Genomic DNA, 57671 nt, shown 5'->3' with positions numbered 1-57671 from the left:
ACAGGCTCGTCACCGTCAAAGCCCGAAAGGTCGAAAACAGCCTTGTGCTGAGACAGAAATACTTCAATATCGCTGAGGTCGCCTATTATCTCACTGCTGCCAAAATCAGCTATGGACATAGCCGCCAGCATTGCAAGCTCATAACGCTTGCCGTACTTCTTTCCCTTTTTGAGCATACTGTCATAGAGCTCCTTGAACTTAGCGCACTTTTCCTCGGGAACGCCGTCAGACATTGCAAGGACCTGCGATACAGACTGCATACTGTTCTTGGCATCGCTGTGCTTGAGGAGCTTATAGCTTGCTTCCATATCCTCTATGAGACTGTCGTCGGACTTCTCCGAAAATGACAGCATAACAGCAAAGGCGATATTTTCCTTTGTGGTAAGGATACGGTGCTCTCTCTTCATTCTGTCGAATATCTGCCTTCCGCGTCTTATATATTCCTCAGCCCTTTCGGCAGGGACTATCTTTGCAAACAGCATTGACAGAAGAGCAAGATGCTCCGAATTCGTGAAGTATTTCCGCATTATGTCGTAACATTCAAGATACTGCTGCATTTCGCCTCTCGGGTCGTCACTTACGGACATAAGCGAGGCTATCAGCGGACGTACTGTACTGCGGAAGCTGGAAAGCATCTTAGGGCTTGCCTTGATAAGTGACATACTGGATTTGAATTTTGCGAGATCGAATTCCGCATCAGCTGCGCAGAATACACTTGCGCATACAGGATAAAGTATATCGCGCTCAAGCGGGCACAGATCGGTAAAAAGTCCGAGATTGAGCAGATACTTGTCGCAGAGTTTCGTGAGAAGCTCCTTCATGGCGCACCTCCTTAGCATTTCATCTCAAAATTAATATATCAGAATATCATAAAAGTGTCAAACCACTTTTTGTGCTCATTTTGTATAACAGATACGAACCATGTCATTTTCTGCCAATGCACAGATCACAAAATTGGCATTCCTGACAGTGTTTACAACAGATATTTCGTCCATTATAAAACTAATTTGCATCTATATAAAAATATTATATCACATTTCTCAAACAATTTCAACCAAAAAAATATAAAAAAAACATTTTTTTCGTACAAAAGCTATGATGAGCGTAAAAGAAAGAGCTGTGCGTCATCTGCAACAGCTCTTTCTGATTTTTCTTCTCAATCCCATGAGATATCGGATATCGTTACCGTATGTGCTCCTATTGCCGCAGCATCGTCGATATTTCCCAGCTGGAACTTTATATCAGCCTTCATATCAGCGGGGAACGTTACGTCAAAGCTGTAGTGTTTCTTTTCGGGAGTAAGTATCAGTTTTTCGTCAAGATATCGGGTATACGCGCTGTCCTCGGCAGTAAGCACCATACTGCGCTGAGCAGTAGAGCTTATATCAAAGCTTATGGTATGCTTTTCCCCTGCCTTTACCTCTCGTCCGCCGAGAAGTCCCATAACAGCGTACTCCAGAGAGCCTGCGTTCTTGATATCGACTACAGTACAGCCCTCCTTATTGAAAATAGTCGCCTCCGAGCCCTCCATGTAATTATCCAGCGGCAGAGAGCTCATTTCTGTCGGAACAAAGTCAGAACCCGTTTTTTCGTAAACTCTTACGTAATCTATATCGAAGTGCTTTTCGCCGTCCGCAAAGGTATTTGGCTCTGCATAGACGCCGTCGATACCGTCAAAATGTCCGCCCACGGCGAAATTGAGGATAATATAGAAATTCTGGTCAAAAGGCGCAGGATAGCTGAAGCCGTCGGAGCGCCAGTCAGTCTGAGTGCTGTAAAGGTTTCCGTCCACGTACCAGCGTATCTCGCCGCGTTCCCACTCAATGCTGTATGTGTGCCAGTTCTGAGTGCCGTCGCCGTCAGGGAATATGTAATCGTTGGTAAGATAGGTATTATTCGGCCATACACCGCCGAAATGGATAGTTCCGCATATTTTCCCCGGAGTGCTTCCCCAGCCCTCCATGATATCTATTTCGCCCGACGAAGCCCAGCCGCCGTAGACGCTTTCCTCGGGCAGCATCCATATCGCAGGCCACAGGGATTTTCCAGAGTCGCATCTTGCCCTTACCTCTATTTTTCCGCCGCAGGTGGAGAACTTATGAGCCGTATTGATACGCGCAGAGGTATAATCGTAAGCTCCCTGCACCTCATCAACATAGCTTTCCTTTCTTGCGGCAATGGTAAGGATACCGTCTTTGACTGTAGTATTTTTATCGGTATAAAACTCCTGCTCGTTGTTGCCCCAGCCGTTGGTAACGTAGTTGCCGTTGTCGTCCAGCTTCCAGTTGCCAAGCTCGTATGACCACTTGCTCATATCAAGGGTACTGCCGCTGAATTCATCGCTCCAGATGAGCTTATAGCCGTCCTCGGGGATTACTTCAACGCCGTTTCCGAGAAGAAAGCCGCCGAGATTTTTCAGCTCAGCCGCAGAAGCTCCGCTTTTCCTCGCACTTACCATATCAAATATATCAACAACGCTGTCATTATTATAGTCCATGATGACCGCACCGTCGGCACAGACCGATACGGGTAAAACTGCTGCAAAGACCAGCGCAGCCGCCAATGCTTTGATAGACTTCATATATACCGCCTCCTGTTTTCGCAGATAGTTGCATTTACGCCATAATTCTATCATTTATAGCAGGCTGTGTCAAGCATTGACGCTGTTTTTATGTGCAAATGAAACATTTTTTTAATATAGCAGAGCGTTTTTTAATTGCAATTCGGCGACTTTTCAGTTTTTTACTTGAATTTAAAAAAACACCATGATATAATGTAGATTGATATGCGGCAATATATGCTTGTATAAAGCTCGCTTAAAGTGAACGTTATTACATATTAAGATATAATTACGGAGGGTATGTATATGAAAAGAATAATTTCATCTATCGCAGTATGTTCATTAGCTGTTTGTGCTTTCGCTTCATGCGGAAACAGCAGTTCATCAAGTAAGGACATATCAGGCAAATGGTCTATCGACGACCTTGACAACAATTCAGGCATCAAAAACGGCGGTATTATTTTCAAGGACGGAAAGGGCTCTGTTTACGCAGACAGCTCATCTATCCTTCACTTTGAAGACGACGGCTTCAATGTAAGCGGTACAACTCTTTCCAAGGAATACTTCAAGGAAGACGGAAAGAAATTAACAATAGACGTATCAGGTCAGGAAATGATCGTTATGACCAAGCTCGATGACAAGGACGGCTACGACGGAAAGTATTCACTTGACGGCGGTCTCCTTTACGACGGCATCAAGCAGGGAATAACCAAGGGCAGCGATGAAGTGCCCGATTCTATCAATATCACTCTTGAATTCGACGGCGACCACAGTGAATTCGTTTTCAACGACCTCTTCGATTACAAGACAAAGGGCGACAAGATAACAATAACAGGCTATTCCGCTATCATGGATCTCTCAAGCGACGGCGGTACTGCAAAGTATAAGATAGACGGCGACAAGCTTACAATCAAGGGTTCAAAGAAGTCAGAGACCTTCACAAAAGTAAAATAAAATACACACAGAAAGCTGCCTTAATGGCAGCTTTTCTTGATTATGCCCAAAGGAGTACGCTATGGCAAATATTATCGAAATATCCGACCTTTCCGCTCCCGAGCTCATGCCCTACACGGACACCTCCGAAAAAGAGCTTGAAGCTTCGGGAATTTTCGTGGCTGAAAGCCCTAACGTTATAAAAACTGCTTTAAATTCAGGTTATACCCCGATTTCTGTTCTTTGCGAACGTAAATATATTAATATACAACCAAACAATATTATTGAACTATGTGAAGATATTCCTGTGTATACTGCTGCATCGCAGGTGCTTACAGCTCTTACAGGATATAAGCTCACTCAGGGCGTATTATGCGCTATGCGCCGCAAACCTCTCCCCGATGCCGCAGGCATACTCAAAAATGCCGAGAGGATAGCCGTGCTTGAGGATATAATGAACCAGACTAACATCGGTGCAATATTCCGCTCGGCTGCGGCACTCGGCTTCGATGCTGTGCTGCTTACTCCCTCATGCAGTGACCCTCTTTTCCGCCGCTCCATACGTGTGAGCATGGGAACTGTTTTCCAGCTCCCGTGGGCATATCTCGACAGCAAGCCGCCATACTATATCAAGGTATTGGAGGAGTACGGCTTTGCTTCTGCCGCAATGGCACTGAGAAACGACACGGTAAGTATAGATGACCCGAAGCTCACCTCTGAAAAGAAGCTTGCGGTCATTCTCGGAACAGAAGGAAGCGGTCTGAAAGCAGAAACTATCTCTGCCTGTGACTATACGATAAAGATACCTATGCAGAACGGTGTAGACTCGTTAAACGTTGCAGCAGCCAGTGCTCTCGCCTTCTGGGAACTGCGCAAAAAGTGATAATCTTCACATTCCGGAAAAAAAATTGAAATAATCTGTACAAAAACTATTGAATTTTTCTATAACTTGTGGTATAATATGGTTGTAAGTTTATCGGAGAACGGTAAACGCCTCCCCGTTTTCCGCGAAAAAAGGAGGAATTCAAATGGTCTTTAAAAGGCTGCTGGCTGCGGCTGCCTCCTTCCTTTTGGTCGGAAGCACTGTCAGGTTCCCGAGCACCACTGTTGTGGCAGCAGGAACCGGAGAAGAAGAGTATCTGTGCCGAGATTACCACGACTTCTCAGGCGACCAGCACTACATGGACAAGTACAACACTGCAACTTCCCAACATTTCCAGATCATCTGGGGCAATGACGATCAGACAGGTCTAATCAATGACACGTTCATCAAGCTCAACCTCGATCAACTTGAAAAATACCGCGAAATCTATACAACAGAGCTTGGCATGAATGACTCCTCTGAATCCGTTTTCACCCCCGACGGGAAAAAGTACAAGACCAACATTTATCTTACAAGAACGGGACTTCCCGATTTCGAGGAGGGCTGGGCATACATGAGTGCCGAACCATTCACAGGATTTGCCTACATTTTCTGTGATCCTGCTGCAATGACGCAGTTGGACGGTACTGATTCAGCATCTCTCCCTCACGAATACGGACACGTTCTTACCTATCACTCAAAAGGCTGGACCGACCAGACTATCACAGGTCCTTGGTGGGAAGCAGTCGCAAACTGGTTCAAGGAACAATATTTTGATTCCCTTGAAACTCCTACAACACATTTTTTCCTTCCCTATCTCAGAAATATGAATCTAACAATCCCCCACGGAAGAATGTACTATGAGGCGTGGATATTCCTCCAGTATCTTTCCGAAAATCCCGACAATTTTGACGCTCTGGGCAAGGACTTCATCATGAGGCTTCAGACCGAAGCAAAACCCAATGAATACCCGTTCGATACTATCGAAAGAATTTCAGGCTGTGATATGAAAGATCTTATCGGTAGTTTCGCAAAACACATGGCTACCCTCGATTTCAAGCATAAGGAGCTGTATAACGAAGCCCTCAGCAAATCCCTCGAAGATCCCTTCGTATGGCAGCTCATATACACTCAGCCCGAACCTGCTCCCGATAAGGAGAATTGCTACATAGTTCCCGAAGAAAAGGCTCCTATGCAGACAGGTCTGAATGTTATCCCCCTCAATATCGAAGGAAGACGTGTGTCTGTCACACTCCGCGGCATCTCAGACGCTGAAGAAGCCGACTGGCGTGCTTGTCTCGTTACGGAAAAAAAGGACGGAACGACCTACTATTCTTCCCTTTTCTCAGAAGGTACCAAGACTATAGCCCTCGACGGCACAGAGACTGCTCTTTACCTTACTGTAGCAGCTACACCTGATGAAATAATACCTAATAATCTGTACGACAAGGCCGAAAACGGCGACGAATACTCATACAATAAAAGTGACTACAAGCGCAGATATCCCTACGAATTTGACATCAAGGGAGCTTCTCCCATGTACCGCGATATCAAGAAAAGCATTGAAGGTCACAACCACCCCAACGGCGGCGGCTTTGTTGCCGATACTGTAGAGATAGATGATACCGTTTACGTCGGACAGGACGCAATGGTACTCGGAAACTCTGTCATCAGAGACAAGGTCGTAATTACAGACCACGCCGTAGTTAACAACGCCGAGATCAGTGATAACGCAAGAATAAGCGATTATGCCTGCGTTTACGGATTTTGGTGGGCAACACCAACTATCAGCGGAAACGCTAAGATCGGCGAGAATGCCGTTGTAACAGCAGGTGCTTCTGTTTCGGGGAATGCCCGTGTAATGGGCAATGCCTACCTCCTCGATGAATACTCCGTTACCGATAACGCTACCGTAAAGGGTACTGCTTATTGCTACGGAAAGGGAGTTGCCTCAGGTGAAGCTATTCTCGACGGCGATTTTTACAACGAATGCTCTGTTTCCCACGGCGCAGCCTTCGGCTGGCAGGAATCAGAGGAATACAACAAAAAGCTCCCTTACACTGACGGCCTCTACGCAGGCTATGAGTTTGACCGCAACAGCAACGTATTTGCCTACGATACATACGGTGCTACAAACGGCATAATCAGAAATGCACCTCTCTGGCAGGAGAAACGTGCAAGTGCAGACGGAGTTATAACCTTTAACGGTACAAATCAGTACATCATCTGCGATAAAACTCTTGTAGACTACAAGAACATGGAGATATGCACTTCCATACTCTGGCGCGGCGGAAAAGCGGATCAGCGAGTATTTGACTTTGGTAACGGTACTTCAATGTACTTCACACCGGCAAATAAAAACGGCAGACCCGAATTCGGCATCGGCGACTCAAAAATAACATCAAGGACAGAATTTGAACAGGGCAAATGGTATATCGTTCGCGTTATTATCAGCGATAATACTGCAAAGCTCCTGATAAACGGACAAGTTATCGGAAGCACAAAGATAACCACCCTGCCCGAGCAGACATTCAGTCCGCTCACACGCTGCTATATAGCACGCAGCCATGCAGGCGATTACTTCAATGGTTCTATGGATTATTTCCGTGTATATTTCCACGAAGCAGAGCAACCCGAATACTACTACACAGGCAAAGAGATAATCTTCGACGAGCCTACACTTTTAGGCGACGCAAACTGCGACGGCATCGTTGACGACGACGATGTAAGCCTTATAATGAGAGCTGTTGCATTTCCTTCAAGCTACGGCGTAAACGGCAGCAATCCCTCACATATCACTGTACAGGGACTTTCAAACGCTGATGTTTACGAACCTGGCGGCGGACTTACAAATCAGGACGCGCGTTCCATAAGCAGGTTTATTGAAGGTGTTATCAAATCATTGCCTGAAAGCTGATACATACCAAACAACTTATAGAGGTATTATATAAGATCAAGGGAGACCTTCTAAAAATGGGTCTCCCTTGATCTTTTTACATCTTTATTTCTGCTGTGAATTTTTTGTCCTTGCAGCTCAGCTTCAGTGTGAAGCCGTTCTGAACTGCGGCTGCCTCTGCAATGGAGAGTCCAAGACCGCTGCTGCTCTTGTCGCTTCTGGCTTTATCCCCCTTGACAAATGGCATTTTCAGTTCCTTTGTGTCCACATTTTCTGCGACCTCGTTAACAATTACGAACTCTTTATTGCTTACGTTAATTCGTATTGCTCCGTCATCGCGGGTGTACTTAACTGCATTTGAGATAAGGTTGTCAATTGCAAGCGAAAGGGAGTCCTCATTGGCATTTACCGTACCTTCGCCCGTTATGCCGAGTCCCATACCGCGCTCCTCAAGGGCAGTCCTGTACTTCTCTGCACACTTTTCCGCAAGTACTTTTATATCGACTTTCGTTTTGTCCAGTTTCTTTGTCTGTTCGGTCTCGCTGAGTTTCAGAGTCTTGCGTATGATATCGTCGGTATATGCCACATTGTCCATTATGGAGCTTAAATACCTAAGCTCCTTTTCATCGGAGCTTTCCCTGCGCATCTCCATAAGGTTCTCAGCATAACCGCCTATTACCGCAAGAGGAGTTTTCAGGTCGTGGGCAAGGTTATTTGTGAGAGCACGCTGATAGTCCTCAAATGCGTACTGAGCCTTATTTTTCGCGTTTCTGATAAGACATATCACAAGAGCGATAAGAGTTGAGATGATAAATACAATAGCTATTATAAGCCAGTATTTTATTACAGCGTACTTGTTCATAACATTGATACGTGTCACGCTTACACAGCCTTTTGCACCGTATTTGTTTTCGTTAAGCTCATTATTTATCGAATAAAAGTCATAGACATTGTCGCCTCTTCCCGTCATTCCGCCAAAGCCTTCATTTTTGGGATTTTTCACTTTGTAGATATCATATATTTCATCGAATCTTTCGGGATTTACGCCCCATAAGCCTAAAAAACTGCCTCTGGGATAGGAGTCGGGTTCATTTCTGTCAGCAAATGTCAAAAGCTCATAGCCTTTTTCGTCTGCATTTATAACTACATCTTTTGTCCCGATAGCTTTTTCGTTTCCCTCATATTCATTATCAGAAACCCTTGTTATAACGCTGTATTTATACTTCTTTACGGTCATTTCGTGAGGTATTATCCGGTTGGTCTCTCTGTTAAGATACAGGCTTTTCATATAGAACTCATAGCCGATATCATTTTCCTCAACGTCCTTGAAGAACTGAGAAAACAGCTCGTTCATTTCGGGGATATCAATCTCCTGTGGGTCATAACAGCAATATCTCCTTAAATCGGGATCATTGCTTTCTCTTATGATTATCCACAGTCTTGCCCTGTTTGAAAAAATGATATCGCCGTTTTCGTCATAAGCCCACTTTGCACTTGCACTTTTAGGGTCATCATAGGTTGTAGCCATTACGTACTGACCTGCACCTGTATTGAAGAATATCCCGTCTGTGGAAATGGCCCTATAAGAACTTAAACAAAGTCCGAATTCAACAGGTCTGTTCATTTCATCATCAGTTTTTGAGCCATTCTCTATTCTATGGACCAAGTTATTGTAATCTGTATTGTTCTGTTTTTCAGCCTGTGCCTGTATATAGCCGTGTCCGAGGGAAAATATATTAAATCCCACGAACATTGTAATAAGTATAGGCAGTATCATTGCGACTGCAAACATTTTCCAGAAGTTCGTGCGCTTGGGCTTGCCCTTAAATAGTCTTTTCCTCATTTCGTTCACTCCTTTGTAAGCTTATACCCCCGTCCCACAAGTGTCTTTATCTGCGAGCCTGCGTTTCCGAGAGCCTTTCTCAGTTTTTTTATATGATTGTCCACTACGCGGTCGCTGCCGAAATAGTCATAGCCCCATATCCTGTCAAGGAGAGTATCGCGGGTAACAGCCCAGTTCTCATGCTCCAAAAGATAGCGGAGTATTGCGAATTCCTTTGGCGGAAGCTCCACCTCGTTCCCGTCGGCAAAGCATCGGAGAGTCCTCGGGTCAAGGCTTATGCCGCCGCAGCTCAGTACTTTATTGCTGTCACCGTTTCCCGAACGGCGTACAAGTGCCTCGCATTTGCTGTACAGAGCCGAAAGCAGAAAGGGCTTGACGATATAGTCGTCGCAGCCAAGGTCGTAGCCGTAGAGGATATCCTCCTCCCTGCCCCTTGCAGTTATAAATATAACAGGTACATCGCTCCTCATGCGGAGCTGTCTGCACAGCGTAAAGCCGTCTGTTTCGGGAAGCATAATATCAAGCAGTATAAGCTCATATCCGCTGATATCATCGTTCCTGATGATGTCAAAGGCTTCACCGCCGCTGTTGACAGCAACAACCTCTGTTCCCTTATTATTGAAGTAGTTTGCGATGACCTCGCATATTTCGGTATCGTCCTCGATAAGCAGAATTTTTTTCATAAGCCGCGCGCTCCTTATTACTTTACCTGTATTATAAAACCCCGATGTGTCTTTTGTATATCCTTTTCGTAGCTTTTATGTACCCTTTCATTATATACGCACCATGCAAAACTGTCAAATCCTGCTCATATCTCCTCCCCATTGCGTTCATAAAGAGCAAAAAACGATAAATGTATAACATTTCGGGCAAAAAATGTCTTGTATTGGCTGTTTATTTGTAATATAATAATGTCAGAAAGCTTCGGAGGCTTTCTATACGCGGATATTATAAGATATAAAAGAGGGAACATTTATGTCTTATCTAACGGCACCGCGCTGCAAAACAGCTGTCGGTCCTCTGGCTGTCCATGTGCAGAGATACCGTACAGTACAGAGCGTAAAACGCAGTTATAAGCTTTCAGGCAGAGAAGCATCGGACCTCAGCGGTAAAGCAGACCTGAAAAACATTCCGTTGAATGGGAGAGCACAGGTCTGTATTTCGGCACTTTTTACCGTTTTATTATTTGAGATCGAAGCATACAGCTTATGAAAAACTTCCTGCAATACACGTTATTATCAATAATTACAGCAATAGCTTTGATACACACCCTTCCCTAAATCCACCCTATTCCGTACTAAAAAACATACCAAAAGACCGCTGAGCTTCGGGCAGCAGCATTATCTATGATGCATATGTCTGCTTGATGGATTCAGCGATCAGGGAATAGGCGGTTTATGCTGCTGTAAGCTGTTTTGAATAAACCGCAGCGATTCTTTGCGGCAGAAAACCTCGGAATTGCCTTATGTCATTTGAACAAACCACTATCAACAGTTACAGGACATGATATAAAAGGTGATATAAATGATGACGGCAGTTTTGATGTATTCAAGAAAGCTTTGATAAATGCCGTATGAGGGATATCAGAAATAAGGCGTCTGATACCGTCGGCAATGGAAAGAGCGAGATAACTGTTCTCTTGCTCTTTTCAAACTTCGTACAGAGAAGCGCTTCGCCTTCTCATCTTAACACACGCTTGACCCACCTCTCTGAATAATAGATAAGAAAGCCCCTATATGACCGAGGGGGCTTTCTTATTTGTGCGGCTCCCGCTAACGTAAGCTTATTTTTTTATCCTCTGTACTTTATGTACATGGAATTCGGCTGTATATCCGTATCGACTGTTATGACATTTATACCGCTGTACGTGGGTACTGTGATATGTGTATCCGCAAACGATACGGTATCCCCTGCTCCGAGGAAGGAGTCTCCCAGATCAATTGCAACGGTCCGTGACTGAGTACCGCTGCTTATCGTTATGGGCAGAGTAACATTGTACTTCTCCCATGCCGAATATCCAGCCATATCTTCGGGCGAAACACCTGTTGTCGCAAATGCTTCTGCTTCAACATCACTGTCAACTATCATAAATCTGAAATAAGGAGGGTAATCATAAGTTATGGCATTATACCAAGCTCTGTGAAATAAACCAACTTTTGTATCCTCAGACAAGGTAAACGTAAATTCTCTATGATAATAGTTAGGGAAGGGGGCTCCTGCACTTTGAGCTTTGTATTTTACTGTACCTGCTTCAAAAATATCGGTTTTAGGTATGATAGCGGTGTTGTCCTCTGACAAAAGAGTAAACCATTCAGTCAGATTTGTACCGTCCCAATCCCAGTTATCCGCAGTACAACCAGTATAGGACTGAAATCCTATATCATAGCCTGTTGAACTGCCTACATACCACCTGTTATTACCCCAAACGTCAATCATAAGTTTATATGTGCCTGCTTTTAAATCAGCAAATGACTCACAATATTCGTATTCAATAGGACGCATATCAAACGGAAGAGATATCTCGTATTCTTTAGTACGGCGATGCGAACAAGTTAATTCAACCCACTGTTCTGTGTCTTTTACAAACGTTCCGTTTTCTGGGATTGATTTACCTCCAACCGCGACAAATCGAGGCGTTATGGTTCCGGGGGCACTATAAGTATTTACAACAAATTGAATATCATTATATGCTGAATTAAACAATCTTACCGAGTAAGTTGTATTAGGCTTCAGCGAGAAATAATCGGAACAACATCGTATAGATAATGATACAGTAGTAGCCATTGACTGAGAATATCCCAATTCCCTTACTCTGACCCCAGATTCTTCGTCCATATAATATCCTTGATTTATAGTGCCACTATATAAGTTTGTATCAGCATCGTAAGCTGTTGGGATTATATCACCCTCAACAAGCATTATATCTCCTATTTGGGAAGATGCTGAAATATCACTATTATCAGAATGTCGTATAGTCAAAGAACCTTTGATTATATTATCACCTGTTGTGAATGTAATGCCTTGATGGGCTGTAGACTCTGTATACCAACCAGAATCAGTCTCTATCGTTCCAACTGCACCATTTGGGATAGGGGCAGTCTTTTGTTTGAGTTTGTTTTTGCCGACTTTTCCTGCTCCGCCTGCCGAGCCTGTTATGCTCCAGTCAAGGAGCGATGCGCCGTCAGAGCGGAAATGGAACGGAAAAGTGTGGGTAAGCTCTCGTTCCCCGAAATTCATTTTACGTGAAAGCATAAGTGCTTTCACGTTTTCGGGGACTGCTCCCTTGTTTGCAAATAATATCTCTTTTAGCATAGTATCATTCTCCGTCCGTTGGGTCATAAGCTTCACCTGTTGCCTGATTTACCCATTTTCCGTCGCCGCCGAAGCCGTAAAGGTCTCCTGTGCTTATCTCCCATGCAATAGTACCCTGTGAGATTATCCTGCCTTCGACTCCGTTTGCCTGCGGAAGCTCGGTCTTTACATCAACTGCAAGCTCTGCAATGACAAGTGATCTTTCACCGTCAAAACTTCTGAATTTTTCTTTTAATATTGTAAGCATAAACTTACCTCCTGATTTTTTGTTTTTTGAAAGGTCCTTTCATAAGGGGGCAAAAAAACCCGTTTTTTCAACGGAAAACCATTGATTATTGAAAATATTTTTTTATTTTAATTATTTGCAGGCTGTGCAATTCAGCTCATACGCCCCTGTTTTTAGCCTTTTAGCGGCTTTTGCATCTGTTCAGTGCAATATATCAGGTGCAGTTATTGATTTTTTTTATAATACGTGGTATAATTGATAATGTAATAACAATGCATGATAAATCCTTCGGGCTTTTTTTCTGCCCGAGCTTATAAAGAATGGAGTTCTGAAAATGCTTGAACTTAAAAATGTTTCATTCAGTGCTGATGATAACGGCTCGAATATCGAGATAATAAGAGATATCTCTCATGTTATCGAGGATAATAAATTTGTAGTCATAACTGGTCCTAACGGCGGCGGCAAATCTACCCTCGCAAAGCTTATTGCAGGTATCCAGAAAAATACAGGCGGTCAGATAATCTTTGACGGTGTTGATCTCACCGAAAAGAGCATCACGGAACGCGCCCGTCTTGGTATCGGTTTTGCATTTCAGCAGCCTGTACGCTTCAAGGGGCTCACTGTTATCGACCTGCTCAGGATCGCCGCAGGAAAGCCTCTTTCCGTTTCCGATGCCTGCAACTATCTCTCCGAGGTCGGACTCTGCGCAAAGGACTATATCGACCGTGAGATAAATGCCTCACTTTCGGGCGGCGAGCTTAAACGTATTGAAATAGCTACTGTTCTTGCCCGCGATGTTAAGCTGGCTATATTTGACGAGCCTGAGGCAGGAATAGACCTCTGGAGCTTCAATAACCTTATCCGTATCTTTGAGAAAATGCGTCAGGAACGCCACGGCAGAACTATCCTGGTCATCTCTCATCAGGAACGTATCCTCAATATCGCTGACGAGATAATCGTTATTTCCGACGGTAATATTGTAAAGCACGGTGATAAGGATACTATCCTTCCCGAGATCACAGGCACGGAAAGCGCAACAAATATCTGCCATAAAATGGCGTAAGGAGGCACGAACATGGTACAGATGGACGCAGTTCAGAAAAGACTCTTTCAGGAGGTAGCCGACCTTCACGGTATCCCCGAGGGAGCGTACAACCTCCGTGCAAACGGCAAGGCATTGCTCAGAAATACTACCGCAAATATTGACATACAGTCAAAAAATGATGTCAGCGGTATCGATATACGCATAAAATCAGGCACTAAAAACGAAAGTGTACACATTCCTGTTGTACTCAGTCAGAGCGGTATCAAGGAAAATGTATACAACGATTTCTTCGTTGGCGACGACTGCGATGTGCTTATCGTTGCAGGCTGCGGTATTGATAACTGCGGCTCTCAGGACTCGGAGCACGACGGTATCCACCGCTTTTTCATCGGCAGGAATTCAAAGGTTCGCTATGTGGAAAAGCATTACGGCTCGGGCGACGGAAGTGGTAAGCGTATCCTCAACCCCGTGACTGAGGTCCACATGGAAGAGGGCAGCACTATGGAAATGGAAATGGTGCAGATAAAGGGTGTTGACTCCACTAAGCGTACTACTATCGCAGAGCTAAAGGCTGATGCAAAGCTTCTTGTCCGTGAGAGGCTTATGACTCACGGTCAACAGCAGGCATTCAGTATTTATAAGGTAGACCTTAACGGCGACGGTTCAAGCGCAGACGTTGTTTCACGTTCAGTTGCACGCGACAGCTCGTATCAAAAGCTTGATCTGTGTATAAACGGCAACGCCGCTTGCAGCGGTCATACCGAATGTGACTCTATTATTATGGACAGCGGTCGTATACTGGCAGTCCCCTCACTTGAGGCTAACAGCGTCGATGCTGCTCTTGTTCACGAGGCTGCTATCGGTAAGATCGCAGGCGATCAGCTCATCAAGCTTATGACTCTCGGTCTGACTGAGGCTGAAGCTGAGGAACAGATAATCAACGGATTCCTTAAATGAGCCGTTAGCCCTTAGCCATTAGCCTTTAGGAGCGGCGGAACGCCGTCCCATACAATGCGGTATTTGTATTTATTTGGTACCAACGGGACGTCGAGGACGCCGTCCCCTACATTTATAATGTTGCAAAAAGGGCGCACACTGTGCGCCCTTTCTTAGTTCTTATTAATTTTTTCATGCACGGCACTTATGTCCCGATGCAGCTTCAAAATTGTATTTTACGATACCGAGGTCGATCTTTGTCATCATTCCCTTTTTAGCAGTGATGACTGCTTCGTCATTTTCAAGGGTAACAAAGAACTTCTGCTGGTTAAGTGCTGTAGGTGCCATCATTGCTGCTACCATGCCATTTCTGAACCACGGCTGCATCTGGTCGCCTCTTATGTCGCAAAGCTTCTCTATGGGCTTTGAACGATGCTTAGTGCCCTCATTGGCTCCATAGCCTATTGCTATAATACACACACGCTTTTCGTCGTCTGCGATTTCTACTCTGCACTTGCTCTTGCCGTATGTGCCTGCTACCCAACAGGTATTGAGTCCCATTTGCTGAGCTGCAAGAACTATGCGCTGACCATAGTAGCCGCAGCGTTCATCAAGATCCTCTAATGACTTTTTTCCTGCGAGAACTATATAATTCCGTGCATTCTCAAACTTTCCCACATGAGCAAGAAAAGTGTTGAAGCATTCGGGATCGTCGTATACTATCTGAAAATTCAATCCGCCCTCTTCATTGCACTCCTTGATAAGCTTATCAAGCTCTGCTCTGAGATCATCTGCTATTGGTTTGTTGATAAATTGTCTTACACTGTGTCGTGATTTTATTGCTTCTTTTATATCCATAATGCACCTCGTTCCTGCAAAATTGCAGTTTTTTATTATTCTACCACATTTATCTGTAAATTGCAATAGATTTTAGGTGATATTACGGAAAATAATCCAAAAAATCCGCTAAAAACAGCCTTACAATATCTGATATATCATATTAAGGGTATAATCGTATCTGTCATTGTCTGTATTGCAGCCCACTACTACCGATATATATGTATCGTCGTCAGTTTCAAAGGCGGATATAAGACAGCTTCCTGCGTTCTGTGTAGTTCCTGTCTTTACGCCTATGGCATTTTCGCAGTAATAGTTTCCGTTTATATCAAGAAGCTGATTTGAGTTCTGCCATGTGAAAACCTTTCCTGCTGTGGAATATACCGTCTTTTGCGGCATTGCAACGATATCTCGCAGCTCCGGCACGGACATAACGTATTCCGTAAGCTTGATAAGGTCGGATACTGTTGTGTACTGGTCATATTTATCCCAGCCGTCCGGACTTACAAAATTGCTGTTTTCCATGCCGATGCTCTTGGCAAACTGTTCCATAAGTCCGCAGAAGCAGTTCACAGCCTCAACGTCATTAAGGTCTGCATCAGGGAAGTTCATTCTTGCTACATTTACCGCTACTGTACGTGCAGCATCATTTCCCGAGGCAAGGAACATACCTGTTATCAGGTCACGGAGCGTAAGGCTGTCGCCTACCGCAAGTCCTGCAAGGCTTGAATTCTCGTTTACGTATGCAAGCTCTGAGCCTGCTGTGAATACATCGTCTGCATCGGCGTATTTCAGTGCTACCGACGCTGTAAGCAGCTTTGTTAGGCTGGCAGGAGCAGTCTCCTCGTTTATATTATTGCTGTACAGAAACTCGCCCTTTTTCAAAGAATATACGGCAGATGCCTTACAGTATGGCAGATAATCCGTATCTATCCCGCTCTTCTTTTCGGATACGTTCTTCGGCTCTGTATTTACATTCTGTTCGGCAGGCTGCGATACCTCTGCCACGCTTGTTACCTCAGTTATTTCCGCAGCAGCCCTGTATTCCTTTTCCGCTGCCTTGGGCTCAGGCTTATCATCGCTTTTGGAAGAAAAAATAACGATGAGCAGTATATCTGCGAAAAGTATCGCAATAAGTGTTCTCAGAAGCAACTTTCTGTGTTCCTTTATCCAGTCGGTTATTTTTGTCAAAAAAATCCGCCTTTCTCTTTTATAATATGCTCCATTAGAAATAATCGTTTACTTACACATTAAGCAGACACTCACATATGCGTGTCAATATATATATTTGAAATATCGTCCGTAATATTTCAGTCTGCGGCATAAAAACAGACCCTTTTATTATTTTAACGGGTCTGTTCAATGAAAATTAGCTGTGTATCCTGAAGGTCTTGGGTGCGAATTTATACACCAGCAGGCAGGCTACTGCAATATAAAGCACACAGAATACTATTGTCAGGGCACCAAATAGAAGTGCGGGAACCTCCACATATATCATCCAGTAGCATACAAGATAGGTAACTGTTGTAATGATACGGTATGTGCCGTTCTTAATCTCTGTGCCTGCGTTGTAGGGCTGGAGCAGATAGTATATCGTAAGATAATGTACCGAGAAAAATACGCTCAGAGCACACATGGAAACAAATATTACGCCGTAGGTTACGGGATTATCCGTGCCCCCCGAGAAGAACAGCAGGGCTGAAATACCTATACCGCCCACTGCCGCAGGAAGAAGGTTTACCTTGATTATCTCGCGGAGCCTTATGCGGAAAAGATTCAGTATGGACTTGGGCTGCTTATAGAAGGGATATGTGAGCAGACTGTGGTCACAGTTTACGAAAAGTGCCTGTGTGAACTGCATACCGCGGTTAATGGCATACATTATGAATACGAAATACGGAAGCGATTTTCCGATATAATCGTTAAGTTCCTCTGCCTCCTTCGGGGTAAGGACGCTTATGATACACAGTAACGTAAGAACTACCGCAAGTACCACTGTTATCTTCACAGAGCTTCCCCAGAGTATCTTCTTATGACGCTTTACAAAAAGCTCGTTAAGGTACTCAAATCCGCTCTTATCACTGGTGATATCAGCATCTGCACTGATATTCTTCTGGGTGTTCTTCCGGAAATTCTGTTGCTTAACTGCCTTTGAGTCCATTTGAGATACGAACTCGGCATTGAGTATCTCCTTGTTAAGTGCGCGGTATTCTTTGAACTTCAATATATACGGCAGGGCGATAACTGCTGCTGCTATGACTGCCGCCATTACAGCGTAGGATACCGTAAGAGGTATCATATAGCCGAATACAGGCAGAATGTAAAGTCCCATTATGAACGCGATGCCAAGCAGCATGGTCAATACATTGAGCTTTGCCTTTGTCGCAAGCTTTTTGCCCTTTTTGAAGCGTATCATCTCTATGGGACATACTGCTGTCTTGGCTGCGATACCAAATACCGAAATCATCAGACATTCCCACAGAGCCATACCGTTATCGAGTCCGATAAAAATTGCAACCACAGTAAAGCCGATAAAATGCCTTGCGAGATTGAAGAAGTAATTGACAAGAGTGAAGCTCTTAGCGTCCATACCAAGCTGTATCATCGCATAATACTTGTGCTTCTCGGGAGTGAACATATAGTTATTCACAAATGCCCCCGCAATGGTAAGCGGTACAAGCAAGTGCAGGAAAAATCTCGGTGAGTCCGCCCTGTTTATCTCAAACACGCCGCACCAGACCGTAACTGCAAAAAAGAAATAAGCGATCTTGAATGCAAACATCGTAAAGAACTGCCAGAGAATAGATATGATATAGGCAAATACCTTGAAGCCCGTCATGCTGTAGACATCAGGCGGAAAAAGCTTTCCTATGAGCGGTATCTGCCTACAGGCATAAAGTATTGAATTTACGCGATATGCGTTTTTCAGCTTGAAGGATATAAGGAGAGTTTTAAGCATTGTTATCCTCCCTCAGTGCTGCGATTATCTTGTCCTTGAACTCGTTGTTGTCAAGGTCTGACTTGTATACAGGCTCAAGTACACCGTGATTGAGGAGCACTATCTCGTCGCAGAGGTCAAGTGCAAGGTCCATTATATGTGTGGAAAGAATAGTTATCTTATTGCCTTTAAGCGAGCGGAGAAGCTGCTTCATCTCCTCGGCAACTACTACGTCAAGAGAGGTAAGCGGCTCGTCAAGAAGAAGTATATTCGGCTGTGCTATGAAGTTTATCAGCATCTGCATCTTGTTTTTCATACCGTGAGAATAGTCCTTCAACAGCTTGTCGCGGTCTATGCGGTCAATGCCCATATAGTCGAAATATACATCAAGAGGCTTCAGATCCTGTATCTTGTCGGCGTGAATCTCTGTAAAGAATTTGAGGAATTCCCTTCCCGTAAGGAATTCGGGAACTGTGGGAGTTGAAAGCACGTATCCTATATCCTCGGACATAAGTTCTCTGCTGCCTGTATCCGTAAGAAGTGTAAATTTACCCGAATCAGATGAGATATCACCGTTTATGCAATTGAAAAGAGTGGTCTTTCCTGCTCCGTTTCTGCCAAGAAGTCCGTATATCTTGCCTGAATCAAAGGTGAATGTTATATCTCTTAGTACCTGTTTATCATCATATTTTTTTGATAGATTTTCAATGAAAAAACGCATATTAAATCCTCCGTTTGTTCTTGGACTGAAAAGCCCTCAATATAGATTATAGCAGTTTGCATCACGATAGTCAAGAAGCAAAAAGCTCATAATAATGACAAATGTCACTGAAAAAATGACGTTGATCATCTTGAAAAAATTCCTGCGATAATGTAAAATATAATCAATGAAAGCCAATGGGGGGCATTTATATGAGAATACACTTTTATGAGGTCAAGGATTGCACATACGATATGGTGCAGGGCATACCTGCAATATTCGCTCCTGATGGAGTAGATGAAGAAGTATTGCAGAGACATTTCTTTATCAAGACCGCGGAGGGTAAATGGTTCCATTATCTCACCCGTGAGGAGTACTATTACCTTATATCTATGTCATACAGCGGAAACGATGAGGTGGTTTTCAGCTTCGATAAGCCTATTACCAACTATTATCCGCCTTACCAGCCACTTGACAGTGAAAGCGAAAACAAGGCAAATACCATGTGCGGCATATCCTTAGGTCTCATGGGTATGGGTTTTATACTGGCAATTATCGGCGGAGCGATCCTCACATTTCCCTGCTGGATAGCTGCGATAATACTTATGATAATAGTACGTGTAAATTATCCGCAGAACACCTTCGGCAAGGTACTTATGATAATATACATAATATTCGGTATATTATTAATGATCGGCTTCATAATGGTCGCTATAACCTGCAATATAATAGCAAAAGATTTCCTGTCATGCTGTGAAAATATGCCGAAATAAGCTCCGGAGATGACAACAATGACCTTGCATATAGATACAGACTGGGGCAAGATACCGCCCTACCCTATAATGATAGTCCTTTCCTTTGCAGCAGGCATAGGCTCAATGTTCCTTCTGAATGTAAAAAACGGCGTAAGGAAAAGAATTGCAGGCTATCTTTCGCTGCTTGCACCTTTTATGAGTATATTCGGAGGCTTGCTGCTGACTTATATTACCACCCTCGGCAACGGTATGGGGCTTTCCTCTATCGGCGGACTTGCAGGAATGTACGCGGCAATTGTGACTATCGAACTTATCGGCAGAGACCGCCGCGAATTCAGCACTATGCTAACAAGCTGCACACTTATCATACCGCTGATGTACAGCATTTCAAAGATAGGCTGCCTGTCAGTGGGCTGCTGCCGCGGTATGGCTTATGACGGACCATTCTGCATAGAATACACAGGAAAAATGACGGGGCATATATGCGTTTTCCCTGTACAGCTTGCGGAAACCATCGTTTTCTTTGCTATATTTATTGTTGGTATGATTTTGTTTATGAGGAAAAGCAGGAACACCGAGTTTTTCATAATAATTGCTTCTGTACTCGGCAAAGGCGGACTGGACTTTCTCCGCGCATCTCACGCAGGAAAGATAATCTCACTTAATCAGGTACTCTGCATTGTTATTGCAGCCGCAGGAACAGCCGCTTATATATACCTGTATTCATGCAGAAAAAAGTCCCTTCAATGAAGGGACTTTTATTTGTCTTATCTGCGCTTACGCTCGGGGTATTTGCCGTAAAAACGCTTTTTATCCTCGTACATTCTCTCATCTGCGGTCCTCATGGCGATACGTATATCATTGCCCTTGTCGTCAAAGTAAAGACCAAGTGCAAAGCTTATATTATCGGGACATTCGGAGTCCTTCCTGAGCTTTTCCACACGCTCGGAAAGAGTTTTTTCGCAGACATCAATGGCAATAAGCATGAATTCATCGCCGCCTGCACGGTATATCTCACACTCGGGGAAGGTCTCCTGAAGCAGAGCCGCAGCTCCTTTAAGAAGCTTATCGCCCTCTACGTGACCCTCTTCATCGTTCTTCTGCTTCAGACCGTTGAGGTCGGCAAATATTATGCCGAAGCACTGAGGTGCAGGGTCTTTTCCCGATGTGAACCTGTATATGCGGTTATTCATAGCATTACGGTTATATATGCCCGTCAGAAGGTCAATGGAGCTGAGTATCTCAAGCTTGTTGAGAAGCTGATAATTGGCTATCTCGGAAGCTATGAAGTAAGATGTTATCTCAAGCGTATCCTTTATTTTCGAGGTCTGGGAGGTATCAAAATCTACCGCCCATATATATCCGAGTATTTCATTATTATGCTTTAACGGGAACAACACCACGCTGTTGACCTCGGCTTCAATAAGTGAGGCATGCCATATGGGATTTCTTTCCTTCAATACCTGCATATCCTTTTCGCTCTGTATGATAAGACATGAGCTGCCTGCGATAGTATCTCTCCATGACTCAACTATATCGAAAAAGCCTTCATGTATGTAATAATCCATATGCTTTGTGCGTTTTTTGTCAAGAAGATCCTCGGCAAGCACCGAGCAGGTCCCTTCTTCAAAGTCGGCAAGAAGTATACAGCACTGCTCTGCACCGCAAAGCTCTCTGATATCTCTTATTACCTCGTTCATTGTCTCACGGAAATTATCCGTGCTTCTCAGCTTGATACAGGTCTTTATAACAGCAGCCGCTGTTTCGGCAGAGGTATTCGCCATCATATCAGCATTGCTTTTTATAGTAAGCTCCTGCGAATATGAGCAGTAGCCCATTTTCGGGTCATCAGATGCAAGTGGCATCATTACCATATTGATCCAGAAATCATACCTCTCAGGGTGGATATATGTGTGCATTATCTTCTTTTTAATAGCAGCATTATATACGCAATCCTCAAAATTCAGATCCTTCGGGATATACTTTTCATATGGACTGTTGGGCACGAACTTGTTATTGAGCATAGATGATGCCGAAACATGATGCGGATTTTCTATAGAGTCCACATAAGCCTTATTGCCTGCAACCAGCCTTATTTCGCCGTATTCGCCGTTTTCAAGCTTTTCTATGGAAATTATGCAGGTCATGGGCTCAAATTTATCAACATACTCCTGAAAGTCCATAATAACTCCTTTCTCAAAAAATATTAAGATACGGAAATCATTTGTCCTGTTATATTATATCATATTTATTATGATATGTCCAGTGAATTTTATTTGAATACACTAATACGGCACGAGATTTGATAAACACACTTAACACAAAAACTGTGTTATCACACCTGCTATATAAAAATAATATGCACTTTTTGGTATAATTCTGACATTAAAATTCTGCATCATGTATGACCGGTCTTTTCATTGTAATAAATGCACAATGAAGCCTGTGAAAATTCGTCGTATTTACGGTTGAAGGCGGAAACTCAATATGGTATAATTTAGGTAACATATTACAGGCAGTCAAATTTAATAAAAAGGAGGGAATTGATATGCAGCCGGTGCTTATAGTCGGAATAGTTCTTGTTGTTATGCTGCTTCTTGTGGCAATGTTTTTTATCCACAAGAGCAAGCAAAGAGCTGACGAGGCTTATTTCAGCGAGCAGATCAGAAGAAATGAAGAACGCCAGAAGCAGGCTCAGGAAGCTGAGCGTCAGAGACGCATGATGCAGCGTGAACGTGTAAGTAAAAACTGATTTTTTACAAGGAAAGACCGCCGACAAGTGCGGTCTTTTTATTTATCGGTATATAGCAAAACTCCGCTCTCCAATAGGAGAGCGGCTGTGTTTTTATTCGCTGAATATCTTTTCTATCTGTCCGAGAATGTCCTTATCTGCGCGTAGCCAAATATCTTTATAAGGTGTCTTTTCAACATCTATCTTAAGCGTAAAGGGATCAATAACCACATCACGATAGCTAATTACAGTATATCCATATTTGTCCTTACCTACTTCGGTTAATACTGCTCTATCGCCTATTAAGCCTGTGATCTTCAAATCAAACTCATCGGTAATATCTTCTTTATCCACTTCGCTCCATGAAGTATTCTGGAATAACTCTCTAAGCTCATATGCCTTTTCTTTTGGGAATATAAATGCCTCATCATCTTTTACATAATAAACATTGACTTTTTCATATTCATTGATGAATGAGAAGTCTTTAATTCCGTTCTTTGCATCGTCTTCCGCAATACATTCCTTTATGCGCTGTACTATTGTGGCATCATCGCAGTAATAGGATTCCATTACATTTACATCGTCAGGTGTATATTCTCCCGACTCCTTGTAGGTATACTCAGCATATCCTACATGAGTATAATCGCCAAAAGTCTCGAAGCTGAGCAGTACGTGCTCTGAGCCTTTCTCATGGTAAAGCACGATAGAATCGTTATCCTGCTGTTCGCTATCGGTATTGTTTTTGGGCTGTTTTGTTGTCCAGTCGCACTTGCTGATAACATCATATACAGCTTTTCTTTCGTCCTCTAAAAGTGCTCTGTCTGTATCCTCAACTGTCCATCTGAAAGCTGCGAAATTATTGTACTCATGTGTCTTATCGCTGAATTCATCACCGAGTATCTCTCTTATCTTTGCCGCAAACAGGTCATAGTCTATATCGTATACCTTGACATCTGACTTTGAATGAGGTTCTATGCACTTGTATTTCGTATCATCATCAGTATCTTTTTCTATTTTGACTGTAGTATACGAAAGTGTTCCTGAATCTCTGTCAAGCCATATAATATTCAATTCATCATCGGTAATGTAAGCAAAGTTAAGATATTCCATAGTTTGCAGCCAGAAAGGTGTATACTCGGTATATGCCGTCTTATCCGACTCCTTCCATTCCTGACTGTTGAAGAATTCTTCAAGCTCCTTGCGCTTCTCAAAAGGTATTTCCTTACCCTGCTCAAGTCCTAAGCTATAATCGTCTGCCTGAATAAATAATGATGCTTCTTCAGTTCTTAAACTGCGGTATTCCTTTTCTGAGAAATTGCCGAATGGAGCGATATTCTCATTAATATCAGACTGTCCCGAAGTATCCCTGAGAGTATAGTCCTCATCGTTGAGTATAGCTGTTATAGTCGACTTAAAGTAGTCAAAATCTATTTCCCAGCCCATCATCTCAACACTACTAAAGTCCTCATAAACAAAACGACCGTCTTTTTCTTCATATTCCATTTTAAAATAAGCAAGGCAGCCTATGCCGTCATACCTATATATTGATATCATTCTTATCTCGTTTGAATCATCGCATATAAAGTATGGCATTTGCGGTTCGAGATTTTCACCGACAGTCATACCCTCAATCTCCGGCTCCTCAAGCTCTATCTCGGACGGATCCGGGGTTTCCAGGATAGCTTTTGCCAGCTCGTCGGAATAATCCTTGAATTCAGGAGCATCAGGCGCTTTATCAGAAGGTCCATAAGTTTTGTTTTCGGGATTAAATATAGTATGTTCCATATACTTATAATCATAGTTATTGAAGAAATCAGCAAGCTTTTCGCGCTTATCCTGAGATATTGGCGTACCTCCGGGAAGCTTGATCTGTTCTTCTTCCATAACATCGTCATTCCCATCATGTTCCGTTCCTTTATCCAACTCGACTATATTTACTATCGGCTCTTTACTGTAATCACAAAGCTGATAGTTAAGCTTCGCAAAATCGCCGAAAGGAGCTATCTTTTTATTAGCCTCGCTGAAAGCTGTCTCGTTGTTTCTGAACTGCCTGTATGCATATGCTCCGCCTGCTACACCGCCGACTACTATGGCAAAGGCAGCGGCAACGCTGAGAAATCTCTGCCACCTCGGACGCTTATATACCTCAACGCCGCTGACAGTCTGCTCCTCATTTCTTATTATATTGTCTGATCTATTTTTACATTTTCTTTCGCTCATACTGAATATCTTCTCCTTTTCCTTTTCATCGCGGGGAGGATATTCAGCTGTGAGTCTTTCTATTACGCTCTGCTCTGCATTTTCCAGAACATCAAGCTCATTTTTTTCTTTCATCAACTCACCTTCCTTCATGGATATCCGAAAGTATTTCTCTCAGCCGCTTCAATACACGGCTGAGTCTTTTTCTTACTGCATCTGACTTCATTCCGACCATATCAGCTATTTCATTGGAAGATTTTCCGTAATAGTATTTCTGCATGACTATGGTCGAATCAGGTTCACCGAGGGACGTAACCGCATCAAGTACCTCATGGGCTGTTTCAGATCTTTCCGCAAGCTCATCGACCCTCTCCGAGGACGCGAGCTGTATGATCTCATCACCGTCAATAGATACAGTATCTGCACTCCTTGATCTGAGTCTGCGGAACATATCTATTGACCGCCTTTGGGAGATCGTCGATACAAAACCTTTGATATCGCCGCTGTGCTCACTGTCAGGCTCGTACTTCATAAAAATATCAGAGAAAACATCACTGACACATTCGTCTATGTCCTCACGCGCCGCTATGCTTCGGAGACGGTTAAAGACTATAGTGTAAACATAGTTGTAGTATTCGTCGAATATAAGTCTGTGCGCCTTGTCAGGACTGCTTTCCAGGAGCTTTCGCAGTTTTTCGTCGGTCATCTGATCCCTCCCCGCTTGTTGGATTTATTGTAAAAGCTGTTCAAATGCATTTGTCACGCTCTGTAATCTATACTCGCAGATGTGATACGCCGTGTGACACATCAAAAAAAATTTGAGACAAGTTATATTTTATCACAAAATACGGGATAAAGCAAACCTCAGCAGCAATATCCCTGTTTATCTCCCGAAACATAATGTGTAAAATATTATGATTTTATGACAGTTGGTATAATACAACTTCATATTAATGCATACAAGTTGATTTTTTGCAGATTTTTCGCGGAAATTATTGCCTGCACAGCACAATCGTGATATAATTGGTACAGTAACAACATAGGTTACAGGAGGATATTAAAATGCAGATCGGTTTTATTGGCGCAGGAAAAGTCGGCTTTTCGCTTGGCAGATACTTTGTCGAAAACGGACTTAAAGTATCGGGATATTACAGCCGTGATATCCAATCAAGAACAGAAGCCGCAAAATTTACGGGAAGTGCAGTATTTGACGATATTGCGTCACTTCTCAGGAAATGCGATACAGTGTTCATTACCGTCCCCGACAGTGCTATCAGGGAGGTCTATGAACAGGTAAGAGATGTGGGCATAGCAGGCAGGCAGATCTGCCATTGCAGCGGTGCAATGTCCGCTCTTGAAGCTTTTCCCGATATCGCAAGATACGGCGGCAGCGGCTGCTCTATACACCCGCTTTTCCCCGTAAGCAGCAAGTACGATTCTTTCAAAGAGCTTGGTCACGCCTTTTTCTGTTTAGAGGGCAATGAAGCTCATGTCATGCAGTGGAAAAAGATCTTTGAAGATATTGGCAATCCAGTAAGAGTTATCTCAGGCAGCCACAAGTGCGAATACCATGCAGCCTGTGCTGTATCGAGCAACCTTATGTGCGCTCTTGCAGAGGAAAGCGTGGAGCTTATGAAAAAATGCGGCTTCAGCGAAAACGAAGCCTTAGCAGCTCTTCAGCCTCTTGTTATGAGCAATATCCGTCATATCTTCAAGGTCGGTCCTTCGGGAGCTCTTACAGGTCCTGTCGAGCGGAATGACGTTCAGACGGTACAGAAGCATATCGAGTGTATGTCAAAGGAGAGCGACCGCTCCATGTATAAGGCAGTTTCACGGAAGCTTGTTGAGGTGGCTCAGAAAAGACACCCCGACAGCGATTACAGAAAAATGAACAGAGTACTTTTATAATGCGAAAGCCTGAAAGCAGTTCAATGCTTTCAGGCTTTATCTTTTTTTATCTATTTTGCTGAATAAATACAGACAGGCAGTTTCAGTCTTCCGTATCTCCTCTTTAAGCTTTTTCTGCAAAGCTTCTCAGTCTATTTTAAGAGTACGCGATGTGATACCTACTGCAACGCCCTTTGTATTCGTTCCTATATGACAGGCAATGCTGCACGCAAGAGGTCGGTATGTCACCTTATATCCCGCAAACTCAGCCTTTACCTTGTCCACCCACTGCTTTGCTGCACGTTTGTCCTCCATAGTACCTGCCGCACCTATGCTCAGCTTGTTCTTCGGTATGCCTGCGTACTTGCTTTCAAGGTCGCTGTGGACTGCTTCAAACATTTTCTGCTCTGCACTTGCCATTCCTCTGACCCTTGCATATGCATCAAGCTTGCCACCCTGTATTTTCAGTATGGGCTTCAGATTGAGCACAGTCGCAATAGCTGCACCTGCCGCGGTTATCCTTCCCGTCTTTGTTATGCGCTTCAGACTGTGAAGAGTGATATAAATATCGTTGCTGTAAGCGTTTTTTTCAAGGACCTCCTTTATCTCGGCAGCATTTTTTCCGCTGTTTGCAAGATACTTTGCATCGTATACGGAATCAAGCAGAGTTATGGAGATGCGGTGATTGTCGATAACCACCACTCTGCCGTCATAATCCGCAGAAAGTGCCTTTGCAGTACTGCACGAGCCGCTCAGACCGCTTGACATCGGGATATATACCAGCTCGTCATATCCCTCGGAAAGTATCTTATCCCACATTTCCGTAAGTGAACCCGGAGAGGGCTGGGACGAAACAATGTCCCTGTTCTCATTCAGAGCTTTATATAACTCTCCGTGAGTGATCGTGAGCTCCTCAAGATAGTCATTTCCGTCAATAATGACAGGCATTGGCAGTACATATATGCCGTACCTATGTCCTTCCTCAAGCGATATACCGCTGTTAGTGTCAGTCATGACCGCAGTTTTCATTCAGTTTTCCTCGTTTCAATCAGCTTTCAAACATATCTCTGCCTCGGCAGAGCAAATTTCCCATAGGAGATTATACCATTATACGGTGTTTTTGTCAATATGCAGGCATATAAAAAGCTTCGGGAAGTTAACCCCGATACCCATATAGAAATTTTACACTAATTATTGAGATAACCCCTTTTGAAAAAGGGACGTCCTCCGTCAGAGGAAGCCTTTTCATATATCAGCTTACCATGAGAGCTTATCGTCCTCTATCTTTGCATTGAGCAGCTGGCAGTAAGTGTTTACGCCTTCCTTATAGTAATTGAACTCGCCCGACACGGTTATCATAGTATCAAGCGAAGGATAATCATCGGGATATTTGTAGTCACCATCAAGCACGAATTCGATTCCCTGAGCACAGCAGGCTGTAGCATCGCTGATAAGTACAGCAAAGTATTCATTTCCCGACTGTTCGTCCTTGAAATATGAAAAATTCCCCCTTACACGCACCTTCTGTCCCATGTAATTATCGGGATTTGCCACCATATCGTAGACCTGTGCATACACCATCTGAGAATTCAGCTCAGTAAGGTCTACATCGTATCCGCTGATGGAAGCAGCTGCCTGCGCATTTGGAGCAGTCGAAGACTCTGTTGAAGCGTCATTTTCCTGAACTCCGCACGAACAAAGGCATAAAGCCGCAAGCACCGATATAAGCGCACATTTTTTCATAGACATAGCACATTATCTCCTTAATTTGATAATCAATTTCATTTTCATAAGTTATTATAGCATAGTTTTTTTTAAAATGCAACAGATACATCGAAAAACGTTATATCACGCAAAAAAGTCTGCTGAAAATCAGCAGACTTTTTTAAGCAGCTTTTCCGAAAAAGCTGTTGATAAGCTCTATAAGCTCCTCATTCGTGCCGTTATACAGCTCCTTGTCGATCTTATCACACAGCTTTATCATTTCTTCATCGGGGATTTTATCACCGTATTTTTTCTCAAGTCTCTCACGCTCAGGAGTAACGAATTCTTCCTTGTATTTCTTATACTCAGGAGTATAGAAATAGCTGTTATGACCGTTTCTGCCCTCCTCGTCATAGACCTTGTATTCAACATTGGGATTTGTTATTTCGTCCTTATGCGAAATAATTGAAGCTCCGTCATATTCTATGACCTCATCTTTTGTGCCGTGGATAATAAGCACAGGTATCCCCGCCTTATTTATGCCGTCCACAGCAGATATAGAAGAATTACTGCCGAATTCGATTTTGTTATACAGCCATACTACAGGATCAAGCAGCTTGCTCCAGCCGCCAAACATTCTGCCGCAGGACTCTGAAAGCTCAGCAAACGGCGTATTATAGCCTGACATTGAAACACAGGCTTTAACATCATGGTCAAAGTTGAGTACAGCTGCCGCTGCATATCCGCCCCAGCTGTGTCCAAGCACATATGTATCAAGTATATTCAGTCGCGCATCACTTTCCGCGTAAGTGAGAGCATTGTCAAGGTCGATGACCGACTGTGCAAGTCCTTTTGTGCCCTCGCCCTCGCTGTAGCCGCTGCCTGTACAGTCATAGGTAAATACACGCCAGCCGCAGTCCAGCAGACTGGTTAAAAGCGAAAGATAAACCTCATGTCCGCTGCCTATTCCGTGGGCAAATACTATCAGTCCCCTGTCATTGTCCATACCGTAAATAAAGCCATTGAGGGTGTTTTCTCCCGATCTGAAGCTTACCTCCTCACGGGGATAATCCTTCTCATAATGGTCGTACATCCATGTGGCAGTCAGTCTTTTTTCAGGATATTCACCTCGTCCGAAGTTTTTTGACATTTCTTTTGAGGTTATTACATATGCGATTATAAACGTAACGATGAGAAATACTACAAATATAACAGCTATTCTTTTAATGACTTTCTTCATTCTCTGCATCTCCCCTGAATTTTAGTTAATTATACCATTTCATACTTTTACTGTCAACAACAGAAAGCGTTTTAAATGTTAAAAATTATTGACATTATATGCCGCTTCTGCTAAAATATATGTATCTTATTTTGTTTAAGGAGGTCAACCTATGAAAAACACTATTGCCAAAGTAACTTGTTCTCTGCTGACTGCTTCTTTACTGCTGATATCATCTGCCGCTCAGGTATTTGCTGCATATAATCTCGGTGATGTCAACAATAACGGTTATTCAGACGCGGTCGATGCATCGCTCATACTGGCAGAATACGCCGCCAGCTCAACAGAAAGGGGCGGAACCTTTACTGCCGACCAGAAAAAAGCCGCAGATGTGAACCACGACGACCAGGTCGATGCTGTTGACGCTTCAAAAATACTTTCATACTACGCATACAAGTCCACAAGCGGAACTCTTGACCTTGATACATTCGTTAACGCTCCGCCTGCAACTACGACAACAACTGCTGTTAATACAACAACAACGACTACCACCACAACTGCCTATACTCCCCCAAAAATAGATTACAGCAAGGATATCATCGGATTCTGGGAATTAAATACCGAAGATGAAAACGATACAGATAAAATGGGACTCTTCTTCCTGAATGACGGCACAGGCGGACTCTACACAGTTACTTCCGACCTTCTCCACTTCAGCGGAAACGATTTCGTCGTATCTGGCACGGCTATACCTTCGCCTTTTTATCAGGAAAAGGACGGTATTATAACAGTTGAAAACGAAAAAGAAAAGCTCATCGAAATGTCAAGGATAGAAAGCACAGACGGAAAGCTCGGCACATATCACCTCTACGACGGAGTATATTATAACATTGTCATTAACGGCTTCAAATCCGATCGCAACTCTGATGTCAACCCGCTATACGCCGTAGTTGATTTTTATGAGGACGGAAAAAGCAGGATAGTCTACAAAAACTTCTTTACCTATAAACTGAACGGAAACGTACTGACTGTAACTGCAAACGAGAACCTTACACCTCTCTTCAACGGCGACGGTGCTATTACGATCAATAAAGATACTATGGTAATGATCGGCGGAAATGAGGTCGTTGGCTTTACAAGAAAAACTCTTCCGTCTGACGAAAAAGTAGTAAAATAAGTATTATAAACACTGCGAAAATAATTGTTTCCGCAGTGTTTCTTTGTTCATTCAAACAGCGTATTTACAAAATCTCAATATATTGCCTTTTTCCACAATTATACACCCCATTTTTTGACAGCAATATAGACAACATGATGTGTTTCTTTTGTTGCAGTATAACGAATAAAATTAATAAACTGTAACATTTCATAAAAAGGGGTTTACAAATCCCCTAATACAAAGTATTATAATAACATAATTTTTTATTTTATAGGGGGCTTTTTTATGAAACTTTTTTCAATGTTAGGAGCAATTTACGACGACATCACGACAGGTACAAATTCCTACATCTATGATGAGGATTATGACTGCTTATACTTACCTGTCAGCAAGGAGTTTGTCAACCAGATCTTAGGCAGAAAGTGCGAACAGTGCGGAGTTCTTATTTTCACTATGGACAGCAATTTCTGGTATTCGGTTGACAGCGTACTCATCGACGAAGACGAAACACCAAGGGATCTGAGAGAAGAAATCAACGAATACGTAGACGACTTAGAAGTAGGTCATCAGTATCAGGCACTCAGCTGTGCTATCTCAAACGTATTCTGCAAAATCTGACAACGCAAGGAACCGCCTTTTATAGGCGGTTCTTTTTGTTTTCGGCAATATCAATAAAATGTGTATATCTCTTTTGTGCGAGAAGACATATATTATTAATAGTTCATTACGATTTATGCTCAACTGTTGACCTTGCCCCTTTTATCAAATATAATTTAAAGTAACTCCACAAAGAAACGAGGTCCTTATAATGAAAATAAAAGGGATAATAACTGCCGCAGCTATGCTTTTTTCACTCATATGCTGCACCGTTACTTTTACTCAGCAACCTACAGTAACTACCGCAGCATCGGATAATCCTTTCAATAAACAAAACGATATGGAAGTCCCCTATGACGGTTCTCGCTGGATACAGCCTGTGGAATGGAACGTTCCGACTGTGAAACCGAGGGACTACAAAGGCGGTATAATGCTTTTTTTTGACAAGATAGGATTTGATGCAGAGGCTGCAAGGGGACGGACTCAGAGGGTATACTTTAGCGTACATGGTGCTACAGATCCTGTAAGCTGCATTAAATTCCATATATTCTATGATACCCGTCTGAAAGTCAAAGAGAACTCACAGGGTGAATTGGTGAATACAGGCAAAGCCATAAAGGACTTCACGATAGGTTCTAAGCTGGTTGAAGACGGACAGATCGCTTTTTACGCATACAATGCCAATGATATCCTCCTCAACAACGGAAGTATTTTCACCATTGATTTCATAATCCCTGAAAACGCCGAACCTGGCGATGTCTACCCTATCGGCTTGGCTTATGTTGACGACGGTATAGTCGCTGATACCTTCATAAACAATGAAAAGGACGAAGCAGGAAGGCTCCAGATGACGTATGTATTCACCAAGGGGATATACAACGGATATATCAAAATGAATGGAGAGAAAAAGCCTAAATACACTCTCGGCGATGTGAATAATGACGGTCAGATAAATGCAATAGATGCCTCAGAAGTCCTGAAATATTATGCCATGATTTCCACGGATAAGGACGGCAGTTTCGATGCAAATCAGAAGCTTGCCGCAGATGCCGACTGTGACGGCTTCATCAATTCGATAGACGCTTCATTTATCCTTGCGTATTATGCCTATATTTCCACAACAAAAGATGAACCATTGTCCTTTGAGGAGTATATGAAGAATAAATGAAAAAGAACGCCTGTGATCTTACACTCTTAATTAAACTATAGAAACATATTAACTACATATGCAAAAAGAGCAGTCCAAACGGACTGCTCTTTCGTTATTTTTCAGTAAACCATATATAGTATACAATAATTTTTTATCAGATTTTTTGAAAACCTTGACATTTTTTCACAAATGTATTACAATGACGTGTAGAGGGCTTTATTCTTTTTTAAATGCACTTTTAAATTAAATTTACTCAGAAAGGACGATTATAATGAAAACAAGAATAAAAAGATTTCTCTGTACCGCAATTCTTGCCGCATCATGTGCATCAGTTTTTACAGGCTGCACCAAAACAGTAGGCGGCAATAAAGTCTGTGTATATACAATAACTCATCGTTTTGAAGTAAAAAGCGGAGCAGGAGCAGGCAAATATGGTACTTGGTCGTACTATAAAGAATGCGATATGGACGGTGACGGAAAAAAGGAAAAAGTTTATATTGCAACAGTTTTAAATAATCCGAACGATCTCACTCTCAAAGAAAGATATTATGTTTTCGGCAGTTCTAAAAATAAGGGTGCATGGCGGTATAAGCGTATATAATAATTGAGATATCTGTAAAGAATAAAGCTCTCTTGAACCGAGCAATTTCGTTTTGTGTTTACATCAAGCATTATAATAGCGTTCAGCCTTTTCTGAGTAAGAAGCATATATGTGCCACAAAAAATAAACTTAGGGTGACAAACGGGTGACAAAACACAGTATCTGCTTCAAAAATAATAAAATCCTGACAAATCATAAGACTTGTCAGGATTTCGTTATTTATCGTATTATAGCCGTTTAGCTATTACTTCATAGCCTCTTCAACAGCAACTGCGCAAGCAACTGTTGCACCAACCATCGGGTTGTTGCCCATACCGATAAGACCCATCATCTCAACGTGAGCAGGAACAGATGAAGAACCTGCGAACTGAGCGTCAGAGTGCATACGGCCGAGAGTATCTGTCATACCGTATGAAGCAGGGCCTGCTGCCATGTTATCTGGGTGGAGTGTACGTCCTGTACCGCCGCCTGAAGCAACTGAGAAGTACTTCTTGCCAGCGTCAACGCGCTCCTTCTTGTATGTACCTGCAACTGGGTGCTGGAAACGTGTTGGGTTAGTTGAGTTACCTGTGATAGAAACGTCAACGTTTTCCTTCCACATGATAGCAACGCCTTCTCTTACGTCGTTTGCACCGTAGCAGTTAACCTTAGCACGGAGACCGTTTGAGTAAGCCTTGCGGAATACTTCCTTAACTTCGCCTGTAGCGTAGTCCATCTCTGTCTCAACATATGTGAATCCGTTGATACGAGCAATGATCTGAGCAGCGTCCTTGCCGAGACCGTTAAGGATTACACGGAGAGGCTTCTGACGAACCTTGTTTGCCTTCTCAGCAATACCGATAGCACCTTCAGCAGCAGCGAATGACTCGTGACCTGCGAGGAATGCGAAACACTCTGTATCTTCTTCGAGAAGCATCTTGCCGAGGTTACCGTGGCCGAGACCAACCTTACGCTGGTCAGCAACTGAACCAGGGATACAGAAAGCCTGGAGGCCTTCACCGATAGCTGCAGCAGCGTCAGCAGCTCTCTTGCAGCCCTTCTTTATAGCGATAGCGCAGCCTACTGTGTAAGCCCACTTTGCATTTTCAAAACAAATTGGCTGGATACCCTCTACCATCTTGTAGATGTCGAGACCCTTAGCCTTGCATACGTCAGCACACTCTTCGATAGAACTGATACCGTATTCTTTAAGAACAGCGAGAATCTGCTTCTCGCGTCTCTCATATGATTCAAATAAAGCCATTTTACAAGTCCTCCTTAGTCTTTTCTTGGATCAACGATCTTAACTGCGTCAGCAACTCTGCCGTACTGGCCCTGAGCCTTTTCAAATGCAGTGTTTGCGTCATCGCCTGCCTTGATAAAGTCCATCATCTTACCAAAGTTGATAAACTTATAGCCGATGATCTCGTCGTCCTCATTAAGAGCAAGACCTGTAATATATCCGTCTGTGAGTTCGAGGTAACGTGGTCCCTTCTTGAGAGTACCGTATGTAGTACCGATCTGTGAACGGAGTCCCTTACCGAGGTCCTCAAGACCTGCACCGATAACGAGACCGCCCTCAGAGAATGCAGACTGTGAACGTCCGTAAACGATCTGGAGGAAGAGCTCTCTCATAGCTGTGTTTATAGCATCACAAACAAGGTCTGTGTTAAGAGCTTCAAGAATTGTTCTGCCCGGGAGGATCTCAGCAGCCATAGCAGCGGAGTGAGTCATACCTGAGCATCCGATAGTCTCAACGAGAGCTTCCTGGATAACACCTTCCTTAACGTTAAGTGTGAGCTTGCAGGTACCCTGCTGAGGTGCACACCAGCCAATACCGTGTGTAAATCCGGAAATATCCTTTATCTCCTTAGCCTTTACCCATTTTGCTTCCTCAGGTATCGGAGCTGCGCCGTGAGCAACGCCCTGTGCGATCGGGCACATTGTTTCAACTTCGTGCGAATAAATCATTATAAATACTCCTTTCGGTTTTTAGACAGCCGAATAAACTGCCCTTGCATACAGTAAATATTATACTACATTTCAGTAGGTTAATCAAGAAAAAAGCTCAAAAATAAAATCCTTCATCGTTAGCATATTCTAACATTTTATTTGTTTTTTTGCTCTCCTGCCCTTGTTTTTGTACAAAAAAAGCTATATAATAATCTCAATGAATACTATTTAGGAGCTGTTTTTATGAAATACGATCACGCAGAAAAAGCCTGTCAGCTTTTTGCAGGAGGGCTTAACTGTGCTCAGTCAGTACTTGCGGCTTTCAACGATGTAACAGGTCTTGACAATGAACTTGCCGTAAAGCTTTCCTCCTCATTCGGCGGAGGAATGGGACGTATGCGGGAGGTATGCGGCACCTGCTCCGCTATGTTTATGATAGCCGGCATATTATACGGTCCCGGCGAAAGCTTCTCACATGAGGATAAATCCGAGCATTACAAGAGAATACAGCTTCTCGCCTCTCAGTTCAAGGAAGCACATGAAACTATAATTTGCCGCGAACTGCTGAAGGGCTTGAATGTAACAAGCACTCCAGAACCCGAAAAGCGCACGGAAGAATATTACAAGGTCCGCCCATGTGTTAAATTCGTTCGCACCGCTGCCGAGATACTGGATAAATATTTATCTGAAAATCCACCTGCAATTGGCTGAAATTCGGAAAAATAACATTTTATGCATATAGTCAGAAATTGCTGCGCTACGTCATTTTTTACATAAATTGCGCTTTCGTGCTCAAAAGTTTTTACTCTTCCCCTATCCACCATATAAAGCCGAAAAAACATCAGTGTTTATTATTTTTTCCTGTACAGGCTATTTTTTACAATTTATTTATTGAAATTTGTATTGCTTTGGTGTATACTATTGTATAATAGATTTTTTATGAGTAAATTTAAATGAGAAAAAACTCACCCGAAGGGAAGTGACACTGTTTATGACCTTCCGAAAAAGTTCGGAAATCCTGCGTGAGTTTGTAGAAGATCATCAGCATTTTTTTGACAAAACACATGAAAAGGCGATATATGTAATAGGACTTTGCGGCTGCCTTTTCGCACACATTTCCTACTTGATCATGTTTTATATGCTGAACGTAAAGGAAATGGTGTATTTTAACATAGGAAGCATTGCTTTTTACGTAACGACACTTATCTTAGTACCGATCCTGAAAAGTGAAAAAAGTATGTTGGTGTACCTCTCCGATCTCGAGATCATAGCTCATGCGGTTTATGCCACGTATCTTCTCGGCTGGAAGCCCGATTTCGGAATGTTCCTGCTGCTGATAATCCCTGCAACCTTCCTTACTCAAGGCAAACGCTTTTATATACCTTTCATAGTAACTTTCATATCAATGGGTATGTACATATACCTGAAAATCACCGTGACCGAAGAAACTGTTTTAAAATACCCTCTTGAAGATGAAGGAATCCTCAGAGCCATGCATTTGACCAACGTTTTCATCGGCGCATTCGTTATGGTATTCGCATCTGCAAGCTATATGCTTCAGCACGAATATATGGAGTTCAAGCTGGTCAGCCAGCGTGAGACATTCAAGAACCTCGCTTCAATAGATCCTCTTACACAGCTTTACAACCGCCGTGCCATGAACGAGAATATAAGAACTATCCGCAGAGAATGTCCCACAACTACTACAAGCTATGTTATCGGCATCGGAGATATCGATAATTTCAAGAAGATAAACGATACCTACGGACATGATATCGGCGATAAGGTACTTGTCTATGTAGCAAATCTCTTTATAAGCCTTATCCCAAAGGGAGGCTATGCTGCCCGCTGGGGCGGTGAGGAGTTCCTCTTTGTTATCCCCGAAGCCACTATCAAAGACGGTGTTGACTTCACGGAAAAGATACACAAGTCTCTGAGAGCGCATATTTTCGAGATAGAGGACTGCGAATTCGGTGTTACCATGACATTTGGCGTAAATACGGGAATACAGACCGACAAGATCGACAGCGTTATCACTAAAGCCGACAAGCGCCTTTACAAAGGCAAAAACAACGGTAAGAACCACACGGAATTTACAGACTGAATATAAAAACGGAAGGCTATTGCCTTCCGTTTTTTGTTTTATTATATGTATTTTACTCCAAGAGATCTCAGCTTTTCCCTCATTTTCTTCTGCTTTGCATCAGGGAAACGACAGCCTGTGCTCTTTTCGATTATGCTTACTGTAAGTCCTGCTTTGACTGCGCCCTTTGCCGTAGCCCCTACACAGCCGCACTCATCAAGTCCGCACAGCACAACCTCAGAATAGCCCTGTGCCTTCATATGCTCTTTGAATTTTGAAGCTGTAAAGGTATCAGGGAGATTTTTCTCGAAATACAGGTCAGAGACCTTATCCATGCCCTTATAAAGCTCCGCACCCTCAGTTCCCTTTATGGAGAAACCGATGAACCACTTGTTTGTGATGATATTCGGGAACATCTGCGCGATATATATAACATCGTCGCCGTTTGCATGAAATTCATTGATGCTCCTGTTTACCTCTGCTGTTAGCTTTTCCGTGTCGTAGCTGAATTTCTTCATTCTCTTGTCCCAGAGATAGTCATTCTGCATATCAATTACGATAAGCGCTTTTTTGCCTGCCATTTTCATGCCCTCTTTTCCGCATTTTGGTTAAATGTATTATATCACACACAACAGACAATGTCAAGGAATTCATACAGATAATGCAAAAGGACTCCTTACGGAGTCCTTTTAAATGAGAGGTATTAAAATAAGGATATCACTTTTCGGGAAGTGAAGGAATAAGCTTGAGCAGGTATTTCTGAATTGAAACTGCGTCATTTGTAGTTACGCCGTCACCTGTGTTGTATACGTCAGCATTCTTTGAGCCCTTTTCTGTGATATGAGTCTTGTCTGCACCAGTAAGACCATATTTGTTAGGATTTGCAAGGCTCTGCATGATGAGTACAGCGTCTGAAAGGTCTACCTCACCGTCGCAGTTAGCATCGCCGTACTTAACGTCAGCAGGTGTACTTGATGTGGTTACTGTTGTTGAAGCAACAGTTGAAGTTGTAGTTTCAGCAGAAGTTGTTGTAGTTTTTGATGTAGTTGTTACAGCAGTAGTTGTGGTTGTTGTAGTATCAGGCTTTACTGTTGGTGTTTCGCCCTGTGCATACTCATATACTACCTGCACGCTCTTGTAATCGACTGCAATAACATCTTCTACGGAAGCCTCGCCCTTTTCGGAAGCGTCCCACCACTTCTGAAGCTCTATCTTGCCGTCAGCAACTGTAGCTTTAAGCTCCTCAACTACCTTGTCAGCACCCTCGCCTGTTTCCTTGTTGAGTATGCCGTCAAACTTGACTGTAGCTGTAGAATTGCCCAGATTGAGGCTGTAGCTCTTGTATGTCCAGAAGTTCTCGCCTGCGTCCGAAACAGCATTGATACATACTGCACAGCCTGCTGTTCCCCAGCCCGAGCCTGCACTTGAAGTAACATTGCCGTTTATGATTATCTTTGAAAGGTGCTTAGCGTCCTCAATAGGAACTACAACGAAGCCCTTGTCGTTTGTCATTGACTTGATATCTGTGTATTCCTTTGTAACTGTCTCTGTCTTGGTCTCAGCATAGGTCTTGAGTCCGTCAAAAGCGTCAGCCTTGTCGGAAACTACTACCATAGCAGCAGAGAAAGCAGGAAGCTCTACATTTACCTTGTTATCCTTTACGTCCTTAACTACGTCGATAAGCTTTATCTGCTCGTCATCGCCGTAAATAGCGTATACGGCTGCTGATTTGTACTTGTTATCTGTGTTTTTGAGGTCGATAACTGCATTCTCAGCTTCCTTCAGGTCCTTGTTTGTGACCATTACAGTCACCTTTGAGTCGTCCTTTGCATTTACAGCCGCATAGGTGCTTGACTTTGAAACATCCTCTGTCTTTGCAGGGATAAGTGTATCACCGAAGCAGCCGCCCTTGCCGTCATAGTTGGTGTAAAGGTTGATACCTGCAACGATGAAAGGATCGCCGCCCCAGAGTGAAGCGAAATAAACGCCCTGATCCGCATAGCAGCCAAGTGCCTCGACCTGTGCGATAGTACCCGAAGCATCATTTCCACCGCCGAAGTTGTACTCTGAGATACCAAGCTTAGTGCCCGGATAGTACTTGTCGATAGAAGCCTGTATCGTAGGAAGTATCGGAACATTCTCCATGCACCACTGACCTATCCAGCTGTTCTCCTTAAAGCCTTTTTCATAAAGAGTACGTACAGACTGGAGTCTGTCCTCGATGCCTTTTCTTGCAGACTCTGAGTAGTAGTGTACGTCGAGTACATCAAGAAGTCTTGTACCTGCTTCATCAGAAGCCTTTTTCATCTGGTCAAGGTAGCAGTCAAGATACCAGTGATAGTTATTTGCAGCCTTTACCTCTTCCCACTCTGTATGCTCATCATCGTCATCGAGATGGTCGAAAGCTGTATAGCCGTAGAGAGCAGGTCCGAACACCTCTGCGTCGGGATCCAGCTTCTTTACGTTCTTAGCCATTTCTATGGACTTTTCACCAAGCTCCTTGATAGTTACAGGCTCGGGGTGCATTCTGCTGTGGGTATCGTTCCAAAGAACAGGCTCATTATCAAGGCTGTAGCCCTGTATACCTGTCTCAGACTTTGAATTTCCAAGCTTCTTGATGATGTAGTTTACGTACTCGTCCATGTAGACTACGCCGTCTGTAAGGTCGGGAGTATCGGCAAAATCCGAGCCTTTTGTGAGAACCACCTTGTTCCAGCGCTTTGAAGGAGCCTTCTCCTCCTCTGTTACTGTGCCGTCCTTATCTGCCGAAACATAGCCTGCAAGCTGTAATGTTGTAAGCTTGTAGCCTACATTGTTCTTTGCTGCGTCCTTTGAGAGTACCTGAACGCAGTCGGCAGGATCATTTGATTCCGAGAGATTTGTGTCCGAGCTGTGCTTCCAGTCGCTGCCTGCATTGGAAGCGTTTGTCTCCCAGTTGTAAGCTGTCATACGGTTGCCGCCCTGACGGACTGCATTTGTTTTCACGTCCTTGAGATTAGTGGTATACTGGTTCACGCCATAGATAAGGGGAGATATCTCTTTTCTTTCCCCCTTGAGATCGACTGTGATATTCATATCATAGCCGCCTGCTGCATTTGCGGTATTAGCAGGGATATCGCTCATTGGTGCAGTTACTGCGCAGCCTGTCATAACAACGGCTGCAAGAAACGCTGCTTTCTTTTTCATGTTTTTTCCTCCTGTTTTTCCGCTGCCGTAATGCCGTCGGAGCGGATAATTTTATTAACAGCTCACGCTGTTATCGTCTACAGCTCGCCTTCCTTCCACCACGGCACCTGCGGTACTATCTCGTCCTGTTCACCGTTCTCACGCCTGAAAGCTCCACGCTCCCATTCCTCCACGTTGGGATCCATGTACTTCAGATAGTTGGTAATGGTCTTTGCAAGGACCAGTATCAGCGTAAGACAGGTGTGATGAGTATAGCCGTAGAGTATGACAGGCTTGTCGTCAAGGTCGGCAGAAACGCGCCATACAAGCCCGAAACGGTCGAGCCTGTCGATGATATGCTGGACTTTTTCAGACGGGATATCCAGCTTTTCGGATATCATTGCCACCGAGAACATCTTGTTCCTTACGCTTGCTCCGAGATAGCTTATTATACTTATAGCATCATCGTCTGCAAGTGTATTGAACAGCCTTACCATATTTGTTGTGTCGCCGAAGTAGGAATTAACGCCCTTTTCGGGAACTTCAAGAAAACAGAAATACCTCAGGTCGGTATTGAGCCGTGAAAGTGCCAGTTCGCGGTCTGTTTTCAGTCCTGCAAAGGTCTCGTGCTCAAAGCTGCTGCGCAGCCTGCCCACTGTATCTATATTTGGGTTGCAGGCGCAGAGCGCAGTATACATCATTTTCATAAAAAGCTCCGAACGCTTTTCCTTGTGAGCAGAGCGCATCTCATCATCTATGAGCTGTTCGATATCGCGCTCGCTGTCCATGACCTTTACTCCGAAAAGAGAATCCAGTGAAATGTTCAGTTCCTTTGCAAGCCGCGGAAGTAGCTCGCCGTCGGGATAACTGGAATTCTCCCATTTTGATACCGCCTGCGGAGAAACATTGAGCCGTGCCGCAAGCTGTTCCTGAGTAAGCCCCAGTGCTTTTCTGCGTTTTACAAGGTTAATACGGAAAGTGCTGTTTTTGTCCATCTTACATCTCACCTTTTCGTTTCTATAATCATTCTACCACAACCTCGGGTAGAGTTCAAGCGAATAAAAATAGATTAAACTCAACTAACAGTTGATATTTGCTGCCGACTATACTATTTTGCAGTATCCAGAAGCAGCTTCCTGAGCTTTACCATATCAAAGATATCTGTATTGCCGCTGAGATCAAGGTCTGACAGAGGCTGATCCTCATCACTTATAGTCTCTTTTCCCAGAAGGTACCTGCTCATCTTCACAAGGTCGGATACTCCCACCTCGCCGTCTGTATTGAGATCTCCGCAGCTGTATCTGCATTCGGGCATAACATCGCTCTGAAAGCTGTGAAGCGGCATAAGCTTATATATTTTCCATTTTCCGTGAGCACCGCCTGCTTCTTTCAGCTCTGCGTCCGACTTCATAAACCAGTCATACGATATTTTTTCACTGTCCATATCGTCCCATGTAGCGTCAATGTGGAAATAGTGACCGCCAAGCTTTACGATATTCCATGCGATATCACAGTCCTTCACTCTGAATCCGTCAACATATTCCGGTATCACAACATTTTCCTTATTGCCTTTATATCCGCGCAAAACAACTTCATCGCCGTAATATCCCGACACAGAACCTTTCCATTCATCTGTATCAATCTTTTTCTTGCCGCCATAGGTCTCAATTTGATCTGTATCTGCCGCATATCCTGATATACTGCCGCTAAAGGCGACAGCAGGTGCAAATGTAAGTGTCAGTATTCCCGCAATGATCGCTGAGTGCTTTGTTTTATACATTACCTAACCTCTTTCTGTGTTAAAATATATCACTGATTTAATAATATCACAAACCCCCATAAATTTCATCATTTTTTTATGAATCGCCTTTTTTCTGACAAGCTTTCTTTACTTTTGCTGTTTTTTCTGCTATGATATTAATATCAACCATAAGGAGTGTTAAAAATGGCAGAAAAAACCGAAAAGGCAGTAAAATACCACAAGAGCTTCTACAGCTGTTCTGCATCTGTACTCTGCGCCTTTGCAGATGAAGCAGGCATTGACGAGAAACAGGCAAAAGCCGCTGCTGCTCCCTTTGCAGGCGGAAGAATGGGCAAATGCGGCGCAGTTCTCGCGGCTGAATATGTACTTGCACAAAAATACGGCAAGGACTCCGATAAAATATCAGAATTTGAAGCCGAGTTCACCTCACGCAACAGATCCGTTATGTGCAGCGAGCTCCGCGGCGGTCTCCGCTCATGCAGGGGCTGTGTGACCGATGCTGCCGAGATACTGGAAAAAATGCTGGATAACCAGTGACATTAATATAAAAATATCAATATAAATACGCTGTTCTTTTTATTAATTGCGCTGCTATTGATTTATTTCCCGTAAAGTGTTATAATTCTCTTGTCATAAATCATCAGAGAGGAAGAAAATATATGAATATGAACTTCAAATGCAAGCTTCCTATCCCTGCCGAGGTAAAAGCACAGTACCCCGTTTCGGAGGAGCTTGAAAAGGTTATAGAAGCAAGAAACAAGGAGATAGCCGATGTTATCGGAGGAAAGTCCGACAAGCTGCTCCTTATCATAGGTCCATGCTCCGCAGATATCGAGGAAAGCGTACTCGATTATATCTGCCGCCTGAGAAAGGTACAGGACAAGGTAGCGGACAAGATACTGATAGTTCCCCGTATCTACACCAACAAGCCAAGAACTACAGGCAAGGGCTACAAGGGTATGCTCCACCAGCCAGACCCAAGCAAAGAGCCTGATATGTACAAGGGCATAGTTGCTATACGTGAAATGCACCTCCGCGCGATACAGGAAACAGGCTTTACCTGCGCAGACGAGATGCTCTACCCCGAGAACCACCGTTACCTCAACGACCTCCTCGGATATGTTGCTGTGGGAGCACGTTCTGTTGAAAACCAGCAGCACCGTCTTACCGCAAGCGGTCTCAATATCCCTGTAGGTATGAAAAATCCTGTAAGCGGAAGTATCCCTGTGCTGATGAACTCTATCGAGGCTGCACAGTCGGGACACACCTTCCTCTACCGCGGCTGGGAGGTAAGTACAAAGGGCAATCCCCTTGCACATTCCATACTCAGAGGCTTCGAGAACAATCACGGTCAGCATATGCCTAATTACCACTATGAAGATCTCCAGCTCCTCTTTGATATGTACCAGCAGAAGGGCTTTGAAAATCCTGCTGTTATCGTTGATACCAACCACTGCAACTCAGGCAAGCAGCCGCTTGAACAGCCAAGAATAGTCAAGGAAGTAATAAGCAGCTGCCGCTATAATAACGATATCAAGAAGCTTGTCAAGGGCTTTATGATAGAGAGCTACATCGAGGACGGCTCACAGAAAATAGACGAGCATATCTACGGAAAATCTATCACAGACCCATGCCTCGGCTGGGAAAAGACAGAAAAAATGATATACGACATCGCAGACAGACTGTAAAAAGCTGCCGTTGACGGAGTACTTACATAAAAATACATATGTAATTATCGGGGAAAACCTTTCTGAAGAAAGGTTCTTCCCCGAACCCCTTTCCAAAGACTTTTAGCTGATTTTTTCACAGATAGGGCACACCTAACATAAAAAACCCCGCAAGTAATGCAGGGTGTGCCCTATCTGTGAAAAAATAAAACCAGAAGTTTTAGGGAGGGAGTTTGAGGGTGACTCCCCACAGTGTGGGGAGATGTCACGCAGTGACAGAGGGGACCGCCTCTGTCAGAGGAACCCTTTTTCAAAAGGGTCTCCCTCAATAGTTTACATATACATTCTATGTAAGTACTTCAGCAAACGGCAGCTTTTTACAGCCACTTTTTCTTGCGGAAAAAGATAAGGCTTACAATAACTATTATAACGCTTATCAGTATAACGATAGGATAAGACGCTTTGAACTCGAGTTCGGGCATATACTTGAAGTTCATGCCGTACCAGCCTGCAATAAGGGTAAGGGGCATAAAGATAGTCGTAACTATGGTAAGGATAGTCATTATACGGTTCTGCTTGATATCGAGCTGTGACTGATAAAGCTCGCGTATCTGCGCAGTATAGTCTCTGAGTGCGGCTGTAGTATCGTGCAGACGGGCTATGCGCTGAGTAAAGAGGTGAAAATATCTGAGATTTTCATGAGCGAAGAAATTATTCTCGTTTTCCTCAAGTTCCTGTCCGAGGTCCTCAAGCTGCTCATAATGTATCCTCATATCGCGGAGATCGCTTCTTATCTCGCTAAGGCGCTTAGGGTAATTCTCCTCCTCGCCTGCAAGTATCTTGTCCTCCATTTCGTCAAGCTCCGCATCATACCTTGCAAGAATACTCTGATCTATGTAGATGATCTGTTCAAGAAAATCATATATAAATCTTTCCAGCGAGGGATTTGTCCAACGCTTGCTTTTTACCACTTCTTTGATTATCTCCTCGACAGTACCGCTGTCATCAATGAAAACAACGCCCTTTTCGTCCAGAGCAAAGGCAAAATTGTTCTTTTTTTCCGCAATATTATATCTGTCGGGGATAGAAAAGGTTCCCGTAAGAGAGTCGTAATTCACTTCCGCTTTGGTGCTGTGTATCTCAGATGTGCTGACTTCAAGGTCGATGCCCATATCGAACTTTGAACTGTTGCTGAGCCATTCCTCGGTAGAAAGCACAGCAACGTACTTTGCCTTCGAGTCCTTTGGTCTGAGGTTCTTGCATTTTTCAAGAGTATCCTTTATAAGATAAAACATAGTATTCACCCTTTATATCATGTATCAGTATTTTGCGTATTTTATCAAGTAAATGTTCATTACACGGACATTATAACATAAAATTCCGAAAAGAGCAACAAATAGCGGCAAATTATTTGCATATTCTCTTATATCAGGCGCAAAAAGAATACCTGTAAAGCCTATCTCAGCTTTACAGGTATTTTTCATTTCTTCATACAGCCGCCGCATTTGTTGCAGTCACCGCAGCAGCCGCCGCTTTTCGCACTTTTCACAGTGTATCTTACTGCCATGACAAGAGCCGCAGCAATAAGAATTATAAGTATAATATCAGCAATATTCATTCAGTTCACTCCTATCGCTATAAGTACCGCACGTATGATAAGCGTCATTACCCATGCAACTCCGCACTGCCATACCACTTCAGCCAAAGCGTATTTTTTGCCGAGCTCACGCTTAACAGCTGCAATCGCCGCAACACACGGTGTATAAAGCAGAGAAAATACCAGCAGGCAGCCTGCCGAAAGAGAAGTCATGGCAGTCTCTACACTGCCCGAATATAGTATCTCAAGCGTGGATACTACGCTTTCCTTAGCCATAAAGCCGCTTATAAGCGCAACAAGTATGCGCCAGTCGCCAAGTCCCACAGGTTTCATTACGGGAGCAAACATACCTGCAATCCCCGCAAGTATGCTGTCGCCTGCATCACTGACCATATTCAGATGAGTGTCAAAGCTTTGCAGGAACCATACAACGACAGTAGCTATAAGTATTACCGAGAAAGCCCTCTGCAAGAAGTCCTTAGCCTTTTCCCAAAGTAGCTGTGCCACATTCTTTGCGGCAGGAAGGCGGTAATTCGGCAGTTCCATAACGAAAGGAACAGCCTCGCCGCGGAACAGCGTTCCCTTGAAAAGGTACGCCGCAAGTATACCCGTAACTATTCCCAGCAAATAAAGTCCAACCATTATAAATCCGCCGCGTTTCGGGAAAAAGGCATTAACGAAGAATGCATATATAGGCAGCTTGGCAGTACAGCTCATAAACGGGGTAAGGAGTATAGTCATTTTTCTGTCTCGTTCGCTGGGCAGAGTCCTTGTTGACATTACAGCAGGAACCGAACAGCCGAAGCCTATGAGCAGCGGTACTATACTTCGTCCCGAAAGACCTACCTTGCGCAGGAGCTTGTCCATAAAAAAGGCAACTCTCGCTATATAGCCGCTGTCCTCAAGCATAGAAAGGAAGAAGAACAGGGTTACTATTACAGGCAGGAAGCTCAGGACACTTCCCACGCCTGCAAATATTCCGTCTATAACAAGGTCGTGTATGACCGAATTTACGTGCGCATGAGTAAGAGCCTTGTCCGTAAGCTCTGTAAGCTTATCCACGCCCATTTCAAAGAGACCCTGCAAAAATGCTCCGATAACATTGAAGGTAAGGAAGAAAACCATTCCCATAATAAGGATAAAAGCAGGTATCGCGGTATATTTTCCCGTCAGTATCCTGTCTATCCTGCGGCTGCGGATATGCTCCTTGCTTTCGGCAGGCTTCTTAACGGTATCATCGCATAGTCTGTGGATAAATCTGAACCTCATATCAGCTATGGCAGAGCTTCTGTCCAGACCGCGCTCCTTTTCCATCTGCGTAACGATATGCTCCATAGTCTCTATCTCATTCTGATCCAGATCCAGCTTTTCTATTACAAGGGGATCGTCCTCGATGACCTTGCTCGTTACGAAACGAAGGGGCATTCCGATGTTTTCCACATGATCCTCGATAAGATGCGATATACCGTGGAGACAGCGGTGTACCGCACCGCCGTTTTCGGTCTTGTCGCAGAAATCGTATCTAAGAGGTCTTTCCTGATAGTATGCAACGTGTATAGCGTGCTCCACAAGCTCCTCGATGCCCTTGTTTTTAGCTGCGGAAATTGGTACAACAGGAACTCCAAGACGCTTTTCCATCTGGTTTATGTCGATACTTCCGCCGTTTGAGGTAAGCTCGTCCATCATATTCAGTGCAACTACCATAGGTATATTCATTTCAAGCAGCTGCATGGTAAGGTAGAGATTTCGCTCTATATTGGTAACATCAACGATATTTATAATAGCGTGGGGCTTTTCATTGAGTACGAAATTACGTGAAACTATCTCCTCGCTGCTGTATGGCGACATGGAATAAATGCCGGGAAGATCAGTGATAAGGGTATCATCGTGACCTATGATAGAACCGTCCTTGCGGTCAACGGTAACTCCCGGGAAATTTCCGACGTGCTGCTTTGAGCCCGTAAGTCTGTTGAAAAGCGTGGTCTTGCCGCAGTTCTGATTGCCAACAAGAGCAAAACGTATGACAGTACCCTTTTCCAGCGGAACACCATCGCCCTTTGCATGGAAGCGTCCGCCCTCACCAAGTCCCGGATGATCGGTCTTGTGGTGATGCTTCTTCTTTTCCTTTACTTCCTCTTTTTTCCCGATGACAGGACAGACCTCGATCTGATCCGCGTCCGCAAGACGCAGAGTGAGCTCGTATCCGTGAAGCCTGAGCTCCATAGGATCTCCCATAGGTGCGTATTTTACGAGAGTGACCTCTGCACCGGGGATAAGCCCCATATCAAGAAAATGCTGCCTGAGCGCACCTGCACCGCCAACCTTTTCAACTCTGACGGTCTCACCTATTTTTATACCTTTAAGCGTTTCCATAGTTTGCTCCTAAAACATAGAATATCATAGTTCCCCCTGATACAATAGTTAAAATAAAAAAATATATTTATTTTTGTCTGTTTTGTCTACGCCCATACGATTTGTATTTATGTAAGCGCAATAAATACTGCGCATATAAAAGCAAGCCTCGGAAACCATTCCGCAGATCACTCCCCCCATCACTGCGGAAATTGTTTCTTTTATTTGATCATATCCTCGGAAAACAGGCACAGGTTTCTGTGCCTGTTTTGCTTTTTATACGCCTATAACTGATGAAAGATATTTTTTATGTTAGTGGTATAAAACCTATATTCAAACAAAAGGTTAGACTGCTCTAACCAATACTATAATAGCACTTACGGCTTCATTTGTCAATATTCTATCTCACCTATAAGCTCCGATTTGTAAGCATCAACAATAAAATTAGTTTTCGCTAACCTATTTTAGCAATTATTTGCAGGTTTTCAAACATTGCTTTATTCAAAGAGACATGATATAATATGTATTGATACTAATTATCCTCAGAAAATCGGAGGTTTTCAGATATGAAGCTTTTTAGGAAAGCCGCAGCTTTTTTTGCTGCCGCTGTTTTTTTCACGATACTGATACCGTTTCAGACGCAGACTGCAAAAGCCGATCATTATATCGCTTCTGCGCCATACAGTCTTGAAAAAGGCGTGCTGACCCTTGAGAACGGCGAAAAATGGTACAAGGTAAACGAATTTGAAAACGGAAATGATTACATTATAACGGTAAAAGGCTCTGATGACAGCGAGGTGATGCTCACCGCTGCCAACGACAGCATCAGTGAATATATCTGGCATTATTACAGGTCTACCATGGTAACAAGCATCGCTCCCGAGTACACTACCCTTTCATCTCGTTCCTTCTACCTTATAAGCCACGAAAATCAGCTGTATGCCGTGTCAAACTGGTGGACGGACGGCGACAGCTTCTGGGAATACAGGGACGGAAGTCTCCGCTATAACGGCAACGGCATTACTTCTTATCTTAAATACGATGAGAACGGCGATGTACCTTTTTCATGTACAAATGATCTTTCGGAAGCTGCGGAGGTCAGCCTGTATTCTAATGGCGAATATCTCAGCAGAGCTATTGCGGTGCAGCCCTCTGCGGAGTCGTATGTTATCGAGGGCAGCGGCTATGCTGCACCGACATTCTCAGTAAAGCTGCACTCTGACGATATAACCGTCGATAGTATAAAATGGTTCACAGACGGCAAGGTGCAAAGCTGCGCTCAGCTTTCATTCACTGCCGACTCCTTAAAAAATATGAAAGCAGGAGTTCACCGCGTAAACTGCATAATAGAAGGTCACGACGGTCAGAACGTGCATTACCGTGAAAGATCGGCAGATGCAGCCTTTATTATCGCAAAGGGCGTTATGCCCGATTCCTTTATGACCTTCTCGGACGTACATGAGCAGTACTTCTTTATTACCGAAGCCATTGAAAAAATAATGAATCATACCAACGGCTATGTTCCTGCACTTGTAATATGCACTGGCGACCTTGTAAATGGTCCGACTGCAAGCAAGGATATCATGCTTGACCGCTATTATCCTCAGATAGTCTCTTATCTCGGAGGACTCGATGCAGTATTTGTCTCGGGAAATCACGATTCGGGAGAGGCTGCTTCCATAATGTCGGATAATGCAGGACTCGGAGCCGAAAACCAGCGCTCGCCCTACGGCGGACAGATCTACAAGGGTACTTCCGCGGCTGCGGCTCTCAATGGCAAAAGCAGTCATTTTGCAAAAGGGCTGACGGTATACGGGCTGAATTTTGAGGCTTCACTTGACAAAATCAACGGTGCGTTCTATTATTCCTACGACAGAACTATCGAAAAGCTTGACAGCTTTCTGAAAAAGACTGCCGAGGATTATCACGGCGAGCTTGTAGTAATATCGGCTCATTCGGGACTTCATGTGCTCGGTGTACAGCCTGAGTCCGTATCTCCCTACGGCAGACAGATAAGCAAATGGATAGGCGAAAATCAGTACAATGTGGATCACTCCTACGAGCTTGCGAAGCTTATAAACAGCTACGCCGAAAAATACAATATGGATATCGTCTATCTCTTCGGTCACGACCATTCAAGGCAGGAAAGCGAGCTTTTGATGACCGAGGGCGACACTCTGATAAGCACTATTGATTATAACAACAGAACCTATGATTCCCAGCCGCTGAAGTTCACTTATGCTCATTCGGGCTACCTTTCAACTACTATAGGCTGTGCAAATGCACATTTCAGTTTCATATACCGCAACGGTGACAGTTACAGCTTCGACCTTATGAGCACCTATGATGATACGCTGAGACACACCGATATAAAGGCTAAAAACACCTTCAAGGAGCCTGTTGTAACTACAGTTTCCTCTGCGCCGACAACTGTAGCCACAAAAACTACAGTCGCAGGCACTTCCGCGAAAAAAGCATCGGATAGTCCTGCTACAGGCGACAGCTTTAGTATTACAGGTATAGCAATTCCTGCTGTGATACTTATGATACTAAGCAGAAAGCGTAAAAAAATATAAATCAAAACTAACTACACTAAAGGCGGATTTTTTTATCTGCCTTTTTATTTTTTGTGATATTAATTGCTCCTTTCATAAGGGGGCTGAAAAACGGTGAAAATCAATGGAAAACCATTGATTATTGAAAAAATAAATTTTCGTTTCTCTGTTTTGCATAAATCACGGTGCTTGTTTTTGTGTATTATTAAGATTTGCGTTTGTTTTTTGGAATTGCGGGCGGATAATATCCGCCCCTACAGAATTCTACTTTCTACTCACTTATCGGCGGGCGCACACTGTGCGCCCCTACAGGCTAAGGGCTAAAGGCTAAAGCCTAACGGCTAATGACTGACACAGGCTTTCCTTCAATAATTATCTTCATAAGGTCAATTAAATAACAAATCGTCATAAACTATTGAATATTATGCAAAAAAGTGATATAATGTGTTTAGTAAATGAGGACGTAAACAAATGACAGGGAATCTATAAGACAGAAAATGTTCCGGTAATATCGGATCAATGAGGATGATTAATCTAAATTATCGGAGGAGAACATGAAAAAAAGATCAAATAAAAGAACTGCTGCGGGAGTTCTTTGTCTTGGTATGCTGCTACAGTCAGCAGCATATCTCCCTGCAAAAGCAGACAGCAATGGTACAGTTACCATCAACGAGGTCTGCACAAAAAATTCCACCTACCAGTCGGGTGACGGAAAGTATTATGACTGGATAGAGCTTTACAACAGCGGAAAGTCAGAAGCTGATATCTCTGGATGGGGACTTTCCGACAAGGAGCAGGAGCCTTACAGGTATACCTTCCCAAGCGGAACTCATATACCTGCAAACGGCAGACTCGTGGTATTCTGCGACGCCGATGCCGCTGTAAATGACAGCAAGGCTGCTCCTTTCGGCTTGTCAGCTTCGGGCGAGACCCTTGTACTTACCGACTCACAGGGCAAAACCGCTCAGACTCTTGATGTAGGCGCACTTGCTTCGGATACCTCCTACGGACAGTATCCCGACGGAAGCGGTGAGTTCTACACACTGAAGTGTACACCCGACCAGTCAAATGCTGCCCCAGAAGGCAGTGCGGCTGTTCGTCAGCCTGTGTTCTCACAGGAAAGCGGATTTTACGATAACAGCTTCTCCCTGTCCCTTACCGCAGAGGAAGGCTGTACTATCTATTACACCACCGACGGCAGCGACCCAACAACTGAGTCGGAAAAGTACACAGGACCTATCACTGTTGAGGATATGTCGGATACTCAGAACCGCCTCAGCGCACGTACCGATATCACGCCAAACAAGGCTTCGGCTCCCCGCGAGACCGTTGACAAGGCTGCACTTATACGCGCTGTTTCCGTTGACAGTGAGGGACGCATAAGCGAACCCGTTACAAAGACCTATTTCATAGGCAAAACAAATTCGGGATACTACAAGAATATGAAGGTGGTATCACTGGTAACAGACCCCGATAACCTTTTCGATTACGAAAAAGGTATCTACTGCCTCGGAAAAGTATTCTATGGCGACAAAAATCCCGATGAGCACAAAGAAGAAGAAAAACCCGACGATCACAAGGAGCCCGAGGGCGGCAGACCCGAGGATAACAGACCACAAGAGCATACAGGTCCCGATGGCGGCAGACGCGAACCGCAGAGAGCTCCGAATAATATGAATATCTGGGAAATGGAAGCCAACTACACTCAGAGAGGAAAAGAATGGGAGCGTCCTGCTAACTTCACTCTGTTTGACGGCGGCGAAATGGTGCTCCAGCAGAATGTGGGCATACGCATAAAGGGCAACTATTCAAGATGCCTTGCGCAGAAGAGCTTCAATATCTACACACGCCAGGATTACGGTACTCCTGAGTTTGAGTACGATTTCTTCTCGGGTAAGGCTACTAAGGCTAAAAATGGCAAGGCTATCAAGAAGTATGACGGTCTTGTGCTCCGCAACGGCGGCAACGATAACGGCGCAGCCTTCTTCCGCGACAGCATCAACCAGAGCCTTATCACCGACAGAGCTTTCGCTTATCAGGCTACCTCTGAATGTATCGTGTTCATCGACGGCGAATTCTGGGGCATATACCAGATGATGGAGAAAATAAGCGACAGCTACCTCAGTGACCACTATGGCATCAAAAAAAGCAATATCGCTATGATAAAAAACGGCGAGCTTGAAGAAGGCAGCGAAAGCGACCTCAGCGACTGGGAGTCCCTTTGCAGCGGCGTTGCAAACGGCAGCATATCTTATGAGGAATTCTGCAAAAAAGTCGATATACAAGGCTTTATGGACTATTTTGCAGCTCAGATATACTGGGCTAATGCAGACTGGCCAAAGAGAAACTACACCGCATGGCGTTCTGACGCTATCGACGAGACCAATCCTTATGCTGACGGCAAGTGGAGAATGGTGCTCTTTGATACTGAGTCGGGTCAGGGACTTTACGGCTCTTACGACAAGTCCTTCTCGGCTGACTGCTACAGCCGCTTAAAACAGGACGGCAGCCAGCTTGCAAAGATGTTCACAAAACTCAGCAGCAATGAGACATTCAGACTTGAATTCTCAAGAACTCTTATGGATATGGCTAATTATAACTTCGTTCCTGAAAAGGTAAACGAGGTAATAAGCTACTACAAGAATAATTTCAAGGAACAGGTAGCCGATACTTATTCACGTTTCAGCTCAGGCAGCTCGGGTAAATTCGAGAGCGAGCTGTCAACAGTCTCAAACTTCTATGCTCAGCGTTTTTCATACGCAGAACGTACTACAAGGTCTGCAATGAAGCTTAGCTCCGAGCCCCATAAGCTCACTGTACTTAATACAGCCGATAAGGGCACGATCGACCTTAATACGCTCAAACTCGGAAGCATAGACCAATGGAGCGGCAAGTACCACTCGGATTACGACATCACTATTTCCGCAGCCGCAAGCGGTGAAGAACAGTTCACACGCTGGAATATCAAGGGTGCGGAGATAACAAGCGGAGATAAGAACTCCCCTACTATCACAGTAAGACTCAGCTCAGATGCAACAATAGAAGCAGTTTACGGAGACTCGGAGGGTACTATTACCGACGAGCCCGATGAAGAATATATCTTAGGAGACCTTAACAGCGACGGAGTTGTGGATATCTACGACCTCAGCCGCATGAGAAAGGCTGTCGTTTCAGGCAGCTCAGACAACCTTAAAGCAGCCGATATCAACGGCGACAAGGCTGTAAACGTTGATGACCTCGCTCTTCTCAAAAAGTTTATTTCGGGCGAGATAAAGTCATTCTGATAATTCCAAAAACCGTCTGTCAATCCCGACAGGCGGTTTTTTATGTCTGGAAAAGCATTTACATTCCCTTGCTGAGATGTTATAATATAATCATTCAACTGACTATGAGGTAATGATATATGAAAAGCATAACTGTTATAAACGATGAACTCTGCTTCGGCGGCTTTACTTCGGGCTTGAACGGTATTTGGACAAGAAATGCTCCGTCCGATCCGCCAACAAGTGACTATTCTTCTCTCGGTGATACTCTCGGAGTGCCCTTATCCCGTATAATACGTCCATATCAGGCAAGCGGCTGCAAGGTAGGAGCTGTTGGCATTGAGCACGGCGGCACGGGCGTTATAAAGGATAATATCTTAAAAAAGGTGGACGGCATAGTAACTGACGAAAAAGGCATAGTCCTCAGCGTCCTCGCAGCAGACTGTGTCCCCATATACCTGATAGATAAAAAAGCAGAAGTAATAGGACTTCTCCACTGCGGCTGGCGTTCGGCGGCAGGTGAACTGATACATAACGCAATTGAGCGCATGAAGGAGCTTGGAGCTTCTGCTGCGGAAATACAGGTCATTATCGGTCCTCATATTTGTGCGGAGTGCTATGAAGTGGGAGAAGATGTACGCAATGAATACCATGACGCCTTCACTGCCTGTGAGCTTGAAAAAATATTCTCTGTCAGGGATAATAAGCTGTTCCTTGACCTTGCGGAGGCTGTAAAAGTTAAGGCTGAAACAGAAGGCATAAACACCGAAAGCATTTTTGTCATTGGCGGCTGCACCTGCTGCGACAAGTCTTTCTACTCATACAGGCGCGGCGACAGAGATAAACAGAACGCTGCTTTCATTATTATGAAATAATTCTCAATAATAAAGCTCGCAGAGGTTATGCTCTGTGAACTCTTTGTATTCCTCATACGCTGTTGAAATTTGCATACAGGTTTAACAGTTGAAATTAATATCGTATTATGGTAGAATATATAAAAGTTCTTTATCCATGTCTGCAATGTCAAAACTTACAAAAATCCGCACCAAATTGCAGCACATAATACAAATCAAAAAGTCTAAAAAATTTTCAGAAAAAAGCGCGTAGTTTTTTCTTCTGATATCGTCTAATAAATGAAAGCCCGTAAAAGCTTTCGGAAGGGAGTCGCCTATGGATAACGGTGCAAGTAGCTACCGCCGTTTTCTTGACAATGGTGATGTACACGAATTAGATAATATAATAATAGAATACAGCGACGGTCTGATACTCTACCTGACAAGCATAGTGGACAATGTCCATACCGCAGAAGAGCTTACAGAGGACACTTTTGTACTTCTGGGTACAAAAAAGCCAAAGTTTAAGGGAAAAAGCTCCTTCAAGACATGGCTTTATGCCATAGGCAGAAATATCGCAATAGATCATCTTCGCAAGTATTCCCGAAAAGCTTGTGTTTCTATTGATGATATACCTGAAATGACTGATGATGAGGCTTATATCGAAGAAGCTTACATCAAAAAAGAGCAGCAGATAACTATTCATAAGGCAATGCGAAAGCTCCCGCAAAAATATCAGCAGGTATTATGGCTTATATATTTTGAGGGGTTCAGCAACAAGGAAGCTGCAAAGATCATGAAAAAGAGTCTCCGCAGCCTTGAATCCATTTTATATCGTGCTCGTAAATCACTCAGATCACAGCTTGAAACGGAGGGGTTTGAATATGTTGAAACATGAAGAGATGATCGAGAATGTACACCGCCGCATAGCTCAATATGAGGAGGAGAAGAAAATGAAAAACTCTAAGTTAAAAAAGCTTTTTTCTGCAAATAATAATAAAACAGAAGCCCCAAAAACAAATGAAGATGAATACACCGAGGTAGTAAGCGGAACTGAAAATATAAGCTCCTCAAGCAATACAATGAGAATAGTAAGCTCATTGGCTGCCGCTGCCGTACTGGTAACAGGCATAGGTGCAACAGGTTTCCTGCTACACAAGAACAAGGCTAATAAATCTGCTTTGCCCGAGGAAGAGGTTATTTACACGGAATCGACAGAGTCTGATAATATCGTTGATTCAGGTGCAGTTTCACCGTTTGTTGATTTCAGGCAGGAATACTTCAACTTATGGCTTCTCACTGAGACTGAATATTCAGATGATTATTCAGATGAAACATATGATAAGCTTGCTGTATTTCTGAATAATTTTAACTGGGGCGAAGGAACTGATATCGAAGAAAAGGATATCCCTGATTTCCATAATTTTGAAGGCAATGATAACGCAAGGACTTATGGGATCAGCTGGCAAAAGGGTGATATATGGTATTATGTCTATGTTACAGAATACGGAAAAGCATATTATACAGCCGAAAAATGTCAGCCCGACGGAAACAACTATTATTATCCTATCATAGAAAGCTCGGTATATGATATTGATTATGAAGCCTTTGATAAGGGCGTACAGGATATCTGGAACAGTAATATCCCCGATACAAGCCAATACCTCTCCAAAAGAGAGCAAAAATATCTCACTAAGGGCGAATTCCAGAATGGTATGGTTGAACGTTGTAAGGAATACAATTCCGATGAGGTCATTTCCGAAGGCGGCAAGTCATTCAAGGCACTTCAGGGCTTCCTCAGAGATGATTTCGTTGGTATGCTGCAACACCCTGTTAATGATATCAGTTATGACGGCAATGATAAGCTTTATAACGTTGCCTGCTACTATAAGACAAGCGACACAACTACTCGCAGATTGACCTACTATATCGGCAGCAATGGTTCTGTAAGCCTCTGTGAATATGAGCTGACAGAAAGCAATAATATCCCTACAGGATATACAAACTACTATATCGACATAAATGAGTTTGAGACTGTTCTCAATGACATTGCAAGCGGTAAGTACGATGATAAATATTCCTTCGAGGAAAAAACAACTACAACAACTGTAACTACATCTGCAACTACAACTGTAACTACTACAGTTACCACAACCGAACAGGCTCCGCCTCCTGAGGAAACAGATGAACCGGCACCTGAAAAGACTGAGGAGGAAAAAGAAAAAGAACTGCTTGACACTGCTTATAAGTCCATAATTGGTAATTACTTATACTACAACACCATGAATAATGATGGCTTTGAACACATGACTGATGAAGGCAGAATCGATTTCAAAAACGTAATAAACTATATGGTTTATGAAGCTGAACATCTTTCTGTAGAAAGAGAACTCGGTGAAATTATTGATGAACAGGACGCTATAGAAAAAGCAAGAAATGTGCTCCTGAACGAAAAAGGTCAGGAGTATATGGATTGGCTTGAAAAAGAGCCACATCATGATCCCGAAGTTGAATATTACAGAGAAAGACCAGCTATCATAGCTGATTATTATGATGAATTCGATATATGGGTTGTACGCCCAACCGCTCCAAGCTGGAAACGTACAGACGGTCAGGGACCATATATCGTTGCATTGAGTGAAGGAGCATCAACAAAATTATTCATTCGCGGTCATGACGGAAAGATATTAGGCTGCCTTTTACATTATTGATCAAATTAAAGCTCCGCAAATCGCGGAGCTTTTTCATGCCATAAAAAGAGTCCCCGTATATCACGGGGACTCTCTTTGTTTTGTTTCAGTCGCTGTAAGACTTACTTGGTTGTTGTCTGTGGAACAGCGAGTGTTGTGGTTGTCTTAGGTAAAGCAGTTGTGGTAGTTGTTGCAGCCTTAGTAGTTGTTGTAGTTGTTTCAGGCGCAGCTGCTTCCTTGTCTGCTTCAAGCTCTAAAGACTCGATAACGTTGTTTTCAATGAATTTCTCAAGTGATACAGGCTCAGTAATTGTTGAGAAGTAAGCGTAGTATCTGAGAATTATTGAAGCGTCAACTGCATCTACATTACCGTCCTTATTTACATCAGCAGCAGCTATCTGCTCTTCTGTAAATATGCTGTCCTGATGTGTAGCGATGAGTGCATACTGGCGGAGAACATTTGAAGCATCAACTGCGTCGATGTTTCCGTCGTTGTTTACGTCACCGTACTTAACTGTAACAACAGGAAGTGTTGTTGTAGGAGCAGATGTTGTTGTTGAAGATGTTGTTGTAGATGTTGTAGTTGCCTTTGATGTTGTTGTAGTTGATGTTGTAGATGTTGTGGTTGGCTTTGATGTTGTTGTAGTTGATGTTGTAGTAGATGTTGTGGTTGGCTTTGATG

At 43.6% G+C, this 57671-nt stretch carries 49 protein-coding genes (1 of these 49 running past the window's edge); 23 read left to right on the top strand and 26 right to left on the bottom strand.

Annotation, left to right across the window (positions count from 1 at the left end; genetic code table 11):
• Both BUB28_RS06725 and BUB28_RS06720 read right to left on the bottom strand, forming a co-directional pair.
• Positions 1-821: the 5' portion of a DUF4003 family protein gene (locus BUB28_RS06725; RefSeq protein WP_072950067.1), read on the bottom strand. It extends 160 nt beyond the left edge of the window; the window shows 821 of its 981 coding nt (coding positions 1-821); the start codon lies at positions 819-821; the stop codon falls past the left edge of the window.
• A 335-nt stretch (positions 822-1156) separates the two neighbouring features.
• Complete coding sequence (locus BUB28_RS06720) at positions 1157-2581, bottom strand: glycoside hydrolase family 16 protein (RefSeq protein ID WP_072950065.1); 1425 nt, start codon at positions 2579-2581, stop codon at positions 1157-1159.
• Between the two features lie 285 nt (positions 2582-2866).
• Here BUB28_RS06720 and BUB28_RS06715 point away from each other — a divergent pair, with 285 nt between their 5' ends.
• The 3 genes from BUB28_RS06715 to BUB28_RS06705 all read left to right on the top strand — a co-directional run bounded on the left by BUB28_RS06715 (position 2867) and on the right by BUB28_RS06705 (position 7272).
• Complete coding sequence (locus BUB28_RS06715) at positions 2867-3514, top strand: META domain-containing protein (protein WP_072950064.1); 648 nt, start codon at positions 2867-2869, stop codon at positions 3512-3514.
• 61 nt (positions 3515-3575) lie between these two features.
• Positions 3576-4376: a TrmH family RNA methyltransferase gene (locus BUB28_RS06710; protein ID WP_072950062.1), complete on the top strand. Its 801-nt coding sequence runs from the start codon at positions 3576-3578 to the stop codon at positions 4374-4376.
• Positions 4377-4521: 145 nt separating this feature from the next.
• Positions 4522-7272 (top strand): DUF6055 domain-containing protein, encoded by a 2751-nt coding sequence (locus BUB28_RS06705; protein WP_072950060.1) that lies wholly within the window; start codon positions 4522-4524, stop codon positions 7270-7272.
• A 76-nt stretch (positions 7273-7348) separates the two neighbouring features.
• Here BUB28_RS06705 and BUB28_RS06700 read toward each other — a convergent pair whose 3' ends face one another.
• A complete protein-coding gene (locus tag BUB28_RS06700; protein ID WP_072950059.1) occupies positions 7349-9094 on the bottom strand; it encodes a sensor histidine kinase in 1746 nt (581 codons plus the stop codon).
• Between the two features lie 5 nt (positions 9095-9099).
• Positions 9100-9777 (bottom strand): response regulator transcription factor, encoded by a 678-nt coding sequence (locus tag BUB28_RS06695; protein ID WP_072950057.1) that lies wholly within the window; start codon positions 9775-9777, stop codon positions 9100-9102.
• 292 nt (positions 9778-10069) lie between these two features.
• Here BUB28_RS06695 and BUB28_RS06690 point away from each other — a divergent pair, with 292 nt between their 5' ends.
• Entirely contained in the window at positions 10070-10306 is a 237-nt protein-coding gene (locus BUB28_RS06690; RefSeq protein ID WP_072950056.1) for a hypothetical protein, read from the top strand.
• A 579-nt stretch (positions 10307-10885) separates the two neighbouring features.
• Here the strand turns inward: BUB28_RS06690 and BUB28_RS06685 are convergent.
• The gene (locus tag BUB28_RS06685; RefSeq protein WP_072950054.1) at positions 10886-12406 is read right to left on the bottom strand and encodes a hypothetical protein; all 1521 of its coding nucleotides are present in this window, start codon (positions 12404-12406) and stop codon (positions 10886-10888) included.
• Between the two features lie 4 nt (positions 12407-12410).
• Positions 12411-12653 carry a hypothetical protein gene (locus BUB28_RS06680; protein WP_072950052.1) on the bottom strand — a complete coding sequence of 81 codons (243 nt, stop codon included), beginning with the start codon at positions 12651-12653 and terminating at the stop codon, positions 12411-12413.
• Positions 12654-12966: 313 nt separating this feature from the next.
• Here BUB28_RS06680 and BUB28_RS06675 point away from each other — a divergent pair, with 313 nt between their 5' ends.
• Positions 12967-13695 (top strand): ABC transporter ATP-binding protein, encoded by a 729-nt coding sequence (locus BUB28_RS06675; RefSeq protein ID WP_072950049.1) that lies wholly within the window; start codon positions 12967-12969, stop codon positions 13693-13695.
• 12 nt (positions 13696-13707) lie between these two features.
• Positions 13708-14634, top strand: coding sequence for a SufB/SufD family protein (locus BUB28_RS06670; RefSeq protein ID WP_072950047.1), 927 nt, complete (start codon positions 13708-13710; stop codon positions 14632-14634).
• A gap of 171 nt (positions 14635-14805) precedes the next feature.
• Here BUB28_RS06670 and BUB28_RS06665 read toward each other — a convergent pair whose 3' ends face one another.
• The 4 genes from BUB28_RS06665 to BUB28_RS06650 all read right to left on the bottom strand — a co-directional run bounded on the left by BUB28_RS06665 (position 14806) and on the right by BUB28_RS06650 (position 19109).
• Complete coding sequence (locus tag BUB28_RS06665; protein WP_072950045.1) at positions 14806-15471, bottom strand: nitroreductase family protein; 666 nt, start codon at positions 15469-15471, stop codon at positions 14806-14808.
• A gap of 120 nt (positions 15472-15591) precedes the next feature.
• Positions 15592-16641 (bottom strand): D-alanyl-D-alanine carboxypeptidase family protein, encoded by a 1050-nt coding sequence (locus BUB28_RS06660; RefSeq protein ID WP_072950043.1) that lies wholly within the window; start codon positions 16639-16641, stop codon positions 15592-15594.
• A 178-nt stretch (positions 16642-16819) separates the two neighbouring features.
• Positions 16820-18409: a hypothetical protein gene (locus BUB28_RS17370; protein WP_072950041.1), complete on the bottom strand. Its 1590-nt coding sequence runs from the start codon at positions 18407-18409 to the stop codon at positions 16820-16822.
• Positions 18402-19109 (bottom strand): ABC transporter ATP-binding protein, encoded by a 708-nt coding sequence (locus tag BUB28_RS06650; protein WP_072950039.1) that lies wholly within the window; start codon positions 19107-19109, stop codon positions 18402-18404. Before BUB28_RS06650 ends, BUB28_RS17370 begins: the two co-directional genes overlap by 8 nt.
• Positions 19110-19300: 191 nt before the next feature.
• Between BUB28_RS06650 and BUB28_RS06645 the strand changes: the two genes are divergently transcribed.
• Positions 19301-19861, top strand: a complete 561-nt coding sequence (locus tag BUB28_RS06645) for a hypothetical protein (RefSeq protein WP_072950037.1) — start codon at positions 19301-19303, stop codon at positions 19859-19861.
• Between the two features lie 18 nt (positions 19862-19879).
• A complete protein-coding gene (locus tag BUB28_RS06640) occupies positions 19880-20593 on the top strand; it encodes a prolipoprotein diacylglyceryl transferase family protein (protein WP_072950035.1) in 714 nt (237 codons plus the stop codon).
• Positions 20594-20610: 17 nt separating this feature from the next.
• On the opposite strand, the gene BUB28_RS06635 is transcribed toward BUB28_RS06640, so the two are convergent.
• Positions 20611-22026, bottom strand: coding sequence for a sensor domain-containing diguanylate cyclase (locus BUB28_RS06635; RefSeq protein WP_072950034.1), 1416 nt, complete (start codon positions 22024-22026; stop codon positions 20611-20613).
• Positions 22027-22391: 365 nt separating this feature from the next.
• Between BUB28_RS06635 and BUB28_RS06630 the strand changes: the two genes are divergently transcribed.
• Entirely contained in the window at positions 22392-22595 is a 204-nt protein-coding gene (locus BUB28_RS06630) for a hypothetical protein (protein WP_072950032.1), read from the top strand.
• A 93-nt stretch (positions 22596-22688) separates the two neighbouring features.
• On the opposite strand, the gene BUB28_RS06625 is transcribed toward BUB28_RS06630, so the two are convergent.
• On the bottom strand, positions 22689-24908 hold the full coding sequence (locus BUB28_RS06625; protein WP_072950030.1) for a hypothetical protein: 2220 nt from the start codon (positions 24906-24908) through the stop codon (positions 22689-22691).
• Positions 24909-24912: 4 nt separating this feature from the next.
• Positions 24913-25479: an RNA polymerase sigma factor gene (locus BUB28_RS06620; protein WP_072950028.1), complete on the bottom strand. Its 567-nt coding sequence runs from the start codon at positions 25477-25479 to the stop codon at positions 24913-24915.
• Between the two features lie 356 nt (positions 25480-25835).
• Here BUB28_RS06620 and BUB28_RS06615 point away from each other — a divergent pair, with 356 nt between their 5' ends.
• Complete coding sequence (locus BUB28_RS06615) at positions 25836-26681, top strand: Rossmann-like and DUF2520 domain-containing protein (RefSeq protein ID WP_072950027.1); 846 nt, start codon at positions 25836-25838, stop codon at positions 26679-26681.
• A 126-nt stretch (positions 26682-26807) separates the two neighbouring features.
• Here BUB28_RS06615 and BUB28_RS06610 read toward each other — a convergent pair whose 3' ends face one another.
• The 3 genes from BUB28_RS06610 to BUB28_RS06600 all read right to left on the bottom strand — a co-directional run bounded on the left by BUB28_RS06610 (position 26808) and on the right by BUB28_RS06600 (position 29604).
• Positions 26808-27689: a DegV family protein gene (locus BUB28_RS06610; RefSeq protein WP_072950025.1), complete on the bottom strand. Its 882-nt coding sequence runs from the start codon at positions 27687-27689 to the stop codon at positions 26808-26810.
• Positions 27690-27917: 228 nt separating this feature from the next.
• Positions 27918-28409 (bottom strand): hypothetical protein, encoded by a 492-nt coding sequence (locus tag BUB28_RS06605; RefSeq protein WP_072950023.1) that lies wholly within the window; start codon positions 28407-28409, stop codon positions 27918-27920.
• 136 nt (positions 28410-28545) lie between these two features.
• On the bottom strand, positions 28546-29604 hold the full coding sequence (locus BUB28_RS06600; RefSeq protein WP_072950021.1) for an alpha/beta fold hydrolase: 1059 nt from the start codon (positions 29602-29604) through the stop codon (positions 28546-28548).
• Positions 29605-29755: 151 nt separating this feature from the next.
• Between BUB28_RS06600 and BUB28_RS06595 the strand changes: the two genes are divergently transcribed.
• The 4 genes from BUB28_RS06595 to BUB28_RS06580 all read left to right on the top strand — a co-directional run bounded on the left by BUB28_RS06595 (position 29756) and on the right by BUB28_RS06580 (position 33090).
• Positions 29756-30760 (top strand): dockerin type I domain-containing protein, encoded by a 1005-nt coding sequence (locus BUB28_RS06595; RefSeq protein WP_072950019.1) that lies wholly within the window; start codon positions 29756-29758, stop codon positions 30758-30760.
• Between the two features lie 267 nt (positions 30761-31027).
• Entirely contained in the window at positions 31028-31360 is a 333-nt protein-coding gene (locus BUB28_RS06590) for a hypothetical protein (protein ID WP_072950017.1), read from the top strand.
• A 190-nt stretch (positions 31361-31550) separates the two neighbouring features.
• On the top strand, positions 31551-32507 hold the full coding sequence (locus tag BUB28_RS06585) for a dockerin type I domain-containing protein (RefSeq protein ID WP_072950015.1): 957 nt from the start codon (positions 31551-31553) through the stop codon (positions 32505-32507).
• A 253-nt stretch (positions 32508-32760) separates the two neighbouring features.
• On the top strand, positions 32761-33090 hold the full coding sequence (locus BUB28_RS06580) for a hypothetical protein (RefSeq protein ID WP_072950013.1): 330 nt from the start codon (positions 32761-32763) through the stop codon (positions 33088-33090).
• A gap of 244 nt (positions 33091-33334) precedes the next feature.
• On the opposite strand, the gene BUB28_RS06575 is transcribed toward BUB28_RS06580, so the two are convergent.
• Positions 33335-34333, bottom strand: coding sequence for a GGGtGRT protein (locus BUB28_RS06575; RefSeq protein WP_072950011.1), 999 nt, complete (start codon positions 34331-34333; stop codon positions 33335-33337).
• 14 nt (positions 34334-34347) lie between these two features.
• Positions 34348-35040 carry an iron-sulfur cluster assembly scaffold protein gene (locus tag BUB28_RS06570; protein ID WP_009985666.1) on the bottom strand — a complete coding sequence of 231 codons (693 nt, stop codon included), beginning with the start codon at positions 35038-35040 and terminating at the stop codon, positions 34348-34350.
• A gap of 225 nt (positions 35041-35265) precedes the next feature.
• Here BUB28_RS06570 and BUB28_RS06565 point away from each other — a divergent pair, with 225 nt between their 5' ends.
• Both BUB28_RS06565 and BUB28_RS06560 read left to right on the top strand, forming a co-directional pair.
• Positions 35266-35733, top strand: a complete 468-nt coding sequence (locus BUB28_RS06565) for a C-GCAxxG-C-C family protein (protein WP_072950010.1) — start codon at positions 35266-35268, stop codon at positions 35731-35733.
• A 418-nt stretch (positions 35734-36151) separates the two neighbouring features.
• A complete protein-coding gene (locus BUB28_RS06560; RefSeq protein WP_207647086.1) occupies positions 36152-37126 on the top strand; it encodes a GGDEF domain-containing protein in 975 nt (324 codons plus the stop codon).
• Positions 37127-37167: 41 nt separating this feature from the next.
• On the opposite strand, the gene BUB28_RS06555 is transcribed toward BUB28_RS06560, so the two are convergent.
• The 4 genes from BUB28_RS06555 to BUB28_RS06540 all read right to left on the bottom strand — a co-directional run bounded on the left by BUB28_RS06555 (position 37168) and on the right by BUB28_RS06540 (position 42050).
• On the bottom strand, positions 37168-37686 hold the full coding sequence (locus BUB28_RS06555) for a cysteine hydrolase family protein (protein ID WP_072950007.1): 519 nt from the start codon (positions 37684-37686) through the stop codon (positions 37168-37170).
• 136 nt (positions 37687-37822) lie between these two features.
• The gene (locus tag BUB28_RS06550; RefSeq protein WP_072950005.1) at positions 37823-40291 is read right to left on the bottom strand and encodes a glycoside hydrolase family 44 protein; all 2469 of its coding nucleotides are present in this window, start codon (positions 40289-40291) and stop codon (positions 37823-37825) included.
• 77 nt (positions 40292-40368) lie between these two features.
• Positions 40369-41265: a helix-turn-helix domain-containing protein gene (locus BUB28_RS06545; protein WP_072950003.1), complete on the bottom strand. Its 897-nt coding sequence runs from the start codon at positions 41263-41265 to the stop codon at positions 40369-40371.
• Between the two features lie 113 nt (positions 41266-41378).
• Positions 41379-42050 carry a dockerin type I domain-containing protein gene (locus BUB28_RS06540; protein ID WP_072950002.1) on the bottom strand — a complete coding sequence of 224 codons (672 nt, stop codon included), beginning with the start codon at positions 42048-42050 and terminating at the stop codon, positions 41379-41381.
• Between the two features lie 165 nt (positions 42051-42215).
• Between BUB28_RS06540 and BUB28_RS06535 the strand changes: the two genes are divergently transcribed.
• Together BUB28_RS06535 and BUB28_RS06530 are read left to right on the top strand one after the other, a co-directional pair.
• Complete coding sequence (locus BUB28_RS06535) at positions 42216-42569, top strand: C-GCAxxG-C-C family protein (RefSeq protein ID WP_072950000.1); 354 nt, start codon at positions 42216-42218, stop codon at positions 42567-42569.
• 122 nt (positions 42570-42691) lie between these two features.
• On the top strand, positions 42692-43720 hold the full coding sequence (locus tag BUB28_RS06530) for a 3-deoxy-7-phosphoheptulonate synthase (RefSeq protein WP_072949999.1): 1029 nt from the start codon (positions 42692-42694) through the stop codon (positions 43718-43720).
• 356 nt (positions 43721-44076) lie between these two features.
• Here the strand turns inward: BUB28_RS06530 and BUB28_RS06525 are convergent, their stop codons facing one another.
• The 3 genes from BUB28_RS06525 to feoB form a co-directional block, all read right to left on the bottom strand.
• Complete coding sequence (locus BUB28_RS06525) at positions 44077-44994, bottom strand: magnesium transporter CorA family protein (RefSeq protein ID WP_072949997.1); 918 nt, start codon at positions 44992-44994, stop codon at positions 44077-44079.
• A 185-nt stretch (positions 44995-45179) separates the two neighbouring features.
• Complete coding sequence (locus tag BUB28_RS06520) at positions 45180-45317, bottom strand: FeoB-associated Cys-rich membrane protein (RefSeq protein WP_081373416.1); 138 nt, start codon at positions 45315-45317, stop codon at positions 45180-45182.
• A complete protein-coding gene (feoB, locus tag BUB28_RS06515; RefSeq protein ID WP_072949995.1) occupies positions 45318-47669 on the bottom strand; it encodes a ferrous iron transport protein B in 2352 nt (783 codons plus the stop codon). It lies immediately after the preceding gene.
• Between the two features lie 545 nt (positions 47670-48214).
• On the opposite strand from feoB, the gene BUB28_RS06510 reads away from it, so the two are divergent.
• From BUB28_RS06510 to BUB28_RS06490, 5 genes are all read left to right on the top strand, one after another.
• Entirely contained in the window at positions 48215-50224 is a 2010-nt protein-coding gene (locus BUB28_RS06510) for a metallophosphoesterase family protein (RefSeq protein ID WP_072949994.1), read from the top strand.
• A gap of 533 nt (positions 50225-50757) precedes the next feature.
• Positions 50758-53487: a CotH kinase family protein gene (locus BUB28_RS06505; protein ID WP_072949992.1), complete on the top strand. Its 2730-nt coding sequence runs from the start codon at positions 50758-50760 to the stop codon at positions 53485-53487.
• Between the two features lie 119 nt (positions 53488-53606).
• Complete coding sequence (locus BUB28_RS06500; protein WP_072949990.1) at positions 53607-54341, top strand: purine nucleoside phosphorylase YfiH/LACC1 family protein; 735 nt, start codon at positions 53607-53609, stop codon at positions 54339-54341.
• Between the two features lie 295 nt (positions 54342-54636).
• Positions 54637-55197 carry an RNA polymerase sigma factor gene (locus BUB28_RS06495; protein ID WP_072949988.1) on the top strand — a complete coding sequence of 187 codons (561 nt, stop codon included), beginning with the start codon at positions 54637-54639 and terminating at the stop codon, positions 55195-55197.
• Entirely contained in the window at positions 55184-57010 is a 1827-nt protein-coding gene (locus BUB28_RS06490) for a hypothetical protein (RefSeq protein ID WP_072949987.1), read from the top strand. Before BUB28_RS06495 ends, BUB28_RS06490 begins: the two co-directional genes overlap by 14 nt.
• Before the next feature lie 101 nt (positions 57011-57111).
• On the opposite strand, the gene BUB28_RS17365 is transcribed toward BUB28_RS06490, so the two are convergent.
• A partial coding sequence (locus BUB28_RS17365; RefSeq protein ID WP_242939952.1) for a dockerin type I domain-containing protein occupies positions 57112-57671 on the bottom strand: 560 nt, incomplete at its 5' end.

The organism is Ruminococcus flavefaciens (genome assembly GCF_900143025.1).
GTDB lineage: Bacteria > Bacillota > Clostridia > Oscillospirales > Ruminococcaceae > Ruminococcus > Ruminococcus flavefaciens_I.
The sequence above is the reverse complement of the archived record's forward strand: the minus strand, read 5'-3'. Positions and strand labels throughout refer to the sequence as shown.

What these genes read in the sequence shown, in the direction of transcription:
- BUB28_RS06720 (WP_072950065.1), bottom strand. Translation starts at nt 2,581, where the DNA reads ATGAAGTCTATCAAAGCATTGGCGGCTGCGCTGGTCTTTGCAGCAGTT.
- BUB28_RS06715 (WP_072950064.1), top strand. Translation starts at nt 2,867, where the DNA reads ATGAAAAGAATAATTTCATCTATCGCAGTATGTTCATTAGCTGTTTGT.
- BUB28_RS06710 (WP_072950062.1), top strand. Translation starts at nt 3,576, where the DNA reads ATGGCAAATATTATCGAAATATCCGACCTTTCCGCTCCCGAGCTCATG.
- BUB28_RS06705 (WP_072950060.1), top strand. Translation starts at nt 4,522, where the DNA reads ATGGTCTTTAAAAGGCTGCTGGCTGCGGCTGCCTCCTTCCTTTTGGTC.
- BUB28_RS06700 (WP_072950059.1), bottom strand. Translation starts at nt 9,094, where the DNA reads ATGAGGAAAAGACTATTTAAGGGCAAGCCCAAGCGCACGAACTTCTGG.
- BUB28_RS06695 (WP_072950057.1), bottom strand. Translation starts at nt 9,777, where the DNA reads ATGAAAAAAATTCTGCTTATCGAGGACGATACCGAAATATGCGAGGTC.
- BUB28_RS06690 (WP_072950056.1), top strand. Translation starts at nt 10,070, where the DNA reads ATGTCTTATCTAACGGCACCGCGCTGCAAAACAGCTGTCGGTCCTCTG.
- BUB28_RS06685 (WP_072950054.1), bottom strand. Translation starts at nt 12,406, where the DNA reads ATGCTAAAAGAGATATTATTTGCAAACAAGGGAGCAGTCCCCGAAAAC.
- BUB28_RS06680 (WP_072950052.1), bottom strand. Translation starts at nt 12,653, where the DNA reads ATGCTTACAATATTAAAAGAAAAATTCAGAAGTTTTGACGGTGAAAGA.
- BUB28_RS06675 (WP_072950049.1), top strand. Translation starts at nt 12,967, where the DNA reads ATGCTTGAACTTAAAAATGTTTCATTCAGTGCTGATGATAACGGCTCG.
- BUB28_RS06670 (WP_072950047.1), top strand. Translation starts at nt 13,708, where the DNA reads ATGGTACAGATGGACGCAGTTCAGAAAAGACTCTTTCAGGAGGTAGCC.
- BUB28_RS06665 (WP_072950045.1), bottom strand. Translation starts at nt 15,471, where the DNA reads ATGGATATAAAAGAAGCAATAAAATCACGACACAGTGTAAGACAATTT.
- BUB28_RS17370 (WP_072950041.1), bottom strand. Translation starts at nt 18,409, where the DNA reads ATGCTTAAAACTCTCCTTATATCCTTCAAGCTGAAAAACGCATATCGC.
- BUB28_RS06650 (WP_072950039.1), bottom strand. Translation starts at nt 19,109, where the DNA reads ATGCGTTTTTTCATTGAAAATCTATCAAAAAAATATGATGATAAACAG.
- BUB28_RS06645 (WP_072950037.1), top strand. Translation starts at nt 19,301, where the DNA reads ATGAGAATACACTTTTATGAGGTCAAGGATTGCACATACGATATGGTG.
- BUB28_RS06640 (WP_072950035.1), top strand. Translation starts at nt 19,880, where the DNA reads ATGACCTTGCATATAGATACAGACTGGGGCAAGATACCGCCCTACCCT.
- BUB28_RS06635 (WP_072950034.1), bottom strand. Translation starts at nt 22,026, where the DNA reads ATGGACTTTCAGGAGTATGTTGATAAATTTGAGCCCATGACCTGCATA.
- BUB28_RS06630 (WP_072950032.1), top strand. Translation starts at nt 22,392, where the DNA reads ATGCAGCCGGTGCTTATAGTCGGAATAGTTCTTGTTGTTATGCTGCTT.
- BUB28_RS06625 (WP_072950030.1), bottom strand. Translation starts at nt 24,908, where the DNA reads ATGAAAGAAAAAAATGAGCTTGATGTTCTGGAAAATGCAGAGCAGAGC.
- BUB28_RS06620 (WP_072950028.1), bottom strand. Translation starts at nt 25,479, where the DNA reads ATGACCGACGAAAAACTGCGAAAGCTCCTGGAAAGCAGTCCTGACAAG.
- BUB28_RS06615 (WP_072950027.1), top strand. Translation starts at nt 25,836, where the DNA reads ATGCAGATCGGTTTTATTGGCGCAGGAAAAGTCGGCTTTTCGCTTGGC.
- BUB28_RS06610 (WP_072950025.1), bottom strand. Translation starts at nt 27,689, where the DNA reads ATGAAAACTGCGGTCATGACTGACACTAACAGCGGTATATCGCTTGAG.
- BUB28_RS06605 (WP_072950023.1), bottom strand. Translation starts at nt 28,409, where the DNA reads ATGTCTATGAAAAAATGTGCGCTTATATCGGTGCTTGCGGCTTTATGC.
- BUB28_RS06600 (WP_072950021.1), bottom strand. Translation starts at nt 29,604, where the DNA reads ATGAAGAAAGTCATTAAAAGAATAGCTGTTATATTTGTAGTATTTCTC.
- BUB28_RS06595 (WP_072950019.1), top strand. Translation starts at nt 29,756, where the DNA reads ATGAAAAACACTATTGCCAAAGTAACTTGTTCTCTGCTGACTGCTTCT.
- BUB28_RS06590 (WP_072950017.1), top strand. Translation starts at nt 31,028, where the DNA reads ATGAAACTTTTTTCAATGTTAGGAGCAATTTACGACGACATCACGACA.
- BUB28_RS06585 (WP_072950015.1), top strand. Translation starts at nt 31,551, where the DNA reads ATGAAAATAAAAGGGATAATAACTGCCGCAGCTATGCTTTTTTCACTC.
- BUB28_RS06580 (WP_072950013.1), top strand. Translation starts at nt 32,761, where the DNA reads ATGAAAACAAGAATAAAAAGATTTCTCTGTACCGCAATTCTTGCCGCA.
- BUB28_RS06575 (WP_072950011.1), bottom strand. Translation starts at nt 34,333, where the DNA reads ATGGCTTTATTTGAATCATATGAGAGACGCGAGAAGCAGATTCTCGCT.
- BUB28_RS06570 (WP_009985666.1), bottom strand. Translation starts at nt 35,040, where the DNA reads ATGATTTATTCGCACGAAGTTGAAACAATGTGCCCGATCGCACAGGGC.
- BUB28_RS06565 (WP_072950010.1), top strand. Translation starts at nt 35,266, where the DNA reads ATGAAATACGATCACGCAGAAAAAGCCTGTCAGCTTTTTGCAGGAGGG.
- BUB28_RS06560 (WP_207647086.1), top strand. Translation starts at nt 36,152, where the DNA reads ATGTTTTATATGCTGAACGTAAAGGAAATGGTGTATTTTAACATAGGA.
- BUB28_RS06555 (WP_072950007.1), bottom strand. Translation starts at nt 37,686, where the DNA reads ATGGCAGGCAAAAAAGCGCTTATCGTAATTGATATGCAGAATGACTAT.
- BUB28_RS06550 (WP_072950005.1), bottom strand. Translation starts at nt 40,291, where the DNA reads ATGAAAAAGAAAGCAGCGTTTCTTGCAGCCGTTGTTATGACAGGCTGC.
- BUB28_RS06545 (WP_072950003.1), bottom strand. Translation starts at nt 41,265, where the DNA reads ATGGACAAAAACAGCACTTTCCGTATTAACCTTGTAAAACGCAGAAAA.
- BUB28_RS06540 (WP_072950002.1), bottom strand. Translation starts at nt 42,050, where the DNA reads ATGTATAAAACAAAGCACTCAGCGATCATTGCGGGAATACTGACACTT.
- BUB28_RS06535 (WP_072950000.1), top strand. Translation starts at nt 42,216, where the DNA reads ATGGCAGAAAAAACCGAAAAGGCAGTAAAATACCACAAGAGCTTCTAC.
- BUB28_RS06530 (WP_072949999.1), top strand. Translation starts at nt 42,692, where the DNA reads ATGAATATGAACTTCAAATGCAAGCTTCCTATCCCTGCCGAGGTAAAA.
- BUB28_RS06525 (WP_072949997.1), bottom strand. Translation starts at nt 44,994, where the DNA reads ATGTTTTATCTTATAAAGGATACTCTTGAAAAATGCAAGAACCTCAGA.
- BUB28_RS06520 (WP_081373416.1), bottom strand. Translation starts at nt 45,317, where the DNA reads ATGAATATTGCTGATATTATACTTATAATTCTTATTGCTGCGGCTCTT.
- feoB (WP_072949995.1), bottom strand. Translation starts at nt 47,669, where the DNA reads ATGGAAACGCTTAAAGGTATAAAAATAGGTGAGACCGTCAGAGTTGAA.
- BUB28_RS06510 (WP_072949994.1), top strand. Translation starts at nt 48,215, where the DNA reads ATGAAGCTTTTTAGGAAAGCCGCAGCTTTTTTTGCTGCCGCTGTTTTT.
- BUB28_RS06505 (WP_072949992.1), top strand. Translation starts at nt 50,758, where the DNA reads ATGAAAAAAAGATCAAATAAAAGAACTGCTGCGGGAGTTCTTTGTCTT.
- BUB28_RS06500 (WP_072949990.1), top strand. Translation starts at nt 53,607, where the DNA reads ATGAAAAGCATAACTGTTATAAACGATGAACTCTGCTTCGGCGGCTTT.
- BUB28_RS06495 (WP_072949988.1), top strand. Translation starts at nt 54,637, where the DNA reads ATGGATAACGGTGCAAGTAGCTACCGCCGTTTTCTTGACAATGGTGAT.
- BUB28_RS06490 (WP_072949987.1), top strand. Translation starts at nt 55,184, where the DNA reads ATGTTGAAACATGAAGAGATGATCGAGAATGTACACCGCCGCATAGCT.